Source organism: Streptomyces sp. NPDC050997, assembly GCF_040660135.1.
GTDB lineage: Bacteria > Actinomycetota > Actinomycetes > Streptomycetales > Streptomycetaceae > Streptomyces.
The window spans coordinates 575,481-630,026 of sequence record NZ_JBFAGK010000002.1 but is presented as its reverse complement, the minus strand read 5'-3'; the positions used below and the strand labels follow the sequence as shown (position 1 = coordinate 630,026).

The window sequence follows — 54,546 nt, the reverse complement described above, 5'->3', positions numbered from 1 at the left end:
GATCCGCTCTCCGGCGGTCAGCAGCATGTCGAACTCACGCCCGGCAGGCATCGGAGACACCTTTTCGGCGAGATCGATCAACTCGTCCGTCGTGTCACCCATCGCGGAAACGACGACGACCACCTGGTGGCCGCTCTGCTTCGCTTCCACGATTCGCTTGGCGACGCGCTTGATGCCCTCGGCATCGGCTACGGAGGAGCCTCCGTACTTCTGCACGACAAGGCCCACGTGCGCTCCTCGATCAGTCAGTCTGTGTATCCGCAGTCCACACATACGCATATGTACTGCGGTCGGCTCATTCTATCGAGCACCCGAAAATCGCCTCCGCGGTATCGCATGCTGAGACTTCGGCGCCCAGGTCAGCGCATGCCCACATCGGGGCCTCCGGAAAAGTGCCAAGTGTCACAGGAGCAGACCGCACGCGCCCGGAAGTACGCCGCGTAGTCACTCGACTACGCGGTGACCGGCCTGCGCCGCCCCCGCAGCAGACTGACTCCGGCGCCGAGGGAGACGACGCCCATTCCTACGGCGGTCATGACGCCCTGGGCACCGTCGACGACGAAGGGGGCGACCGCGGCGACGGCCAGGTTGAACAGGAAGAGGAACCAGAGGACGGGCTTGGAGGCGAGCAGCGACTTCATGGGGTTTCCTTCGGTGAGGGCGTTTTCCGTGTTGGCGGCGCCTGGTTGGCTTGCCTTGCGAGATCAACGATTCCGTTTCGCGGCGGCCGTCACGAGGGAGTGCTCTCCCGAACCGGGGGTGTAGCGCGCTACACCATCGACCCTCGCTAGCGCGCCTGTTCGGATACGGTCTGTCGATGGACGTATTGCGCTACGTGGCCTTCACCACCGACCCCGCCGGCGGCAACCCGGCGGGTGTGGTGCTCGACGCCACCGGGATCGACGACGCCACGATGCTCAAGACGGCGGCGGAAGTGGGTTACTCCGAGACGGCGTTCGTCGTTCCGTGCGACGACGGATCCCTGGACATGCGGTACTTCAGCCCGCTCGCCGAGGTGCCGTTCTGCGGCCACGCCACGATCGCGACAGCGGTCGCCCACGCCCAGCGTCACGGTGTCGGGCCCCTGCGGCTGCGGACAAAGGCAGGGGAGGTCACCGTCTCCACCGCCCAGGCCGACGACGGCTCCATGACGGCCACCCTGGTGAGCGTGCCACCCCGATCGGTCCCCCTCGCCGACGCCGTCCTGGCCGAGCTGCTGGCGGCCCTGCGCTGGTCCCCCGACGACCTCGACCCCGCGCTGCCGCCACGCGTGGCCTACGGCGGCGCCTGGCACCCGGTGATCGCGGCCGCCGGCCGTGACCGACTGGCCGACCTGGCCTACGACATGACCGCACTGTCCGCGCTCATGAGCCGCGAGGACTGGACCACCATCGACCTGGTCTGGCGGGAGACCCCGACCGTGTTCCACGCCCGCAACCCCTTCCCGCCCGGCGGCGTCGTCGAGGACCCGGCCACCGGCGCCGCGGCCGCCGCGTTCGGGGGTTACCTGCGCGAGTTCGACCTTTTGCCGCTTCCGGCGACGGTGACGGTCCACCAGGGAGTGGACATGGGACGACCCAGCACCATCACGGTGACGGTGCCACGGGAGCCGGACAGCGGGATCGGGGTCTCGGGCGCGGCCGTCCAGATCTCCTGATTCGCCCCTCGCGTCGGGTCAGTCCGCGAACTCCTCGTGCCGGTACCGACCGTCCTCCGGCTGGTTGAACACGACGACCGAGCAGTGCGAGTTCCTCGAAATCGTCGCCAAGGCCGGCTCGTCATGGCCGCTCCACCCGGATGCGTTTACGGTTGGCACTCGCCGCCAAGGCCCTGATGTCATCGAGGTCGTCCGTGAGGATGAGGGCGTCATCGTGCGTGACAGACGCGAGCACCACGCTGGCGTCGATCACGTCCGCCGTGCCGTTGCTCTGACAGAGCAGTGCCGCCGCTTTCGCTGTCGTCTCGTTCAGCGGCAGGACGAGACAGGGACGCAGCACCCTGTGCAGGTTCGCAGCCTTGGGACGGGTGTCCCAGCACTGGGCCAGCACCCCCGCCGGCACGATCGGCCGGACGTCCGCGGCGAGGAACTCGTCGTGTTGCACGATGAAGTTCCGGTCGTTCTTCGCCGCCGCGAGCAGCGCTCCCGAGTCGTACACGACATGGCTCACGCGGAGCGGGCCTCCTTCGTCTCGTGCTCGCCGCGTCCCATGAGGTCGGCCACGCGGGCCTTGGCCCTGGCGCGCTCCTCCTCGGTGAACATGCCGTACCGCTCCTGGTACTCGACCATGGCCTCCCGGCCGTCACGCATCCGCTTGCGGTGGCCCAGGTAGGCCTCCAAGGCCCGGCTGACCACGGCCGAGAGCTGCTCGTCCTCCGCCTCGGCGTACTGCCGCAGCGCCTCGCCGAGCTCGGCATCGAGACTCACGCTGAACTTCACCTTCTCTGCCATATTCCAAATGTAATCCAAGGGATCTACTGAAACGTCACCGCTTCCAGCGCCTCGGCGGCAGCCCGTTCGCGATCCGCTCACGGTTGTCGCGGTAGTGGTACATGACCCGGTCCTCGATGGGCACGGAGCGGAACGTGTCGGGCACGGGGCCGCCCGTACGGCGTTCCAGCTTCTGCTTGAGGAAGTAAGCGGACGTGATGCCGAGGTGGGCGACCTCTTCGAAGCCCTTCGTGACGTCCTCGTCGGTCATCGGGTCCTCCGCGAACTCCTTGCGGCAGTCCTCACAGATGCCCCGGTCGATCTTCACCGTGCGTTCGTCCTGGTCACAGGTGCCACAGGCCATGATCACGCGGGTGACGCGGGCTCGCAGCGGGCGGCCCGGGGCGGTGTCGGCGGCGTCGTCGGAGGCAGTGTCGCTCTTCTGCGGGGGCATCTTGGTCTCCAGTCGGGTACGGGCGAAGCCGCCCGGGTTGCTGACATTGGGGGGAAGCCCGTCGGTCAGGGCTCGTGTGATGTCGTTCGGTGTCGCGCCACGGGACAACCACTCCGCGGCGAGAGGTTCGAGGGACCGGCAGTCGGTCTCGGAGAGAGGCATACGGGGGTCGGCGGCGCGGAGTCCGACGAGCGTGCGGTACGCGGCGCTGGGCCGGTCGGGGGCAGGTTCGTTCTGTGTGGGTTCAGCTTCAGGAGCGGGCTGCGGGGCCGGGTCCTCGGTGCGCGCCAGGCCGGGCCGGTAGTCCTGCGTCACGTCCTTGCCCTTGCGCTCCCGCGCGAAGCTCGCCCACCACTCCGATGACCTGCGCGTACGCGACCAGTACGTCCGCGTCACCCAGCGCATCGAGTTGTCCTCGACGGTGATGTGTTCCTTGATCCAGCGCAGGTGGCCGGCCTCGGTCAGGCGGTTCAACGAGGTGCGCATCGCCTGCTGGCGGTAGCGGGGGTGTTCCTGCGCGAGCACCTTGTGGCCCATCGCGTGGCCGTCGTCGAGGTGGTCGATGAAGACGGCTACCTCGGCGTCACGCGGGAGCAGATGTGCGAAGTCCGGGTCCGCGTGCGGGTCTTCGTCACCCGCGGTGCGTTTTCCGTAGCCCGTTTTGGCCATGGGGTGCGACGGGGACGGCAGGGCAGGGCTAGGGTAGGCGTAAGCCACGATCGAACCTCGTTCTTCGATTCGTAGGTCAGGCCCCGGAGCCGGTGTTGGCGCACCGACCGGGGCCGATCTTTTTGGTTGTTTGCCGCGAACCTAGAGCGGCTTTACTCTCCGGCGCAAGCCGATCACGGAACGTCACCCTTTCGAGGTACGACGCCTCAACTCACGTACATACTTGGTTGGTTGGGTTGGATTTCAACCAGACCAGAAACCCATGGAAAGAGCTCGGAGCTCGGGGCTCAAGCTCCGGGGCGACCTGCGGAAACTCCCGAGAGGAACGCCGTCCAGGCGGAGGCGGGGAGACGGAGTTCGGGGCCGGTGGGGGTCTTGGAGTCGCGGATGTGGATGCGGGTGGAGAACGCGACTTCGAGGCAGGCGCCGCCTTCGGAGTCGCTGTAGCTCGATTTGAACCACTTCAGTTGGTCGCTCATGGCTGCGTCACCATCCGCTCAATAAAACGGGCCGACTCATCGGGGCTGAGAGCCTCCGCCCGGATCATGCTAAGCCGCTCGTTGGCGCGGCTGACAACCGCCGGATCGACCGAGAGGTCGCTCCCCAACTGGCCTTCTGTATAGGCGAACCGCTCGTGATCGTTGGTTTCCAGCAGCACGATAGGGCCCAGGAGCGCGGCGGAAACGGCCCGTTCGAAGGGCAGCGCCTGGAGAGCCACGTTCGGCAGGCGGGACACCTCCAGCAGGTGCTGCAACTGCTCCGCATCCACCTGGGGGGCTCGCAGGGCTGCCTCGTAGATCACAAAGCTGAGGGCAACCGGCGGCTTGCGTTTGGTGAGGATCGACTGACGCTCCAGCCTGGCTGCGATTCTCTCCTCCACCGTTTCCTCATCCAGGAGGGGCACGTGGTTTTCGATGAGCGCACGCGCGTACCCCTTCGTCTGCAGAAGACCGGGAATGTACGCCACTTCGTACCACCAGAGGCTGATCGCCTCCCGCTCCCTCTCCATGAAGTCCTGCGCCCGCGCCGGGAACTTCTCCCTCTGCAAGTACTCCTTGGCCGCGCTCAGCAGCCCCTCCGCGCGGCACAGCTCGTCCGCCGCGTCGAGCACTCGGGGCGTCGGCATGCGTACCCCCTGCTCCATGGACTTGATCGTGTCCGGCGAGTAGTTGGAGGCGGCGGCGAGTTCCTCGCGGGTGACGTTCGCCTTGGTGCGCCAGCGTTTCAGCTGGTTGCCGCTGTAGCGCCAGGCAACCGGCATCTGGGAGTTGTACTGACCCGACACAGCACGCGCCTCCTACCGATACACCCCGGCGTGTATCACCTCAGTCACTACCGAGCGTAGCCGCGCGACCGTCACCGTGTGACCATGACGAACGCAATTCACCGCCCCGACTGGATCCCGGCCTCAGGTCACCAACTCCGCGTGGCGGGCGTGCATTTCGACGCCGTGCGGATCGAGGGCGTACGAGGGGAACTGGTCGCCGAGCGGATGATCGAGGCGGCGGACGGGGACGCGGGGCCGGTCGTGTGCGAGGCGTCCGGGTTCCGGTGGATGTACTTTCTGCTGGCGCCCGGTGAGGTGCGCGGGCACAGCTGGCCGCTGGGTGTGCAGCGGTTCGGCGGCCGAGGTGACCGCGCGCTCACCTACATCGGGATCCCGGCGCTGGACGGCAACACCTGGCCGCTGCGCTGGTACAGCGAACCGACACCGAGCGCGCCGTACGTCGATCCGGAGGTCCTGCTGAGAGCCCTGTGAAGGGCTACTTTGCGGGCCGCGCTCCCAGCGACTCCCCGATCTCCTCCGCCATCACCCGGCCCGCCTCGACCTCCAGGGTCTCGTCGCCCATGGACTGGTCCGTGTCGAGGCCGTCGAGTTCAGCCAGGGGCTGGTTCAGGCGGACATGGGCGACGACCGACTGGAGTGCGCGCAGTGCAGCCGACGCCGTGGAGCCCCAGTTGGAGAAGTAGGAGAACTGCCACCACCACAGGGCCTCCGTGGTGCGGCCGGCGCGGTAGTGGGCCATGCCGTGGCGGAGGTCGGTGATGACGTCGGTGAGGTCGTCGGAGATACGGGCCGGGACCGGCGCCTTGCGGGGCTCGTAGGGGTCGAAGACCTCGGAGTAGACGTCGATCGGCTCCAGGAGGCGGGCGAGGTTCTCGCGGAGGTCGTCCACGTCCGGCTCCGGGCCCAGGTCGGGCTCGTAGCGCTCGTCGGGGAGGATGTCCTCGTGGGCGCCCAGGCGTCCGCCGGCCAGGAGGAGCTGGGAGACCTCCAGGAGGAGGAAGGGGACCGCCGAATCCGGCTCGTCGCCCTTCGCGACCTCCGTGACGGCCACCAGGAAGCTCCCCACCTGGTCCGCGATCTGGACCGCGAAGTCGTCGGGGTTCTGGCTGGTCGCGTGCAGCGTGGCGTCAGACATCTAGGAGTCGTCTCCCCTCGAAGGCGCGGCCGAGAGTCACCTCGTCCGCGTATTCCAGGTCGCCACCCACAGGGAGGCCGCTGGCCAGGCGGGTGACCTTGAGGCCCATGGGCTTGATCATGCGGGCGAGGTACGTGGCCGTCGCCTCGCCTTCGAGATTCGGGTCGGTGGCCAGGATCAGTTCCGTGACCGTGCCGTCCGCCAGACGCGCGAGGAGTTCCCTGATGCGGAGGTCATCGGGGCCGACGCCCTCGATCGGGCTGATCGCGCCGCCCAGGACGTGGTACTTGCCCCGGAACTCACGCGTGCGCTCGATCGCGACGACGTCCTTCGGCTCCTCCACCACGCAGATCACCGAGAGGTCGCGGCGGGTGTCGCGGCAGATGTTGCACAGCTCCTCCTGCGCGATGTTGCCGCAGGTCGCGCAGAAGCGGACCTTCGCCTTGACCTCCATCAGGCACTGCGCGAGACGCCGTACGTCCGTCGGTTCCGCCTGCAGGATGTGGAAGGCGATCCGCTGCGCGCTCTTGGGACCGACGCCGGGCAACCGCCCCAATTCGTCGATGAGGTCCTGGACCACGCCTTCGTACACGGACTGCCCGTCCTTCCCTGCTTGTTGAGGGTCCTTCTGTCCGTACGGTAGTTGGCCGATGCCCGTCTTAGATAGACGGGCCGGGGATCAGAACGGCAGGCCCGGGATGCCGGTGCCGCCGCCGAGGCCCTGGGCCAGCGGGCCGAGCTTCTGCTGCTGGAGGTCCTGCGCGTTCTCGTTGGCCGCCTGGACGGCCGCTACGACGAGGTCGGCGAGGGTGTCGGTGTCCTCCGGGTCCACCGCCTTGGGGTCGATCTTCAGCGCGCGCAGCTCGCCGGCGCCGGTGACCGTCGCTGTCACCAGACCGCCGCCGGCCTGGCCCTCGACCTCGGTCCGCGCCAGTTCCTCCTGGGCGCTCGCCAGGTCCTGCTGCATCTTCTGAGCCTGCTGCAGCAGCTGCTGCATGTTGGGCTGGCCACCACCGGGGATCACGATCAGCTCTCCTTGGTCGGTACGGGGTTTCCCGTTCAGCACGAGCCTACGTGGTCTGTGCGGCCGTCGCCCCAGCACTCTTTCGAGTGATTCGACGGTGCGTCCTATACCTGATCAAGACCCACTTCCGGGCGGAAAAGTGACGAAACCCGATCCTTCGCCACCCATTGGGCGGTAGTAAGGGTGCGGCGCGTCAGCATCAGCCGTCACGCAGCGTGATCGGTCGGGATCAGGTAGGGAGTGCCGGGTGGGTCAGCCGGAGATGCAGCCCGAGGGTCCGCCTCAGGACGGTCGGGGTGAGGGGGCGGCCGAGCTGCGGGCCGGCGATCTGACGGGGCGGGTGTTTCCGCTCGGAGACTGGGGCGAGCCCGCCGTACGGCTGCACGAATTGTACCGATGGGTGGAGCGCGGGGCGCTGGAGACGGCGTCGTGGTATCTCGCGGACCGGGTGTGGAAGCGGCGGGGGGCGCGGGTACTGCGGGTGGGCGCGGCGGGGGGCGCGGTGGCGGGGGCCGCGTTGCCGCTGCTGGACATGACGGGCGTGGTGGGCGGGGTGGCGCCCTGGGGGTATCTGGCGTTGCTGCTGGGGGTGGCCTGTGTCGCGGGGGACCGGTTCTTCGGGGTGACGTCCGGGTGGATAAGGGACGTGGCCACGGCTCAGGCCGTGCAGCGACGGCTTCAGGCACTGCAGTTCGACTGGGCCTCGGAGAGCGTGCGGGAGGTTCTGGGCCCGGCGGACGGGACGGCGAGCGAGGCGGCGGACCGGTGCCTCGGGGTGCTGCGGCGGTTCTCGGAGGACGTGACGGAGTTGGTGCGGGCGGAGACGGCGGACTGGATGGTGGAGTTCCGGACCGGGGCGGCACCGTTGGGGATCCAGTCGGTGGGGGTCGCGGGGCAGCGACAGGACGCGGGAGCGTCGGGAACCGGACGCTTCCCCTCCCCTCCGGGAACCGGCGCCCGCCCGAACATGCCCCGCCAGCGGCCACCGGAGCCGAGGTGAGCGGTGCCGGGGGGAGCGGGGCCGGGGGAGGCGGGGCCGGGGGAGGCGTGATCAAGACTCCGCTCAGATGCCGATGAGCCGGACGCGGTCACCGCACAGCCGGGCCATGTCATCGACGTCGGACGTCAGCATGGCCACCGGTCCCGGCTGACGCAGTGCCACCTCGGCGACAGTCACATCGATCGCGTACTTGTGGCCGTGCAGACCTGCGGACTTGAGCAGTTCCGCGGACGTTTTCGCCGCATCCGCGGTCACCGGCTCGATCCTGACGCGGGACAGCGCCCACCGCAGCCGAGGCATGTTCACCCGCGCGTGGCTGACTTCCACGACGGTGTTGGCTCCGAGGACGAAATCGGCGCCCACGGCATGGAACACCTGGAACATCGCGAGAATCTTGCGGTCCTGCGCAATCCAGGCGGAGAGCCCCTGGGAATCCAGGACAACGGTCTCGACGTGCACGGTCACGCCGCGCTCGCCGACCCGCGCTTGTCCGTCGTCCCGAAGATCCTGGAACGCGCCTCCGCCAGCTCCTCCTCGGTGAAGGCCCCGTGCTCCTCCTGGTGGCGTCGCAGGTCGGCACCGAGCAGCTGGTGCCGCAGCTGACGCGCCACCGCTTCGGCGACATAGCCGGAGACGTTGTCGGTGAGCTTCCTCAGTTCGGCGACCTGCTCGGTCGGCAGCGTCACCGTGATACGGGTCGTGTCAGCCATGACGTCAGCATACTGCGGTATGCGCCCCGTGGTCGTCCCGCTGGGCGCCCCGGTCACTGGCGGGTGTACGTCAGTTTCTTGTCCGTGCCGGCGTTCGTGCGTTGGAGTGTGCCGTCCGGCAGCAGGCTGATCTCGCTCGCCGCGCCCGGTGAACAGGAGGAGCGGGGCTCGCCGATCGTGACCGTGGACGGACCGATCCGCAACGGGCCGTCCGCGCCCGGCGGTTCGGTCAGGTCGGCCTGGAACACGCAGTGGTAGGTGCCGTTCGCGGTGGGGCCGTCGGCGATGAGGGAGAGCACCGTGTCGCCCGTGTCGCCCTGCTGGAGGGTGAGTTCGCGGGTGTGCGTGCCGTCGGCGTTGTCGATCGTCGCGGCCCAGGTGCCGAGGTAGTCGGCCGGGATCGTGCCGTCCGACGGCGGTGCGGAGGTGGTGGGCTGCGAGGGGCTGGGAGACGGCCGGCCGTCCAGGGCCTGGCCGCCCGGGCTGGTGGGAGCCGTCACCGAGGGTGTGGGCGTGCCGCCTGCCTGATCGTCGTCGCCGCCGTTCATCAGGGCGTACACCGAGCCGCCGGCCGCCAGCGCGACGATCAGGGCGACGAGGACGAGTACGGCGGTGGAGCGGGAGGTGTTCCTGGGGTCCTGGGGGGCGGTGGGGCCGTAGGGCGGGGTGGAAGCGGTGGGCGGCGGGCCGTAGGGCGGGGTCTGACCGAGGCCGCCGTACTGGTTGTACTGGTGGTACGGCGGTGTCGTGCCGGGGGCGCCGGGCTGGTGCGGATAGCCGTACGCCGAGGGCTGCGGGTGTTGTTGCGGGTAGCCGTAGGCGGGGTGGGCGGGAGCGCTTCCCGGCGGGGGCGCCTGTCCGTTGCGGCCCGTGACGACGGTCGGCAGGTGGTCCACCCGTTGGTCCGTCGGCGCCCCGCTGCCCGGCTGCCCCGGCACGGGCGGACTGGCCGGCGTGTCAGGGGTGGGAGTGGAGGCCGGGGCCTGGGCCTGGGCCTGATTCGGGATCGGGGACGGGGAGGAGTCGGCGGCGACGCCGTGCTCGGGGGACACCTCGGCGTCCGGGCCCGCGGCGGAACCGGCGCCGCCCCCCGCCCCCTCGGGGTCCTCCGTCTCCAGCAACCGCACCGCGTGCCGCCCCAGTTGGGCGACCAGCGCACTCGGCAGCCATGGGTCCTTGGACCGGCCGCCCGCGACCGTGTCCTCGGCGCCGGTGCGATCCAGGACGTGGTCCAGTGTCGGGCGGGCCCCCGGGTCCTTGCGCAGGCAGGCACAGACGAGGTCGGCGATGCCCTCGGGGACGCCCGTGAGGTCGGGATCCTCCTGCGCGATGCGGAACATCAGGGCGTGGACCCCGCTGTTGGCCGTGCCGAAGGGGAGTTTGCCGGTGGCGGCGTAGGCGAGGACCGAACCGAGGCAGAACACGTCGCAGGCCGGGGTGATCCGGTCGCCCCGCACCTGTTCCGGGGCCATGAAGCCCGGCGAGCCGACGAGCGCGCCGGTGCGGGTGAGCCCGCCGTCGGTGACCGTCTCCAGCGCCCGCGCGATGCCGAAGTCGATGACCCGCGGACCGTCGATCGTGATCAGCACGTTGGACGGCTTGAGGTCACGGTGGACGATCCCGGCCGCGTGGATGTCCCCCAGCGCGTGGGCGAGCCCGGCCGCGAGGATACGGACCGAGCGTTCGGGCAGGGCACCGTGGTCGTGGCCGACGATCTGCTGGAGGCTGGGCCCGGCGACGTACCCCGTGGCGACCCATGGCACCGCGGCCTCGGTGTCCGCGTCCAGCACGGGCGCCGTCCAGTGCCCGCCGACCTGCCGCGCGGCCTGCACCTCCTGCCGGAACCGCGCCCGGAACTCGTCCTGCGCGGCCAGTTCCTCCCGTACGAGTTTGACGGCGACCGTCCGCCCCCGGTCGGACCTGGCCAGATACACCTGTCCCATCCCGCCGGCGCCGAGCCGCGCCAACAGTCGGTACGCGCCGATCCGTTGTGGATCCCCGGACCCGAGATTCTCCATCGTTGCGCCGCCTTCCCCCCGCCCCGCACGTGAGCAACAGATCGAGGATAGTGCGGCCCCACCCCGCGATGAGCTGGGCGTTGTCTACGGTTCCGTAACAGGCGGGCGCACCTGTTCGAGCACCTTGGAGAGCCGTTCCAGAACCCGTACGGCGTCCGCGAGTTCGGCCTCGTCACCGTACGCCTCGGCCAGCCGGTCGGCGAAGGCCGCGTGCCCGGGGCCGACGCGGGCGACGGCCGCCCGTCCCTCCTCGGTGGGTGCCAGCAGCTTGGCGCGGCGGTGGGCGGGGTTCGGCCGGTACTCGGCGAGTCCGCGCTCCACCAGCAGGTCGGCGACGCGCTGCACGCTCTGCCGGGTGATGCCCATCGTGCGGGCGATGCCGGACACCGGCAACGGCTCCCCGAGCACCGCGCCGAGCACCTGCCACCAGGCGGCGGTCAGCCCGGCGGGCTTCGCCAACTCCTCGGCCACGGCGAGGAACTGGCCGTTCAGCCGGAACACCCCGAGAGCGCCGCGACTGAGCAGGTCCTGGCGCTCCCGGCTCACCGCGTCGCCCCCGCCCGCTCCAGTACGGCGTAGGCCGCGGCGTCGGAGTCGTGGAACAGCCGGTACCAGGCGTCCAGCACCTCGCCCTCGTACACCCCGAGGAGCCGGAAGATCTCCCGGGCGAAGGCGACGGGCTCGGTCGGGCCGGCGGTGATCAGGCCGCGGTCGCTCACGGCGTCCGTCTCGACATACCGCTCGCCGCCTGTGTATCCGGTCGCGGCCAGGTAGAAGGAGACCGCGCTGGTGTGGTCGCGGTCGTCGAGCAGTCCCTCCCGCGCGAGCCCGGCGGTCGCCCCGCAGATCGCGGCCACGGGCACGCCGGCGTCCAGGAAGGCGCGGGCCTTGCGGGCGAAGGGGGCGAGGCCGACGGACGACGTGTCCCAGAGGTCGGCGCCCGGCAGGATCAGCAGGGCGCTGTCTTGCGGGCGTACGTCCGCCAGGGCGCACGAGGGCTGGATACGCAGCCCCCCGACCGAGGTCACCGACGCACGGCTGGGCCCCACGGTCCGGATCTCGTACCCGGCGCGGGCGAGATACGCCGTCGCGTGTCCCGTCTCCCAGTCGGCGAGCGTGTCGTACACGGCGAGATGTACGGGCTTGCGGCTCATGGCTGCCTCCTCGGACCGTCCCGGTCGTCGTCGTGGCCTTCTCGGCCGTCCTGTCGACTTCAGATGACTCGATCAGATGACTCGATCAGATGACTCGATTCAGATGACAACATGCTGTCATTTCGACAGCGCACTGTCAATGGGTGGTTCTTCGACAACCTGTCGTGGATCGCCCCGTGCCGCAGACAGGACGCCCATACCGCTTCCGCGTCGCGGGCACCTACCCTCGGGCACATGACCCCTCAGCCAAACCCCGAGGCCGGCGCCGCCGTGAAGGCCGCGGACCGCGCTCATGTGTTCCACTCCTGGTCCGCGCAGGAGCTCATCGACCCGCTCGCCGTCGCCGGTGCGGAGGGGTCGTACTTCTGGGACTACGACGGCAGGCGGTACCTGGACTTCTCCAGCGGGCTCGTCTACACGAACATCGGCTACCAGCACCCGAAGGTCGTCGCCGCGATCCAGGAGCAGGCCGCGACCCTGACCACGTTCGCGCCCGCGTTCGCGATCGAGGCGCGGTCGGAGGCGGCACGGCTGATCGCCGAGCGGACGCCGGGGGACCTGGACAAGATCTTCTTCACCAACGGCGGCGCGGACGCCGTCGAGCACGCGGTGCGCATGGCCCGGCTGCACACGGGCCGCGCGAAGGTGCTGTCGACGTACCGCTCGTACCACGGCGGCACCCAGCAGGCCGTGAACCTCACCGGGGACCCGCGCCGCTGGGCGTCGGACAGCGGCGCGGCCGGAGTGGTGCACTTCTGGGCGCCCTACCTCTACCGCTCCCGCTTCTACGCCGAGACCGAGGAGCAGGAGTGCGCGCGGGCGCTCGAACACCTGGAGACGACGATCGCCTTCGAGGGGCCGGGCACGGTCGCCGCGATCATCCTGGAGACGATTCCGGGGACGGCCGGGATCATGATCCCGCCGCCGGGTTATCTCGCCGGTGTCCGTGAGATCTGCGACAAGTACGGGATCGTCTTCATCCTGGACGAGGTCATGGCCGGGTTCGGGCGGACCGGTGAGTGGTTCGCGGCCGACCTGTTCGACGTCGTACCGGACCTGATGACCTTCGCGAAGGGCGTGAACTCCGGGTATGTGCCCCTGGGCGGAGTCGCCATCTCCGGGGCGATCGCGGAGACCTTCGCCAAGCGGCCGTACCCGGGCGGGCTGACGTACTCGGGGCATCCGCTGGCGTGTGCGGCGGCCGTCGCGACGATCAACGTCATGGCCGAGGAGGGGGTCGTCGAGAACGCGGCCAGGCTCGGGCGGGACGTCGTCGGGCCCGCGCTGCGGGAGTTGGCCGAGCGGCATCCGTCGGTGGGCGAGGTGCGGGGCGTCGGCATGTTCTGGGCCGTGGAGCTGGTGCGCGACCGGGAGACCCGGGAGCCGCTCGTGCCGTACAACGCGGCGGGCGAGGCGAACGCCGCCATGGCCGCGTTCGGGGCCGCCGCGAAGAAGCAGGGGCTGTGGCCGTTCATCAACATGAACCGGACCCATGTGGTGCCGCCGTGCAACGTGAGCGAGGCGGAGCTGAAGGAGGGGCTGGCGGTCCTGGACGCCGCGCTGGCGGTCGCTGACGAGTACACGACGGAGTGACGGAGCGGCTGCCGGACGGCCAGGATGTAAGTGCCAAGTACCGGGGCGACTCGAACGCGTAAGGTGGCGTGCTCGTAGACATGTACGAGCACGCCAACCCCGACGCGACGAGGGAGACGCCCCAAACCATGCCCGCCAGCAGCGGCAACGGCGCCGTGACCCGCAGCACCCTGCGGCAGCAGATCGCCGACGCACTCCGCGACGAGGTGCTGGCCGGGAGACTGCAGGCGGGGCAGGAGTTCACGGTGAAGGAGATCGCCGAGCAGTACGGCGTCTCCGCGACCCCCGTCCGTGAGGCGCTGGTCGACCTCTCCGCGCAGGGGCTCCTCGAAGCCGACCAGCACCGGGGGTTCCGGGTGCACGAGTACACGGTCGAGGACTTCCGCGGGATGATCGAGGCCCGCAGCCTGGTCACCGACGGGATGTTCCAGGCGCTCGACGACGGCCACAAGGGGTACCGGGGGCTCGACGACCCCCGCGGTGCGGCCGCGGTCGCGGGAGTGCTGCGGCGGGGCGAGGAGGCACGGCGCGCCGCCGACGCCGGTGACCTCACCATCCTGATCGGCTACGACCTGCGCTTCTGGCGTGAGCTGAGCGTGCTCTTCGGCAACCCCTATCTCACCGACTTCCTGCAGCGGCTACGCGTGCAGACCTGGGTGTGCACCGTGCAGCATGTGCGCCGGCTGACCGATCTGCGCGGCCGGCTGTGGTCCCGGCACACCGATTTGGCCGCCGCCCTCGCCGACCGCGACATCGTGACCGCCCGGACGATCGTCTCCGCGTACAACACGCACTCCCTGGAGCTGGTCGAGCGCACGGGGCAGGGCTGAGACCTCTCGGGGGCGTGTCCCTCGGGCCGGGTCCCCCCAGTTGCCGCACCGGCGGGAATTCGCCGACCCACGCCGCCTCCCGGGTGAGCCGGGCGGGTCCGGGTAGGGAACGTGCACGAGCCGAGCGGGACGGGGCAGGTCGGGAATCGCGCGGGGGGAGCCGACCGGGCGCCGCACCGATTACCCTGCCTTGACCACCGTGCGGCCACCACCGTGCGCCGCGAGTAACCGACGCGAGTAACAGAGGAGCTGTCTTTTGGCCTGTGACCTGTGGCTGGTGCCGCTCGTCGACGTGTTGTGCCACACCCCGGACAACCCGTTCGCCGAGGAACTCGCGCAATACAACAAGGTGCTCGCCGAGGCCGGGCTGCCGCCGGTGCCGGTGTACCAGTACATGCCGGGCCTGTCCGGCGACGTCGCCCCGGTGGCCGGGTTCGACTACGACGCCCTGCACTTCCTGCGCCGCGCCTATCTGCTCCAGGTCTGCGGGCTGCCGGTGACTCCGGTGGACGAACTGGGCGGCGACTACGAGCAGTTGCTGGAGATGTTCGAGACGACGGCCCAGCAGTCGCACCTGGTCTGGCACTACGACCACGCGGGCGCGTACGTCCCCGTCGACTTCCCGCACCCCCTCGCCAACGACGAACTCCTCGCGGCCGGCGGCCCGTTGGGCTCCGCCCAGACCCTGCTGCGGGAGCTGGAGCTCGTGGCTCCGACCATCGGCATCGACCCCGCCAACCCGCCGGCGCCCCCCGAACCGCCCCTCGCCCCCACGGAGCTGGAGGAGCCCGCCGTACCGGCTCCCTACGACCCCAGCCCCTTCGCCCGTGAGCGCCACGTCTGGCTCGGGCTGCACGCGGCGGCGACGCGGAGCCTGGCACAGGGGTCGATGATCATCTTCAGCTGAGGGTCAGTGCCCCAGCTGGGAGAGGCCCTTCTGCACGTCGTCGAGGTTCATCACCGGGGTGTAGCTGATCTCGGCGCCGAGGTTGAGGAAGAAGGGTTCACTGAGCACCGGCATCTGGGAGCTGTCCTGCATGTCGAAGACGAGGAACGCGGTGCGCTTGCCGTGGTCGGCGGTGAAGTAGGCCGCCTCGGGCTTGATCTGCTCCACCGACTCCTGGATCAGTTTGCCCAGGCTGCCGTTCCGGATGGCCTCGTTCGCCTTCTCCGTGTCCATCGATGCCTTGAGCAGTACGCGCATCACACTCACCTTCTTCTGGTCGCCATACGCTGATGCACTGTCCAAGGATATGCCTGTATGTGGCTTTTCTCCTTGGCTGCTACGGCGGGAGCGGAAGGTGCTGGGGCGGCCGGGGCGGGCGTTCGCCCGGTGGGCCGAGGTCCACCGGGCGAAGTTCGCGGGATGATCCGCGGTTACTTGATGGTCCAGCCCACGCTGCCGACGCCCGTGCTGTAGATCGCGCAGACGCCGGAGGACTCGCTGTACTGGCCCGGCGACAGCGTCACCCACTGCCCGGAGACGTCGGGGGCCCAGCCGCAGACGACCTCGGCGCGGAAGGTGACGTTGTGATCGGTGTTGTTCTGGCAGCCTGCGATGCCGTGGTCCGGGTTGTTGTTGTGCACCCAGCCCTCACAGTCGACGGTTCCCTGGACGCCGGCCGACGCGGCCTGAGCCGGAACGGCCACGGCACCGACGGTCAATGCCAGCGCCGAGACCGTGGTGGCCAGGCCGGCGGTGAGGATGCTCTTCCTACGGTTCACTGTGTGCCCCCGTGAGGTTGTTGGTTCGCGTTGCTGACCTCAGTGAAGGGCACCCGGAGCGGCGCGTGAACCTGAGACTTGTCAGGGTGGCCTGGGACAAGAGGCCGTCAGAAAAGGGGAATGCCCAAAGGGCCCACTCCGCGAGTAAGCGATCAACTACTCTGTGTGGCTCAGCCCGGCTTCGGGTGGAAGGGGCGCATCATGACGTTGATGGCTGAGCGACCGACGATCAACAGCACCGAACCCCCCAGCTTCGAGGACCTGCTGAACGACCTCGACAGGCTGGACGTGCTGGACGGCTACAAGGCCGAGATCATCAAGAAAAGCATCGTCATGTCGCCGTGGCCGAAGGGGTACTACATCCGGGTGATGAATCTGGTGTGCCGGCAATTGCAGGCACACCTCCCTGAAGACCACTTCATCAGCCAGACTCCGAACCTTTTCGTCTTTCCTGGGGTTGAGCGAGCCTACGGGCCGGACATCCACGCAGCACACGAGCAGACACTGGAGACAGCAAGCAACCGCCTGGACGGCGAGGCCCTCTCCTTCGTCGCCGAGCTGACGTCCTCCGCCACCCGCGACAACGACCTGACCGACAAGGTCGAGATGTACGCCAGGGCCGGTGTCCCCGTCTACCTGATCCTCGACATGCAGGAGCAGAAGGCCACCGTGCTCTGGGAACCGGCAGCCCAGGGGTATCGAGCCCGCTGCAGCATGCCCTTCGGCGAGAAGATCGACATCCCCGCCCCGTTCAGCTGCCCCCTCGACACCACCGGTTTCCAAGCCCCACCCGGGACCTGACCCTCACGTCGACTCCCGCACCACCAACCGACAAGGCACCGTCCGCCCCCCCGGCGTCGCGTTCGCCTCGTCTATCGCCTCCAGCAACCGCAGCGCCGCGATCCGCCCGATCTCCGCGAGGCTCATGTCGATCGTGGTGAGCGGAGGCCGGCTCGCCAGGGCCATGGTGTCCCAGTTGTCGTAGCCGACGACGGCGATCTCGCCCGGGACCCCCACGCCCCGTTCCCGCAGCGCGTCCGCGACCCCGCGGGCTATCTGGTCGTTGCCGCAGAAGAACGCGTCGGTGTCGGGGGCGGTGCGCAGGACCGCGTCGGTGGCGCGGCGGCCCCAGGCCTCGCTCCACTCGCCGAAGTGGACGCGGCCGGTGGACAGGCCGAGGCCGGCCGCCTCCAGGTGACCCACGGCATGGTGGGCGCGGTCGCGGGCAGCTGCGTGGTGTTCGGGGCCGGTGACGTGGGCGACGCGGGTGCGGCCGGTGGACAGGAGGTGGTCGACGGCCAGTTGGGCGCCGCCCTTGTCGTCGGAGACGACCGAGGTGTCGGCGGGGTTCGTCGACGGGGACAGCGCGTAGACCACGGGGATCGACTCCAGGCCCGTGATGCCGGTCAGGGGCGGGCGCGCGTCCGTGCGGCGGCCGGTGACGATGATGCCGTCCACCCGGCGGTCCATGAGGTTGCGCAGGTGGTGCTGTTCGCGGATGGCGTCGCCGCGGGTGTCGCACAGCAGGACCGAGATCTTGCCGGCGCCGAGCGCGTCCTCGGCGCCGAGGAGGACCGGGGTGCTGAAGCGGCCTATGCCGTCGGTGGTCATCAGGCCGACGGTCCAGCTGCGGCCGGTGTGCAGGCTCTGGGCGTGCTGGTTGGGGCGGAAGCCGAGGGTGGCCACCGCGTCCAGTACCCGCTGCCGGGTTTCCGGGCGCATCCGGCCGGCGCCGCTCAGCGCCTTCGAGGCCGTGCCCACGCTGACGCCCGCGAGCGCGGCGACGTCGGAGAGCCTGGCCCGGCCGGTGAGGGGAGAGCCTGGAGCACCTGCGGCAGGGATCACGAGCAAACCTTTTTTCTGTACGACGGCAGCGTCGACGGCGGCAACGGTGCACACCATCGTGACAGGAGCCGCAGCCGAGTGCCACTCCTTGGGCAAGTTGAAAAAACTCCTGCCGCAGCTCTTGACCCGAATTCCTCGCTGCCCTCTACTTTCCGCTCAGGAAAACGGTTGCTCAACCACGCTCCTTCCTCACGCTCCCTCACTCGGAGGACCATGTCCCGCACCAGCTCCTCCCCACCCGCTCCCGCCGGTTCCGCCGGCTCCGCCGGCCCGGTCCGTCTCGGCCCGGACGCCCGTGCCGTGCTGCGTCCCGCCGTCGTCGGTCTCGACGCGGGCTTCTGGCTCACCCGGCGCGAAGTGAACGCGCGCACCTCCATCCCGCAGGGGCCCGAACTGCTGGAGTCCGCGGGCAACTTGCACAACCTGCGGCTTGCCGCGGGCATCGGCGAGGGTGAGTTCCAGGGCGCGTACCCCTTCGTCGACACGGACGTCTACAAGTGGTTGGAGGCCGCGGCCTGGCAGCTCGCGCAGGGGGACGACGGCGATCTGGAAGCCCACGTCGACCGGATCATCGGCCTCGTCGCCGGCGCCCAGCAGCCCGACGGTTATCTCAACACCTGGTTCCAGCTGGTCAAGGGCGGCGAGCGGTACCAGGACCTGCGCTGGGGTCACGAGTTGTACTGCGCGGGGCATCTCATCCAGGCCGCCGTCGCACACCACCGGGCCACCGGGCGGCCCGAACTCCTCGATGTGGCACGGAGGTTCGCCGACCAGGTCGACTCCGTCCTCGGTCTCCCCGGCAGCGGCAAGCCCATCGACGGCATCGACGGCCACCCGGAGGTCGAGACCGCCCTGGTCGAGCTGTACCGGGAGACCGGTGAGCGCCGCTACCTCGATCTCGCCGCCTACTTCGTCGACCGGCACGGCCACGGCCTGCTCGGCGGCGAGGCCTACTGCCAGGACCGCGTGCCGGTGCGCGAGGCGACCGACGTCGAGGGGCACGCCGTACGGCAGTTGTATCTGCTGGCGGCGGCCGCCGATCTCGCCACCGAGGCCGGCGATGCCGAACTCCGCACCGCCGTCGAGCGGTTGTGGCACGCCATGACCACCACCAAGACCCACATCACCGGCGGGCTCGGTGCCCATCACGACGAGGAGGACTTCGGGGACCCGTACGAGCTGCCCAACGAGCGTGCGTACTGCGAGACCTGTGCCGCCATCGCCTCGATCCAGTGGAGCTGGCGCATGGCCCTGCTCACCGGCGAGGCCCGCTACTCCGACCTGATCGAACGCACCTTGTACAACGGCTTTCTGGCCGGGGTGTCGCTGGACGGCGAGCGCTGGCTGTACGTCAACCCGCTCCAGGTCCGCGACGGGCACACCGACCCCGGTGGCGACCAGTCGGCCCGCCGCACCCGCTGGTTCCGCTGCGCCTGCTGCCCGCCCAACGTCATGCGGCTGCTGGCCTCCCTGGAGCACTACCTGGCCAGCGGCGACGACGGGGGTCTGCAGATCCACCAGTACGTCAGCGGGCGCTACACCGCCGAAGGCATCGCCGTCCGCTGCGAGACCGACTACCCCTGGCACGGCTCGATCGCTTTCACCGTCGAGGAGACCCCGGCCGACCGGCCCTGGACACTCTCCCTGCGCGTCCCGCAGTGGTGCCGCGAGGTGCGGGTGCGGTGCGGGGAGGAGTCGTACGACGGTCCCGTGGACGACGGCTGGCTGCGCCTCGAGCGGACCTGGGCGCCCGGCGACCGGGTCGTTCTGGAGCTCGCGCTGGAGCCGCGCCTGACCGCCGCCGACCCGCGCGTGGACGCCGTACGCGGCTGCGTGGCGATCGAGCGCGGGCCGCTCGTGTACTGCCTGGAGCAGGTCGACCACCCGGGTGGCGGCCTGGACGACATCGTCATCGACACCACGCGTCCGCTCGCCGTGAAGCACCGGCCCGACCTGCTCGGCGGCGTGATCACCGTCGTGGCCGCCGGCCGGCGGCGCGACATCCCGGACCCGGGCTGGTGGCCGTACGGGCCGGCCGACAGCTCTCCGCGACAAGGCGGCGAGCCCGTCGAGTTGACCGCCGTCCCCTACTACGCCTGGGCCAACCGCGAAGACGGCAGTATGCGCGTCTGGCTGCCCACCTCCTGACACCCTCGCCCTACGAACATCGAGGTCAGCCCAGTGATATCCACCCGCCGCACACTCCTCGCCGCGCTCACCGTCGTCGGCGCGCTCACCTCCGTCACCGCCTGCGGAGGCGGGTCCGACTCCTCGGGCTCGACCGACGCGTCCGCAGGGACGTACACGTTCTGGGACCCGTACCCGCAGTTCGACGCGTCCTCCCCGTGGGGCAAGCTCGTCGCCGGATGCGGGACGAAGGCCGGGGTGACCGTCAAGCGCACCGCGTACGACACCACCGACCTGGGCAACAAGGCGCTGCTGGCCGCCCAGCAGGGCAACGCGCCCGATGTGATGCTCGTCGACAACCCGGTCGTCTCGACGCTGGTGGAGGCGGGGATCCTCAACAGGACGAGCGACCTCGGCCTCGACACGAAGTCGATCCAGAAGAACATCATCGGCGCGGGCACGATCGACGACGCCGCGTACGGGGTGCCGATCGGCGCCAACACGCTCGCCCTCTACTACAACAAGAAGGTCCTGTCCGCCGCGGGCGTCGACCCTGCCTCGATCAAGGACTGGAACTCCCTCACGGCGGCGCTGAAGAAGGTCAAGGCGGCCGGGAAGAAGGGCATCACCTTCTCCGCGATCAACACGGAGGAGGGCAGCTTCCAGTTCCTGCCCTGGTTCTGGGGCGCGGGCGGTGACCTCACCGAGCTGGACTCCGCGAAGGGCGTGGCCGCGCTGTCGCTGTGGAAGGGCTGGGTGGACGAGGGGCTGGCCCCCAAGGACGTTCTGCAGAACACGCAGACCACCAGCTGGCAGGAGTTCGCCACCGGCGACTACGCGTTCGGCGAGAACGGCACCTGGCAGCTCGGCAACGCCGAGAAGGCCGGTTTCGACTACGGCATCATCAACGTGCCCGGGCAGAGCGGTGGTTCGGCGCCGGTGCCGACGGGCGGCGAGTTCGTCACCGTGCCCGTGCAGAAGGACACCGCGCGCTACGACGTCAGCAAGAAGATCGTCATGTGTCTGACCAGTGACGCCAACCTGCTGCCGACGGACACGACGCTGGCGTACGTGGCGCCGACGGCGGCGGTGCAGGCCGAGCAGGTGAAGCAGAACGCGAAGCTCAAGCCGTGGGTGGACGCGGTGGCCGCGGCCCGTGGCCGTACCAGCGGTGGTCTGGGCACGAAGTACCCGACCATCTCCCAGCCGATGTGGACCGCCGTCCAGGCGGCCCTCTCCGGCAGCAAGAGCCCCCAGGCCGCGATGGACACCGCGCAGGCGAGCGCGCGGAAGAACTGAGGCCGACACCATGACCATCGCCCGCGTCGACCGGCCGCGGCCGGCGTCGGCCGTGGCGAAGGCGTCCGGCTCCGCGCCCGCCCTGCCGCACCGCAGGCAGCGACGCCGGAGCCGACTGACCGCGCTCGCCTTCGTCGCCCCGCTGATCGCCTACCTCGCCGCCTTCTACCTCTATCCCCTCTACCGCAACCTCGACCTGAGCCTGCGCGACTACACCGTGCGGTCGTTCGTGGCGGGGGACGCGCCCTTCTCCGGCTGGGACAACTTCCAGAAGGTCCTCGACGACCCGACGTTCCGTCCGGCGCTGCGCCACACGATGGTCTTCACCTTCGTGTCGATCGCCTTCCAGTACGTCATCGGGCTCGCCCTCGCGGTCTTCTTCAACCGGCACTTCCGGCTCGCCCCCACCCTGCGGGCCCTGTTCCTCATCCCGTGGCTGCTGCCGCTGATCGTGTCGGCGTCGACGTGGTCGTGGATGTTCAACAGCGAGTCGGGGGTGCTGAACTACTTCCTGCACTTCTTCGGGGTGGATCCCGTCGGCTGGCTCACCTCGCCGGACTGGGCGCTGACCTCGGTGATCGTCGCCAACATCTGGATCGGCGTCCCGTTCAACCTGGTCATCCTCCACAGCGGGCTGCAGAACATCCCGCCGGAGCTGTACGAGGCGGCGGCCCTGGACGGGGCGAGCGCCTGGCAGGTGTTCCGCCGGATCACCTTCCCGCTGCTGCGGCCGGTGTCGGCGATCACGCTGCTGCTCGGGCTGGTCTACACCCTCAAGGTGTTCGACCTGATCTGGATCATGACCAAGGGCGGACCGGGTGACGCCTCCTCCACGCTGGCGACCTGGTCGTACCAGCTCGGGTTCGGCACGCTGCTGCCCAAGTTCGGTCCGGGCGCCGCGGTCGGCAACCTCCTCATCCTCATCGCCCTCGTCTTCGGCCTGCTGTACATCCGCGTCCAGAGGAGGCAGGAAGCGTGAAGTCGCGCCGCTACACCGTCATCGGTCTTCTCCTCACCGCGCTGATGCTGTTCCCGGTGTACTGGATGCTCAACGTGTCCCTCACCCCGCAGCAGGACATGCGCAAGAACCCGCCCGACCTGCTGCCGCTGCATCCGACCTTCGAGGGCTACCGGGCCGTCCTCGACGACCAGTTGCCCTACCTCGGCACCAGCCTGCTCATCGGCCTCGGCACTGTCGCGCTCACCCTGCTCCTCGCCGCCCCGGCCGGCTACTCCCTGGCGAAACTGCGCCCGCTCGGCGGCGGTGCCCTCGGCCTGGTGCTGCTGATCGCCCAGATGATCCCCGGGATCGTCATGGCGATGGGCTTCTACGGGATCTTCCTCGACCTGGGCCTGCTGAACTCCTGGTGGGGCCTGATCATCGCCGACTCCACGATCGCCGTGCCGTTCGGCGTGATGATCTTCACGGCGTTCATGTCGGGCATCCCCGGTGAGCTGATCGCCGCCTCCCGCATCGACGGCGCGGGCACCTTCCGCACCTTCTGGTCGGTCGTGCTGCCGGTGAGCCGCAACGCGCTCGTCACCGTCTCGCTCTTCAGCTTCCTGTGGGCCTGGTCCGACTTCGTCTTCGCCAACACCCTCGACGGCGGCGGCGACCTGAGGCCGATCACCCTCGGCATCTACAAGTACATCGGCAACAACAACCAGGAGTGGAACGCGATCATGGCCACCGCCGTCGTCGCCTCCGTCCCCGCGACTGTCCTGCTGGTCCTCGCACAGCGCTACGTGGCCGCGGGTGTGACCGCGGGCGCGGTGAAGGACTGAAGACCCTTCCCTGTTTCCCTCCCTTGTTTCCCTCCCTTGAGGAGAACTCCCTGTCATGAGCCGCACAAGAATGTCGACCGCCGTCCTGGGCGTCGCCGCCCTGGCCGCCACCGCCGCCCTCGCCACCTCAGCCCCGGCCGAGGCGGTGCCCACCTCCGCCACCACCCTGGTGGTCAACGCCAACCAGACCCTGCGCTCGGTCACCCACGTCGGCACGGGCAGCCTCTACGGCCTCGCCGACAACAGCAGGCCGGCCGACAGCGTGGTCAACGCACTCAAGCCGCACACGTTCGTGCAGATGGCCCCGGGCGGCTCCCAGCTGCCCAACGGTGAGCCCTCCCCCGCCGGTGACGCGCTCGTCGTCGCGCCGAAGGCAGCCCGGGCCGGCGCCAAGGTGGTCGTACGGATGCCGGACTGGTACCCGAACTTCCCGTACAAATGGGTGAGTTGGAGCGACTGGCTTTCGGCGGTCGACAAGCAGGTCGCCTCCGTGCAGTCCTCCGGCGCCACCAACATCTCCGCGTACGAGCTGTGGAACGAGCCCGACTGGACCTGGGACACCGCCAACGCCGGTGCCTTCAACGCGGGGTGGGCGCGCACGTTCAAGCAGGTTCGTACGAAGGACACCAAGACGCCGATCCAGGGCCCGAGCTACTCGGCCTGGAACCAGTCCTGGATGAGCTCGTTCCTCACCGACGCGAAGGCGAGCGGCACCGTCCCCGAGGTCATCGCCTGGCACGAGCTCCAGGGCAGCAAGGACATCGCCGCGCACGTCTCGGCGTACCGCGCGCTGGAGTCGAGCCTCGGCATCAGCCCGCGGCCCATCTCCATCGAGGAGTACGGCACGCCCGACGAGATGGGCAACTCCGGCGCCCTCATCGGCTACGCGGCGAAGTTCGAGCGGACCGGCGTGCGCGATGCCGAGCTGGCCTTCTGGAACCACTACGGCACCCTCGGCGACACCCTGACCGACACCGGCGGATCGCCCAACGGGTCCTACTGGACGTACAAGTGGTACGGCGACATGTCCGGGAACATGCTGGTCACCACGCCTCCCGCCCAGACCGGCATCGACGGTCTCGCCTCCCTCAACGGCGGCGGCAACCAGATCAGCGTCATCGCCGGCGGCTGCACCGGCTCCTGCGCGGTGACGGTCAACGGGCTGTCGTCCCTGTCGGCCTTCGGCGGCACGGTGCACGTGAAGCTGGAGTACAGCCCGCACACCGGCCGTACGACCGCCTCCCCCGGCCCGATCACCATCTCCGACGCCGACTACACCGTGTCGGGCGGCTCCATCACCGTGCCGGTGACGATGAACGCCTCCGACGGCTACCACCTGGTCGTCACCCCGAGCGGCACCAACACCTCGCTGGCCGGGCGCTACCAGGTCACCAACAAGAACAGCTCCCTCGCCCTGGGCACCCTCGGCGCGGGCACCGCTCAGGGCACCTCGGTCGTCCAGGCCACGTCCACCACCGGAACGGACCAGAACTGGACGCTGGCGGCGGCCGGTTCGGGCCTGTACAAGATCGTCAACCAGAAGAGCGGTCTGGTGCTCGGCATCAACACCATGAGCACCGCGGACGGCGGCACCGCCCTGATCTGGGGTGACAACGGCACCGCCGACCACCTCTGGCAGGTCATCCCGGCCCGCGACGGCTACTACAAGATCGCCAACTACAACAGCGGCCGCCTGCTCGGCGTCGACCAGATGAGCACGTCCTCCGGCGCCCAGGTCCTGCAGTGGGCCGACAACGGCACCGCGGATCACCTGTGGAGGCTGACCTCACGCTGACACCGGATCACCAGGTACGAGGACGCCCCCGGATGTCGGCCGGGGGCGTCCTCATGCGGTGTGGGGTAGGCAGCCGGCCCCTACCGGAAGTCCCCCACGCGACACCGCCCCCGCACGCCTCCCCACGCACCGGCTCTCACCAGCGGATTCAAGGTTTCCCCAAGGTTTCCCGAAGGCCGCCCCGGCACTGTGAAGGCTCCGCCCGGGAAATGCGCGAAGAAGTCCGGGCGGATTCGTCCGCGTCGGAAAACCGATACCCGACTTCACGGGAGAGACAATGATCCGCAAGTTCACCACGTCCGTCCTCGCGGCCACCGCTGTACTCGGTGCGGGCCTGTCGGCCGTCGTCACCACACCGGCGAGTGCCGCCCCCACCAGGGAAGATGCCGCTGCGGCCGACGTGTGTCTCTGGTTCCCTGACGGTCCGCGTGGCGCCTCCGTCATGGTCACCAAGGACAAGGCGGCGACTCACTCCGGGCCGGCCGCGGTGTGCGCCGTGGGCGACCACCTCGCCTTCGGTACTTACGTCAAGATCGAATGCAAGTACACCAATTCATCGGGCAATTTGTGGTATTACACCGACCACTCGTGGATCTACAGCCCGTATCTGACCACGCCCTCCGGTACCGTCCGGAGCTGTGGTCAGCCCAGCTGAGCGGATTCCACTGGCTGGAATGGCATGGTGCTGATCTCACCGGAGCCGACCTGAGCCGACCTGAGTGGCGTCTGTCCCGGGGTGGATCATCAGATCCAGGTGGGCACGTGCCCGTCGGCGTAGCGGGCGCCGAAGCCGCCGTGGGGCAGGATCTCGTCGATGGCCTTGAGGTCGGCCTGGGTGAGGGTGAGGTCGGCGGCGCCGGTGTTTTCCTCGATGCGCTTCGGGCTGCGGGTGCCGGGGATGGGCACGATGTGCTCGCCCCGGGTCAGGAGCCAGGCCAGGGCGAGTTGGGAGACGGTGGCACCCTTGGCCGCCGCGAGCTCGGCGAGCCGGTCGACGGCTTCGACGTTCTTCTCGAAGTTGCCCGGCTGCCAGCGCGGGTCGACGTTGCGTATGTCGGTGGCTTCGTACTGGTCGGCGGGCTTGGCGGTGCCGGTGATGAACCCGCGGCCGAGGGGGGAGTAGGCGACGAAGCCGATACCGAGGTCGTCCAGGGTGGGGAAGAGCTGCTCGACGTCCCGTTCGAACAGGGAGTACTCGGTCTGCAGGACGGAGACCGGCTGCACGGCGTGCGCCTTGCGGATCGTCTCGGGTCCGGCCTCGCTGAGGCCGAAGTACTTCACCTTGCCCGCGTCGATCAGCTCCTTGACGGTGCCCGCGACCTCCTCGATGGGCACCTCGGGGTCGACGCGGTGCTGGTAGAAGACGTCGATGTGATCCACGCCGAGGTAGCGCAGGCTGTTGTCGGCGACCTTGCGGATGTTGTCGGGCCGGCTGTTGAGAGCGCCGCCGATCTGCTCGGGAGGCACGGACATGTCGACACCGAACTTGGTGGCCAGGACCACGTCGTCGCGGAAGTCCCTGACCGCCGTGCCGACCAGGATCTCGTTGGATCCGGTGCCCCAGCCGTACATCTCGGCGGTGTCGAAGAAGGTGACGCCCAGGTCGTGCGCGCGGCGCAGGGCGGCGACGCCGGCCGCCTCGTCGGTGGGTCCGTAGGCCATCGTCAGGCCCATCGCGCCGTAGCCGATCGCCGAGACCTCAAGGCCCTGGCTTCCCAGTGTCCGGTTCTGCATGGTGCACTCCTGTGAAAGGTGATTTTTGGCGGACCGTTGTGTCAGTGCGTTGCGGCGGTCAGTCCGGCGCGGTGGATGCGGGTGTGCTCGGCGACGCGTCGGCCGAGGTGGCGGGCGGTGTTCAGGTCTGCGTCGTGGACCGCGGGGGTGTCGTTGAAGCTTTGTGCGGCGGCGCCGAGGTAGAAGCCGAGGCGGTTGTCGTCCTGGGGGCTGGAGGTGGTGGTGTTCCAGCCCGGCAGGAGGTTCAGGCTCACCCAGAGCATTCCGTGCTGGGCCGCCAGGAGCGAGAGGTACTGCAGGGTGTGCAGCTTGTCGCCGCTCATGGAGCCGGAGTTGGTGAATCCCGCCGCGAGCTTGTCGCTCCAGGCGCGGGTCATCCACCGCTTGCTGCTGGCCTCGGCGAAGGCATGGAACGCCCCCGACGCGGTGCCCATGTAGGTGGGGGTTCCGAAGATGATGGCGTCCGCGGCGTCCATCAGTTCCCAGTCGGCGTCGCTGAGGGAGGCGACGTCCACGGGGTGGACCTGCGCCCCGGCGATGGAGCGTGCGCCGTCCGCGACGGCCGTGGCGATCTGCGCGGTGTGGCCGTAGCCGGAATGCGACGCGATGACGATCGAGATGTCGGACACGGGTGTTCCTCTCCTGCCGCGATGGCGGCGTGTTCGGTGGTGGTGCCGGCGGACGACGGGCTGCCTGCTGCGGCGGCCGGCCGCACTGCTCCACGCTTCGGGGACCGGCGGCCCGGGCCAGGGTGTGGCGCATGTCCGGGTGTCCCGGACGGCGCCGGCCTATCAGCATGGATCGACGTTCCGCTAAAAACGGTAGCACCGGTAGGGCGGTGGTACGCAAATTGGGATATCGTTGTTCCATGAACGAGGGACGACGCGCCGCGCGGCGCCATGTACTGCAGGTGGCCGCCAAGCTCTTGGAGGAAGGCGGCAGCGAGGCGGTCTCCACGCGCGCCGTCGCCGCAGCCGCGGGCATCACGGCCCCCGCGCTGTACCGGATGTTCGACGACAAGGACGGACTCCTGGCCGAGCTGGCCGCCTACGGGTTCGAGATGTACCTGGCCGAGAAACGCGAGGCACTGGCGCTGACCCCCGACGACCCGGTGGCAGACCTCTACCGCGGCTGGGACCTGCACGTCGACTTCGGAGTGCAGCACCCCGCGTTCTACATGCTCATGTACGGCACTGTGCAGCCCGGGCGGCGGCCCCCGGCCGCGGACGAGGCGCACGCCCTGCTGGTGAGACTGCTGGCCCGGGCGGCCGACGCCGGACGCCTTCGGGTTCCGGTGGAGCAGGCGACCCGCGTCATCCACGCGGCGACAACGGGTGCCACGCTGGCGCTGATCGGCGAAGGGCCCTCGGAGCGGGACTTGACCACTTCGGCACGGCTGCGGGACACCGTCATCGCCTCGATCACCACGGACCCGCCCGCCTCATCCGGGTCGGACCTGGCCTCGCGCGCACTCGCCCTCGACGCCGCACTTCAAACCGCGCTCACCACCGGGCCCCCGGCTGCGGGCACCGGGATACCTCTGCGAGACACGGAGACGGCTCTGCTGCGCGAATGGCTGCAGCAGCTGGCAGGCTGAACCGGCCACGCGTTCCGCAGAGGGTGAGCGCAGTCAGTTACGCCGACCGCCCGGTGGGCGTTCAGTCGCAGGGGACGGCTGCGAAGTCCTCCAGCAACTGGCCGCCAGTCACCACGAGCCAGATCAGCCGTACGTATCTCACGGCCAGAGTTCAAAAATACTGACTCAGTGATGGCCCTGATCATGGCCGCACCCGCCGGTGGGCCACCTGCCTCTCCGTCCGCTACAGAACGTCACGGATCACCGGTCCGGACGGGTGGGGAGGCGGCCTTGCCGGCTCTTCGCTGTCCATGGTCGGCGAAGAGGCCCTCCCGATGACCAAGAAGCAGTTACAGAACGCGCTCGACCGCTGACACAACACCTCACCGACTGGGCGGCCCGGGCGAGGCGGGCGGGCCGCGAGCTGCCGGGCCTGAAAGCCAGCGGGTGACTGAACCGAGTTCGGAAGGCCGCCCGGCGGCGCGTGGCCTGCGCTACTGCCGCGCAGGGCCTGCGGGCCGTGGTCGCCAGATCAGTGCTGCCTGATGCGTCGTCAGATCGCGGTGAAACCGCCGTCAGCGGCGACCACGGCTCCCGTGACGAAACTGGAGCGGGGCGAGACGAGGAAGCACAGGACCTCGGCGATCTCCTCAGGCTGCGCCACACGTCCCAGTGGCTGCGCGGCGGCGAAGGACGCCAGGTAGGCGCGGCTGTCGGGGCGGATCGTGTCGAGGAAGTCCGTCTCGATGACGCCCGCGGCCACGAGGTTGGCGCGGATGCCCAGCGGGCCGCCCTCGACGGCGAGCACCTTGGTCAGTTGGGCCAGAGCGCCCTTCGACGCACTGTAGGCGACGCCTTCGGGCAGGGCGACGGTGGAGGCGTACGAGCCGGTGCTCACGATGGCGCCGCCGGCGCGGCTCTTCATGGCCCGGAATGCCTCGCGGGCGCAGAAGAAAGAGCCGCGGGCGTTGACCGCCATCACGGTGTCCCAGTCCTCGGCCGTGGTTTCGGTGACGGGCTTGTTCTGGGTGCGCCCGGCATTGTTCACGAGGATGTCCAGCCCGCCGAAGGCGTCCAGCGCCCTGGCCACCGCGCGGTGGGCGGTCTCCTCCTGGGTGATGTCACCGTTTGTCGTGATGACACCGGGAAACTCCTCCGCCAGGTTCGTGACGTCGGGGCGGAGGTCGAGGGCGACGACCCGGGCGCCGCGGGCGTGGAGGAGTGCCACGGTCTCCCGGCCCACTCCTCGCGCGGCTCCAGTGACGAGGGCGATTTTCCCAGCGAACTCGGCGGATTCGGATGGTGCGGCGGATGCGGTTGCAGGTGTCATGGTGCGGTCCCTGGAGAACGTGAGTGTGAGTGCAGGCGCCGGTGCAGGACACCTGAGGTGCTGTGCAGTGGTGCGGTGCGCCGACCGGGTGGGCCGCGCCGTTGACGCATTCACGGCAGGCCCACGTGGACGTCGTACGGCTGGCTTGTTCAGTGCGCGGTGAGCCCGCCGTCGACCACCAGCTCCGCGCCGGTGACGAACGAGGAGTCGTCGCAGGCCAGGAAAAGGATCGCGGGGGCGACTTCGTCGGCGCGGCCGGCTCGGCGCATGGGGGTGCGTTGGATGTCCGGCTGCTGGTCGCCTTGGTCGTCCAGGAGGTCCTGGATCATCGGCGTGGCGATCACGCCAGGATGCACCGAGTTGATCCGTACTCCCTGCCGGGCGTACTCGACCGCGGCGGTCTTGCTCAACAGGCGCACGGCCCCCTTGGACGCCTGGTAGGCCGCAGCCGCACCGCTTCCCACCAGGCCGAGTACTGACGACGTGTTGATCACCGACGCGTTGCCGCTCGCACGCAGGAGCGGCATCGCCGCCTTCATGCCGAGCCATGTGCCTTTCTGGTTCACGTCAATGACGCGGTCCCACGCCTCTTCCCGTGTGTCCTCGATACCTGGCCAGTCCAGGATGCCGGCGACGTTCACGAGCACGTCCAGCGTTCCGAACCGGTCGCGTACGACGGTGATCACTTCGTCCCACTCCCGCGCGGAGGAGACATCGAGGCGGGCAGCGACGACCTCCGCACCGCGTGCCTCGATCCGGTGGGACAGCTCCCGCAGGGGGCCTTCGGCGACATCGGTGATCACCAGTCGGGCGCCTTCGCCGGCGAAGAGCTCGGCGGTCGCTGTGCCGAGGCCGCCAGTCGCGCCTGTGATCAGCGCGACCTTGCCGTCAAGTCGTTGTCCTGTCATGGATGTGGTCCTTGATTCTCGTTGATGTCGACTGACTGTTGTGTCGGGACTTCCTGGTCCGCCGACGGCGGAGTCGCACCCCGGTACCAGGGCGGTCACGGGCCCGGCCTTCTCTACGACTGCTTCTGCTCCCGGAAGAGCACGAGGTGCTCGTGATGGAGCACTCCGTCCCGGATGTCGCCCGTGGCGGTAAAGCCGGTGTCGTCGACGTAGTCCAGGTGGTTGTCGGCCACCGTGTACCGGCCGGTGTACGCGCTGGCCCGCTCGCCGCGGGCTTCGTCGTACCGGCCGTCCGGCAGCAGCTCCTGCCGGATGTGACCATCCGCGGTCACCCACACCCCGACCACGTCGACCTGGTCGCCCACAACGGTCCCGGCCATGGCGGACTCCTCTCCTCGCACGATGTGGTCCTTCCCGCTCCACCGAGTCTGGGCAGGCCACCGGCCATCAACCAGGACGCGTGCTACCTGGGCATGGCACACCCAGGCAGCACACCGAGCCCTCACCTAGCCTGAGCACATGGACGACAACCACCTGGGAGACTTCCTGCGCGCACGCCGCGCCGACCTGCGGCCGGAGGCCGTCGGCATGGCGAGTTACGGGCCCCGCAGAGTCGCCGGACTGCGCCGCGAGGAGGTCGCCGTCCTGGCCGGAGTCAACACCGACTACTACACCCGCCTGGAACAAGGCCGCGAGCGCAACCCCTCACCCCAGGTGATCGACGCACTCAGCCGCGCACTGCACCTCGACACGGAGGCCCGCGTGCACTTGTACAGGCTGGCCGGGGCCACGCCGAACGACCGGCCCTCCGCCCATGCCACCGAGCAGGTGAGCCCAGCGCTGCGACAGCTGATGGACGGCTACCCGAACACTCCAGCGTTCCTCATGAACCGGACCCTGGACCTCCTCGCCGCCAACGCCCTGGCCGATGCGCTCTACGCCCCGTTCGATCCGGCGGACAACTTGGCCCGCATGACCTTCCTCGACCCCGCAGGCCGCAACTTCTACATGGACTGGGACCGGGCAGCACAGGCCACCGTCGCCAACCTCCGCGAGGCAACCGGATTCGACCCGGACAACCCACGGCTGCGCGAACTCGTCCGCACCCTCACCGAGGACAACGCGGACTTCAACCGTCTCTGGAACGCCCACACCGTGCGTGGCAAGACCCAGGACGCCAAACACTTCCTCCACCCGGACGTCGGCCCCCTCACCCTCACCTACCAGGCTTTCGACGTACGCGACGCCCCCGGCCAGCAGCTCGTCATCTACCACGCCGAACCAGGCAGCCCCAGTGCCCAGTCCCTCAATCTGCTCGGTTCCATCCACGCCACCCGCCGCCGGCCCGCCCCTCGGTCCCACCGCTGATCAGCCGACGGAACATGGAGATCGGTCGGCAATAGTGCCCGGTCGATTTCGCCTCCGCGTGTTTCATGGGTGGTCACTCGTGAAACACTCCGCCGCCCGGCGGTCCCTGCCGCAGAGCAAGGTGGCTGCCCGCCACGGAGGACGTGGCGGGCAGCGGTCGTTCGCTGGGAACGGGTTTCTATGAGGCCGAGAGTGTGGTGCGGGTGCCGCGGCGCCACACGTCACGCAGGTTGAGGGTGTCGCTGATCGTGGTGGTGGGGTCGCCGTCCACGAGCAGCAGGTCGGCCCGCAAGCCCTCGGCGATGCGGCCACGGTCCTCCAAGCCGAAGCGACGTGCCGGAGTGAGGGTCGCCGCGCGCAGGGCCTCGATCGGGGTGAGGCCGGCATGGACGAGGTACTGGAGCTCCTGGTGGACGCTGGCGCCGTGGACCACACCGCCCAGGAACGGCAGTGGCATGGGGGCCGCGTCGGTGCCCGCCATCAGGTCGACGCCGGCGTGGTGCAGGGCTTTGACCGAGGCCAGGACGTCCGCCAGCTTGCCTTGCGGGTAGCGGTCGTAGCTGCTGTTCAAAGTGTTCGTCCACGCCTCGTTCAGGCGTGAACCGACGCGGGGGTCCTCGGTGAGGGACGAGCCGGTGATGCCCATCATGGAGGCGTTCAGGACGATGCAGGGGACGACGAACGCGCCGGAGGCGGCGATGAGTTCGATGATCTCGTCGGTGTGCGGCTGGTCCATGAACAGGTGGGCGAAGCCGTCGATGCCGGCCTCGATCGCCATCCGTGTCGCGTCGACGGTCAGGGTGTGGGCGATGGTGAGCATCCCGTGCCGGTGCGCCTCGGCGACACCGGCGGTCAGGGTCGCCTGGTCGAGCATAGGCAGACCGGGGTGGCCCTCGACACTGCCGTCGTCGACCATGAACTTGATGTAGTCCGAGCCCGCCTCGACGAGCCGGGGGACGAAAGCGACCGCTTCTTCCGGCGTGGTGGAGAACGGCATCAGGGGCATCTCACGCGGACCATGCCGATCGTCCCGGTCGTCTGGTTCGCTGTGGCCTCCCGGGTTGAAGTCTTCGGGCATGAGTTCGCTGGGGTGGCCCCCCGGAGGAGTGATGCCGAACCCCGCGGAGCGGACATCGGCGAGGGAATCATTCTCCGTGATGTGCGCGCGGCTGGTCCTGGTATTCATGCCCTGCATCTCCAGTTCGGTGGTGATCCCGAACCGCAGCGCCAGTGCGAGTGCCTCTTCGGAGGTGTGAACATGGGCGTCGAACAGACCGGGCAGCAGTGTTCCGCCCCTGGCGTCGACGATGCCCGCCCCAGCGGGCGGTTCACCTCCGACCGCAGCGATCCGCGTGCCGTTCAGCACGACGGTGGTGTCCTCCAGCACGTGCTCACCGTCGAACACACGGCCGTTGATGATGGCTGTGATCATGACTCTCTCTTCTCCGGGCAGGCTCGTCGCTCCGCTGATGCCGAGTTCTCCCCACCGCGACAGCCACATTAATGCAACTGGCAAATCCATGCACCTTTGCACGTATCTGCAACATGCAGATGTATGCGATACACTGCGCGGGTGACCAACACGGACGCCTCCATGCCGCAGGGCCAGGCCCTCCTGGATGCCGTCGGCACGGCCTTCGCCCGGCTGAGGCGGCGCACCATGCAGGCCCCCGTCGACCCCCCTGTAGGACCCAAGGACCTCAAGCGCAACCTGGTCCTCAACATCGTCGACGAGGCAACCGGGGCGGACACGGAGATGACGGTCGGCGGGCTTGCCGACCACCTCCTGGTGGACCCGTCGGTGGCCAGCCGCATGGTGAGCGACTGCATCTCCCACGGCTACCTGGTCCGCGCGGCCTCGCAGCAGGACGGCCGCCGCACCGTGCTCCACCTCACCGAAGAAGGCACCGCCCTCCTCAACCAATTCCGCCACCAGCAGCGGCAGGCATTCGAATACATCACCCGTGACTGGCCCGAAGCCGAGCGACTCGAATTCGCACGCCTCCTCCTCAAGTACGCGGACTCCACCGCCCAGTTGCCCGCACCGGGCGGCGTCAACAGACCCCCGCTACCGCCCGTCACGTAAGGCCACCGTGCGACCGGGCCTGCTGTGCCCGCGTCAGCAGGCCGCTACCCCCATCGGCCCCGGCTCCGGTCGGCGGACTACGGCGCGTTCCGGGGCGCGGCTCGCGGCCGGGTCGACCTGGCCCGCATCGAGCGCCACTGGGAGGACATTCTGCGGATCACCGGCTCCATCCATACCGGGGCCGTGCGGGCCTACGACGTGATCCGGATGCTGTCCTGGGACGGCCGGCCGACCCCGCTGGGCGACGCGATCGCCCCCTACGGGCGGATCGCCAAGACTGGCTCCGCCCGTGAGTCGGATGGAACTTGGAACTCAGGGGTGCATGACGATCTTTCCCACATGCCCCCTGCGAGAGAGTTCATCCTGCGCCTGAGCGGCCTGGTCCAGTGAGAAGGTCGCGGCGATGACGGGCTGGATCTCTGCCCGACGAGCCAGCTCCATGAGGAGGTCGAAGTGCGTGGGCGTGTGCATCGCGGAACCGATGACCTGGGCGTTGTGCAGGTAGAGACGGCGCACATCAAAGGTCACGCCGTATCCACCGAGTGCGCCGGCGATGACCCACCGACCCCCTTCGCGCAGCAGCGGCAGCCCCTCACTCACCAGCTCGCCGGCCACGACGTCGAGTGCGACGTCGATGCCCTCCGGGGCAGCGGCGCGGATTGGCTCGGCGATGCCTCCTGCGCGGTCGATGACTTCATGCGCGCCCGCCTCGCGCACCGCGTCGATCTTGGGTCCACTACTGATGGCGATCACCCTTGCGCCGCGCGCGCGGGCGATCTGCACCAGCGCGAGGCCGACGCCGCCGGACGCTCCCGAGACCAGGGCGGTCTCTCCCTTCCTTAGCCGACCTCGCTCGACCATGCCCAGTGCCGTGCCGTAGGCGGTCGGCAACGTCGCGAGCTGGTCGTCCGTGAGCGGAGATTCCGTCACGTCGTGCACACGCTTCACCGGCGCTGTCACGTACTCGGCGTATCCGCCGTCGCGTTCGCTCCCCATCAGGCCCACCGGCCAGCCGGCCGCCGCATCGTGGCGGCCGCCGACGAGTTGTTCTGCAACCGCGGAATCGCAGCGGTCGGCGTGGATCTGATTGCTGAGCACTCAGGTGTAACCAAGCGAACCCTGTACAACCAGTTCGGTTCGAAAGACCAGCGACACTCCCGCCAAGGCCGTCACCGCACCCTTCGAGGCACTGCGGACCTGGAGCGAGACCAACACCGCGGATGCGCCTTCATCAACGCACTGGCCGAACTCCCGGACCCCTCACATCCTGCATACCGCATCGCCGCGAACCAGAAGCTCTGGCTGCTGAACCTGTTCAAGGAACTCGCCGCCACGGCGGGCTGCTCGCGCCCGGCCACCCTCGCCACCCAACTCCTCGTGCTGCACGAGGGCGCTGTCGCTACGCAGCCCCTCTCGCTCGACAGCCTTCCGGAGAGCACTGACCTGGCACGAGTCCTGGTTCAAGCCAGCACATCGCCCCGCCAGTAGAGCGTTTTCGACAAGGTGCTGTTGTTCGTCCCCGCGCACATCGTCCCGCTGCGGGGCGACGGCCAGTCGGCCGTGCCAGTCTCGGCCTTTGCGGCACAGCTGACGGTCGAGCTGTGCGGGGTGGAGCTGAACCGGGACCGGCTCGCGGAGGCGGTGGTGGCCCGCTGCCGCAGGAGCTTTGGCCGAAATCGCGACGTCCGGTTCTTATGCTCCACCGTCCATGCCAGATCTATCAGACGGTCAGGCCGGCGCTGATCAGCCAGATGTGTTCGCAGGTCGAGGATGCCTTTTGTAAATTCTCGCGGGACTCCTGCGAGGCGTGGTAGAAGGTCCGCTCGATCATCCAGCACAGGGCGCGTGCCATCGCCGACGCTTGTTCCGGTTCGGTGCCGGCCTGAATGCCGGCTCGTTCCAGGACAGCGGTGATGGCTGTGATGAACAAGTCGGCTGTACGGCTCCACAGCTCGCCGATCTCCGGCACGGTCAGGGACAGGTCGATCGCCGTGCGCATGACCAGGCCGTGCTCATTCCACAGCTCGACCGTGCGCTGCATGGCCGCCGCGATGGCCTGACGCGGCTCGTCCGTCTGCGCGGTGACCCGGGACCGTTCCCACAGATGCTCGACGGTCCGGGCCACGAGTGCCGTGACCACTTCTTGCTTGGAGCCGAAGTAGAAGTACAGGGCGCCGCGTGTGATGCCGGCGCCCTGGGCGATGTCGCCGACGGTCATGGCGTCGTAGCCCTTCCGCGTCAGCAGAGCTTCGCAGGTGTCCAGAATGGCCCGCTCCCGGACATCCCCCTTGCGCTCGGTGGTGCGACGGCTGCGCGCGGAATGTTGGCCGGGCATCAGAGCTGAGCACCCTCGGCGAAGTCGGTCGTACGCGAGAGTGTCTCCCACGCGCGGATGTCCTCGTCCACGGCCGTGCGCGCGGCGGTGACCAGCCGCAGCGCGTCCGAGCCCAGGACGAGGTGGGCCGGCGGCTGCTCGACCGTCGTGATGTGTACGACCGCTTCCCCCGCCTTGGCCGGATTGCCCAGCTGGTTCCCGCTGGCCTTCTGCCGCGCTTCGCGGATGGGGGTGAACAACTCGTCGTAGTCGTCGACGGTCCGCGCGGCACGTGCCATGGACCGTCCGGCCCAGTCGGTGCGGAAGGAGCCGGGCTCGATCGCCGTCACATGGATTCCGAACTGCGCGACCTCCTTGCCCAGCGCCTCCAGGATTCCCTCCAGGGCGAACTTGCTGCCGCAGTAGGCAGACATGCCGGGCACGGCCATGAGCCCGCCCATGGAGGTGACGGCCATCAGGTGTCCGCGGCGACGCCGGCGCATGTGGGGCAGTGCTGCCTGCAGGGTGGCCACTGCCCCGAGTACGTTGACCTCGAATTGCTGCCGCACCTCGGCCAGCGGCGTCTCCTCGAAGGTGCCCTCCAGGCCGTAGCCGGCGTTGGCGATGACGACATCCAAAGCTCCGACGCTCTGCTCTACCTCTGTGATCACATTCGAGACGGCGTCGCCGTCCGTCACGTCCAGGATGCGGCCGTGAGCGTGCCCGGGTTCGAGCTCTTCGAAGGCCCGCAGGTCCTTCTCCGAGCGGACCGTGCCGACGACGGTGTGCCCGGCGGCCAGGGCCGCTTGGGCGAAGGCACGTCCGAGGCCCGTGCTGACGCCGGTGATGAGCCACTTCTGTTCCTGCACTGTTCCTCCAAGCTGGGACTCGGAAGGAGCCTGGTTGCTCCCTCATCTCAAATTCTACACGACGTCGATTTTTATCATCGTCATGCAGATTCTGGTGACGCCTTACGGCTCCGCCAACCACCCCATAACGATCCCCCCAGGGTGAGAGCAGAGGTCGGAGGCGTGCACGAGGGCCCTCCCGCTTTCTCCGGGAGGGCCCACCCTCACCTCTTCAGCCGGGAGCACACGATGTGCAGGCGGCGCATCACGGCGAGCAGGATCAGACTTCGCCGCCGTCTCGGAGGCACCGCCATGTAGCGGGGTCGACGATGCGTCAGGCGCTGGACTTCCACCAGTCCGTCTTCTGCGGACGCACGGTCGCCGTCACCTACAAGGACGCCGGCGACCTTCGGAACGAGAACGAGGCGGACTGGGTGATGTGGGGCGAGGTGGTCGGGGACAACGGCTTCCACGTCATGGCCTACGACGTGCCCTCCCAGCTGCCCTGGGACCGGGGCGAGAACCCCTTCTTCGTCTCCGTGCGCGGCGACGACGCGGACGAGATCAGCGCCCTGTGGGAGAAGCTGTCGGACGGCTCGACGGTGGTCCGCCCCTTGGAGGCCGCACAGTGGTCGCCCTTGTACGGCATGCTCACCGACCGCTTCGGCGTCACCTGGGTCCTGGACGTCACCGCGCCCTACAACGGCTGACCCGGCCGGCTCGGCACCCCTCCCCCAGGGACCGGTCGGACGAGTTGGCGCCGAAGACACCGAGGTGGGCTGGTACGTGACGGACGGCGGGCCGATGTTCAAGACATCGGCCCGCCGTCCGGCGTTTTCTAGATGAACGAGTTGATCTCGATCGTCTCGTCCCGGCCCGGGCCCACGCCGATCGCGGAGATCGGGGCGCCGGACATCTCCTCCAGCGCCTTGACGTAGTTCTGGGCGTTCTTCGGCAGGTCGGAGAAGGACTTCGCCTTGGTGATGTCCTCGGACCAGCCCGGAAGGTTCTCGTAGACCGGCTTCGCGTGGTGGAAGTCGGTCTGCGAGTACGGGAGTTCCTCGACGCGCTTGCCGTCGATCTCGTACGCCACGCAGACAGGGATCTGCTCCCAGCCGGTCAGGACGTCCAGCTTGGTGAGGAAGAAGTCCGTCAGGCCGTTCACGCGGGTGGCATAGCGGGCGATCACCGCGTCGAACCAGCCGCAGCGGCGGTCACGGCCGGTGGTCACGCCCTTCTCGCCGCCGATACGGCGCAGCGCCTCGCCGTCCTCGTCGAACAGCTCCGTCGGGAAGGGGCCCGCGCCGACGCGGGTCGTGTACGCCTTCAGGATGCCGATGACCCGGCTGATCTTCGTCGGTCCGACGCCGGAGCCCGTGCAGGCACCGCCCGCGGTGGGGTTGCTGGAGGTGACGAAGGGGTACGTGCCGTGGTCGATGTCGAGGAGCGTGCCCTGGCCGCCCTCGAAGAGCACCACCTTGTCCTGCTCCAGCGCCTGATTGAGCACCAGAACCGTGTCGGCGACGTACGGCGCGAGCTTCTCGGCGTACGTCAGCAGCTCCTCGACCACCTGGTCCACGGCGATCGCGCGCCGGTTGTAGAGCTTGGTGAGGACCTGGTTCTTGACGTCGAGGGCCGCCTCCACCTTCTGGGTGAGGATGGACTCGTCGTACAGGTCCTGGACGCGGATGCCGACGCGGTTGATCTTGTCGGCGTAGGTCGGGCCGATGCCCCGACCGGTGGTGCCGATCTTCCGCTTCCCGAGGAAGCGTTCCGTCACCTTGTCCACCGTCACGTGGTACGGCGTGATGATGTGCGCGTTTCCGCTGATGAGGAGCTTCGACGTGTCGACGCCGCGCGCGTTCAGTCCGTTCAGCTCGGAGAACAGGACCGACGGGTCGACAACGACTCCGTTACCGATGACCGGGGTGCACCCCGGCGAGAGGATTCCGGAAGGGAGGAGGTGGAGGGCGTACTTCTGATCGCCCACGACTACCGTATGGCCGGCGTTGTTGCCGCCCTGGTAGCGCACCACATAGTCCACCGAGCCACCGAGCAGGTCGGTCGCCTTTCCCTTGCCTTCGTCACCCCACTGAGCACCGAGCAGCACAAGTGCGGGCACGCGCGTACACCCCTTCCGGGCGGGGCATGTCCAAGGTCAGGGGGTACGCGGCATGGTTGCCTCGTACACCGGCGACCTTCGTTGGCCGCAACCCGTCGGACCGGATGCCCCGGAATAGACGAAGCCCCTGGCGCAATAGCGCAAGGGGCTCTTGCACAAAGATGCTACCCGAGGAAGCGAGGCAGGACCGAGGTGGCGACTTTCGCGACGTCCGACCAGCTGCTGGTGGTCATCGATCCGGTCGCCCGGAGGATGGACGGAGAGTCCGTACGGATCGCGAAAGACGTGCTCAGCGGGGGTGCGGCGAGCATGAAGGTGTGTCTGCCGGACGGGCCGGAGGAATTCGCCCGGGCGCTGACGCGGCGCGGATCGCGGCGGCCGGTGGTCATAGGGGACGACCGCGCGCTGGTCCGGACGGTGTCCCTGCTGCACCGGCGGCGGGAGCTGGCGGAGTGCGCGCTGTCCGTGGTGCCGGTGGGCGGAGTGCTGTCGCTGGCCCGCTCCCTGGGCCTGCCCACCGGGGCGGTGGCGGCGTCGCGGGCCGTGCTGGAGGGAACCGAGCGGCGGCTGGACCTGCTGGTGGACGACAGCGACGGGGTGGTGCTCGGCGCGCTGCGGATACCGCCGGTTCTCGCGCGCGAGGCCGCGGGGGTGAACGCGGGGCTGGACGCGGGGCTGGACGCGATGGACGGGGAGGCGCCCGCACATCCCTGGCTGCGGACCTGCCAGTCGCTCGTACGCACCCTGGTGCCGGCCCGGCCGCTACGCCCCGCCCAGTTCGACCCCGGCCCCGGCCCCTCGCGACTGCGCGTCGAGGTGGACGGCGAGACCCTCGTCGACCTGGACCAGCCGGTGGAGGCGGTCACCGTGACCCCGGGCGGCTCCGGAGCGGCGGCGGTGGAGGTCCGGCCGGTGTCGGTGGGCGCGGAGGCGTCCCCCCTGCTGGCCAGGGGCCGCCGGGTGACCGTCTCGGGGGCGGATTTCCGGTACCGCGCGGACGCGACGGTCGCGGGGCCGGTACGGAAGCGGACGTGGACGGTGTGGGAGGGGGCGCTGGGGCTCACGTTGCCGGACGGGTGAGGGGCAGGCAGCCAGGTGCCCGCGGTGCGCCCCCGGCCGGCGTGCACGCCCGCGTTCGCGTCGAGACGGTGGCCGGAGCCGTCCGGCCGCGAGGGGCGCGCGGACGTCCAGAGGCCGATGCGGCGATCAGGATGCCTGGCAGGCCGCCCTCCGCCGATCCACCCGGGCTCCGGCCCGCCGGAAGCCGGTGCGCCGATCAGGATGCCTCGTAGGCCGCCCTCCGCCGATCCGCCCGGGCTCCGGCCCCCCGGGTGCCGGGTGACTACCCGGGCAGCGCGTCCGCCTCGTCCTTCAGATCCACCCCGCTGCGCCCCAACTCCCGCGCCCCGCGCAACAGCGCGGCCAGCTTCAGTGCCGCCGTCTCGTACGTCAGGCCCCTCGGGGGGCGGATGTTGGAGAGGCAGTTGCGGGCGGCGTCGGTCGTCTCACCGGGCTTCGGGCCGTAGGTGAGGTACGCGCCCAGGGAGTCCGCCGCGGACATGCCGGGGCGTTCGCCGACCAGGACCACCACGGACGCGGCGCCCATGGCGTGCGCGACGTCGTCGCCGAGGGCCACGCGGGCCTGCTCGGCGAGGACGACCGGGGCCACGCCGGTGCCGGGCGGCAGCACGGCGGTCGTCGCCCGCACCACCGCCGCCGCGTGCTCGTGCACCGCCCGGCTCGACAGCCCGTCCGCGATCACGAACACCACGTCCCACGCCCCCGTCGGCAGATGCGCCCGGTCTGTCGGGTGCAGCCGGCGGCCCAGGTCGGGGCGCTGGAGGTAGGTCAGCCGGTCGGGCGCGGCACTGCGGACCCGTACCGTCGGCACACCGGTGAGCGCCGCGGCGATCAGGTCCGGGTCGAACGGCGAGTGCACGGCGTCCCGGGCCGCCGCGTGCGCGGCCTGGAGTTCCAGCCGGTGCCGGGTCGGCAGTGCCGAGCCCGCCCGGCCGAGGCCGATCCGGGCCTGGGTGTGGCGGCGCAGGGCCGACCAGAGGGCCATGTCGTCGGCGAGAACGGGTGGTTGGGTCATGCCGCGACTTCCCTTCCGATCGCCGTCAGCGGATGCGCGCCCGCCGTACCGGACACGTCCCGGATCGCTCCCCGCTCGTCCAGCAGCCCGATCGATTCCAGCCATGCCTCGAACTCCGGTGCCGGGCGCAGGCCCAGCACCTCCCGCAGGTACAACGCGTCGTGGTAGGAGGCCGATTGATAGTTGAGCATGATGTCGTCGCCGCCCGGCGTGCAGATCACGAACGAGGCGCCCGCGACGCCCAGCATGGTCAGCATGGTCGCCACGTCGTCGTCATCGGCGTCCGCGTGATTGGTGTAGCAGATGTCGAGGCCCATCGGCAGGCCGAGCAGCTTGCCGCAGAAGTGGTCCTCCAGGGCGGCGCGGAGGATCTGCCGGCCGTCGTAGAGGTACTCGGGGCCGATGAAGCCGACGACCGTGTTGACCAGCAGCGGCTGATACCGCCGAGCGACGGCGTACGCCCTCGCCTCCACCGTCTGCTGGTCCACCCCGTGGTGCGCGTCCGCCGACAGGGCGCTGCCCTGCCCGGTCTCGAAGTACATGACGTTCTGGCCGACCGTGCCCCGCCCGAGCGCCAGGGCCGCCTCGTACGCCTCGTCCAGCAGGCCGAGGGTGACCCCGAAGGACGCGTTCGCCGCCTGCGTCCCCGCGATGGACTGGAAGACCAGGTCGACGGGGGCTCCGCGGGCCATCAGTTCCACGCTCGTCGTCACATGACTCAGGACGCACGACTGGGTCGGGATCCCGTACCGGGTGATCACCCCGTCGAGCAGTTCCAGCAGGTCCCGTACGGCTTTTGGGCTGTCGGTCGCCGGGTTGACACCGATCACCGCGTCGCCGGAACCCAGCAACAGGCCGTCCAGCAGCGCCGCCGCCACGCCCGCGGGGTCGTCGGTGGGGTGGTTCGGCTGGAGACGGGTCGCAAGGCGCCCCGGCAGCCCGATGGTCGACCGGAACGCGGTCACCACGCGCACCTTCCGCGCCACCGCCACCAGATCCGCGTTCCCCATCAGCTTGGACACCGCGGCCGCCATCTCCGGCGTCAGCCCGGGCGCCAGCGCGGCCAGCGCCCGCGCGTCGGCTTCCTCCGACAGCAGCCACTCCCGCAGCTCCCCGACCGTCATCCCCGCCACCGGAGCGAAGGCGAAGGGGTCGTGGGTGTCGATGATCAGCCGGGTCACCTCGTCGGTCTCGTACGGGACGACCGGCTCGGTGAGGAACGCCGTGAGCGGCACCTCGGCCAGCGCCCAGCGCGCGGCGACCCGCTCCCGCGCCGACGACGCGGCGAGGCCGGCCAGCCGGTCGCCGGAGCGCTCGGGGCTCGCGGCGGCGAGCAGCCGGGCGAGGGAGTCGAAGCGATGGCGCTCGCCGCTGAGGGTGGAGGTGTAGGCGCTCATGACGGTGACCGTACGAGCCGTGTGTTGCGGTCAGATTTCTAAAGGTCTGGTTGACAAACATTTAACGCACCGACACCCTTGACCGACTCATTCGGGCCACAGAGTTCCACTCCATCGGCAGCGCGCGTCGCGCGCTCACGGAAACCAGGAAGGGGCCACCCGATGGCAGTACAGGAGGGCGTCGCCCCGGCGGCGGACAGCGCCGGCGAGGAAACCGTCCACCGCCTCAAACCCAACGCCATCGGCCTGCTCGGCGTGGTCTTCATGGCCGTCGCGACCGCCGCGCCGATCACCGCGATGACCGGGAACGTGCCCTTCATGGTGTCGTCCGGCAACGGGATCGGCGCCCCGGCGAGCTATCTCGTCGCAATGGTCGTCCTGGCAATCTTTTCCGTCGGTTTCACGTCGATGGCGAAGCACATCACCTCCACCGGCGCCTTCTACGGATTCATTTCCTACGGCCTCGGCCGCACGGTCGGCCTCGCCTCCGGGCTCCTTGCGACCTTCGCGTACGTCGTCTTCGAGCCCGCCCTCATCGGCATCTTCTCGACCTTCGCGACGACGACCCTCAAGGACCAGACGGGGCTGCACATTCCGTGGTGGGTGTTCGCGGTCCTGATGCTCGCCGTCAACGCGATGGGAACCTGGTTCGGAGTCTCGGTCGCCGAGAAGCTGCTCGTCGTGCTCCTGGCCACCGAGGTGACCGTCCTCGCGGCGATGGCGATCTCGGTCGCCCTGCACGGCGGCGGCCCGGACGGCTTCACCTTCGGCCCGGTCAACCCGGTCAACGCCTTCCAGGGCACGAGCGCCGGCCTCGGCCTGTTCTTCGCCTTCTGGTCATGGGTCGGCTTCGAGTCGACCGCGATGTACGGCGAGGAGTCCCGGGACCCGAAGAAGATCATCCCCAAGGCGACGATGATCTCGGTGCTGGGCGTCGGCGTCTTCTACGTCTTCGTCTCCTGGATGGCCATCACCGGCAACGGCGAGAAGGAGGCCGTCGCCGCCGCCTCCTCGGCGAACCCCCTCGCGCTGTTCTTCAACCCCACCGAGCAGTACGTCGGCCACTGGGCGGTCGTCGTCATGCAATGGCTGATGATCAGCGGCTCCCTGGCCTGCGGCATGGCCTTCCACAACTGCGCGGCCCGCTACATGTACGCGCTGGGCCGCGAGGGCGTCCTGCCGTCCCTGAAGAACACCATCGGCCGCACCCACGCCCGGCACGGCTCCCCGCACATCGCGGGCCTCGTCCAGACCATCGTGAGCGCCGTGCTGATCGCGGCGTTCTGGATCGCGGGCAAGGACCCGTACGCCGGCCTGTACGTCCTTCTCGCCATCCTCGGAACCATGGCGATCCTCGTCGTCCAGGCCGTGTGCTCCTTCGCGGTGCTGGCGTACTTCCGCTCCCACCACCCCGAGAGCCGGCACTGGTTCAAGACCTTCACCGCCCCGCTCATCGGTGGCGTCGCGATGCTCGCGGTGGTGGTGCTGCTGGTGTCCAACATGGGCGTGGCGGCCGGCTCGGAGTCCGGCTCCCTGGTCCTGAAGGCGACCCCGTGGCTGGTGGCCCTGGTCGCGGCGACGGGCATCGGGTACGCGCAGTATCTGAAGCGACGGTCCCCGGAGCGGTATGCGCTGCTGGGGCGAACGGTGCTCGAGGAGACCAAGGAACGGTAGTGCGGCGGCAGCGCGGCTGTGCCTCCGCCGCCTGGCACGCACGCGCGTCCGCCGCCTGACTGACACCCCGCAAGCGCCCGGGTGCCGGCCCGGCCGGCCTGACGGCAGGGGGACACCGGTGGCACGCGTGGTTCAGTTCCGCAGCCGGCCGGTGGGCAGCCGAAGGGTGAACCCCGACCCGGTGCCGGGGACGCTGCGTGCGGTGGCCGTGCCGCCGTGTGTCTCCGTGTGCCGGCGGACGATGGCCCGCCCGAGGCCGCTGCCGCCGGTCGGCCACCGGCTGCCGCAGCCGTATCGGGTCGGCGGTCGGCGGTCAGCTCGGGGTCTCCTTCGGTGCGAGCCGGCGGGCTTCCTCCGGCAGGGCGTCCGCTTCAGGCGCCGAACGTCTTCTCGCGGTGGAGCCGCCAGCGCTCCATCATGGCCGAGACCTCGCCGTCGAGGAACTCGAAGAAGGCGAGCGTCTCGGTCATCCGGCGGCCCGCGGGGGTCTGTGCGCCGAGGCTGGTGACGCCCTCGCGCAGGGCGCCCTCCCACCGTTTGAGGACCGCCTCACGGTTGGTCAGGGCCTCGTACCACTGGTCGCCGTGCACCCGGTAGCGCTCGCGGCGCGAGCCGGGCTCCCGCTCGCGCGACACCATGTGCGTCTGGGCCAGGTAGCGCACCGCCCCGGACACCGCGGCGGGGCTGATCCGCAGCTGTTCACCCAGCTCGGCGGAGGTCATCACGCCCTCGTCGGAGGCGAGCAGCGCGGCGAAGACCCGAGCGGCCATGCGCTGCATCCCCGCCTCGACGAGTTGCGCCGCGAACGACTCGACGAACCTCGACACGGCCTCCGCGTCCCGCCCGGCCCCGGCTGATTCCGTCATGCGTTCATCCTATCCGGGCTTTATACGCTTCCTTAACTTCACAAATTTCTGAAGGAAGCGTACGTTCTGAAGAATGACGAAGGCAATCAGTGTCTCCGGGCTGCACAAGTCGTTCGGCGGGACGCACGCGCTCGACGGCCTCGACCTGGACGTCGAGTCCGGCGAGGTCCACGGCTTCCTCGGTCCGAACGGGGCCGGCAAGTCCACCACCATCCGCGTCCTGCTCGGCCTGCTGCGCGCCGACTCGGGCGCCGCGCAGGTCCTCGGCCGCGACCCCTGGGCGGACGCGGTGGAGGTGCACCGCCGGATCGCGTACGTCCCCGGCGACGTGACGCTGTGGCGCGACCTCTCCGGCGGCGAGGTCATCGACCTCTACGGCAGGCTGCGCGGCGGCCTCGACCCGGGCCGCCGCGCCGAGCTGATCGAGCGGTTCGAGCTGGATCCGAGGAAGAAGGGACGGACGTACTCGAAGGGCAACCGGCAGAAGGTCGCCCTGGTCGCCGCCTTCGCCTCGGACGTCGACCTGCTGATCCTGGACGAACCGACCTCCGGTCTGGACCCGCTGATGGAGGAGGTCTTCCAGCGGTGCGTGGAGGAGGAACGGGACCGCGGCCGCACCATCCTGCTCTCCTCGCACATCCTGAGCGAGGTCGAGGAACTCTGCGACCGGGTGAGCATCATCCGCCGGGGACAGACCGTCGAGACCGGCTCGCTGGCCGAGCTGCGCCACCTCACCCGCACCAGCGTGACCGCCGAACTCGCGGGCGCGCCCAACGGGTTGGCGCTACTGCCGGGCGTCCACGACCTCGCCACCCAGTCAACGGAAGGGGGCCGGGGGTACCGGGTCCGTTTCCAGGTGGACACCGACAAACTCGACGCCGTGCTGCGCTCACTCAGCGAGTCCGGCGTGCGGTCGCTGACGTCGACGCCGCCGACCCTGGAGGAGCTGTTCCTGCGGCACTACCAGGAGGACGGGGTCGTTCAGGGGGTGGCTCGATGACCGCGACCGCCTTCGACCCGCGACCCACGAGCTCACGGCCCACCGGCCCACGGCCCACCGGCTTACGCCAACTGGCGGGAACCGGCGCCCTGTTGCGTTTCGCGTTGCGCCGCGACCGCGTGATGATCCCGATCTGGGTCGCGGTGAACGCGCTCATGGTCCTCTCCATGCCGAACACCCTGGAGGGCCTCTACGCCACCCCCGCCGAACGCGCCGACCTGCTCACGCAGATGTCGACCAACTCCTCGCTGCGCGCGATGGTCGGCCCGGTCTTCGGCGACTCGATCGGCGCGCTGACCGCCTGGCGGGTCGGCGTGTACGCGGGGGCGCTGGCCGCCGTGACGAGCCTGCTCGTCGTCGTCCGGCACACCCGGGACGAGGAGGAGAGCGGCCGTCAGGAGCTGGTGGCCTCGGGCATGGTGGGCCGCCGGGCCTCCCTCACCGCGGCCCTGCTGGCGGCGGCGGTCGCCAACACGCTGACGGCGCTGCTGGTCGTGGCCGGCCTGGCCGCCCGGGGAACCACCGGCGGGCTGGCGTTCGGGATCGGGATCGCGGGCGTCGGCATGGTCTTCGCCACGATGGCGGCGATCGTCGCGCAGCTCACTCAGAGCGCGCGGCTCGCCCGCGGGCTGACCGCGGCGGTCCTCGGCGCCGCCTTCGCGCTGCGCGCGGCGGGCGACTCGGCCACCGACGACGGCTCCTCGGTGCTGACCTGGCTGTCCCCCCTCGGCTGGCTGGAGAACCTACGGCCGTACGCGGACGAACGCTGGTGGGTACTGCTCCTGTTCATGACGGCGGTCGCCGCGCAGGCGACGGTGGCGTACGCGCTCGCCGGGCGGCGGGACGTCGGCATGAGCTTCCTGCCCACCCGGCCCGGACCGCCGGCCGGCCGCCTCGGTTCGGCGGCGGCGCTGGCCTGGCGCTTGCAGCGGGGCAGCGTGCTCGGCTGGAGCATCGGCTTCTTCCTCGCCGGCCTGGTCTACGGCGGCATGACGGAAGGCGCGGCCGACCTCGTCGGCGACAACGACAACGCCCGCGAGATCATCGAGCGGATGGGCGGACAGGCCGGCCTGACGGACGCGTTCCTGTCGGCGATGGTCGGCATGCTCGGCCTGATCGCCGCGCTCTACGTCGTCGCCTCCGTCCTACGACTGCACGGCGAGGAGACCTCCGGGCGCGCGGAACCGGTGCTGGCGAACGCGGTGGGCCGGTTGCGATGGGCCGCCGGGCACCTGGTGATCGCCTTCGGCGGGGCCGCACTGATCATGCTGCTCGCCGGACTGGGCTTCGCCCTCGGCTACGGCAAGGAGGCCGGGCCGATCCTGGGCGCCTGTCTCGTGCAGGTGGCCGGCGTCTGGGTGGTCGGCGGTCTGGCGGTGCTGCTGCACGGAGTGGCGCCCCGGGCGGCGATGGCGGCCTGGGGTGTGGCCGGGGCGGTACTGCTGATCGGCTGGGTCGGCCCCGCGCTGGACGTTCCGCAAACGGTCCTGGACCTCTCCCCGTTCGGCCACCTCCCGAAGCTCCCGGGCGGGGAGATGGAGTGGGGCCCGGTACTGGTCCTTCTGCTTCTGGCAGCCACCCTGACCGGGGCGGGACTGGCGGGACTTCGGCGGCGTGACGTCACGACGTGAGGGTCCCCGTCGCGGTGGGTGAACCGGGTGGGTGCCGGACACGTCTGTTCGGGCATGAACCGGAATGCCGTGGCGTGCGGTGGATGTGTGCTGTCGCTGGTGGGCGCGTTGGCGGCCACCCTCCTGTGGCTCTCCTCCGCTCGCACCCGCATCCATCTGGGCCACGGCTTCGAGGACGAGGGCCTGGACCTCGGTGTGCTGTTCACCGAGCTCCCGCTCGTGTTCCTCGCCGGAGCCCTCGGGCCGACCCTGGTCTACGCGCTGCTCGCCCGCGCACTGGGCGGCCGACCGAAGCCGGACGACCACCAGCCGGACGACCACCAGCCGAACGAACACCGACCGGACGCTCACCCGTCAGGCCGTCACGGATAGCCCTTCCAGCCCCCGGATCACGAAGTTCGGCTTCCGCACCGGCTCCGCCGTCAGGCTCAGCGTGGGCGCCTTCTCGAGGAGTGCCGTCATGGAGGCCGCGAGCTCGATACGGGCCAGGGGCGCGCCGATGCAGTAGTGGATGCCCGCGCTGAAGGAGATGTGCGGGTTGTCCTCCCGGGTCAGATCGAGCCGCTCGGGATCCCGGAAGACCGCCGGGTCGTGGTTGGCGGACCCGAAGAGCATGGCGATCTCGGCGCCCCGGGGGATCACCGTGCCGTCGATCTCGATGTCGTCCAGCACCCAGCGTTCGAAGAGCTGGAGCGGGGTGTCGTAGCGCATCAACTCCTCCACGGCGGACGGGACCAGGGAGTGGTCGGCGCGGAGGGCGGCGAGCTGGTCGGGGTTGCGGAACAGGGCCCACCAGCCGTTCACCGTGGCGTTGACCGTCGCCTCGTGGCCGGCGTTCAGCAGCAGCACGGCGGTGGAGATCATCTCCTGCTCGGTGAGACGGTCGCCCTCGTCGTGCGCCGCGATCAGGCCCGAGATGAGGTCGTCGCCGGGCTCCCTACGACGGGCGGCGATCAGTTCCCGGAGGTAGTCCGAGAACTCGACGGACGCCCTGACCGCCCTCGCCGCCGTCTCCTGCGACGGGTTCAGCTCGTACATCCCGCAGATGTCCGCCGACCAGGGCCGCAGCGGCGCCCGGTCCGCCTCCGGGATCCCCAGCATCTCCGCGATCACCGCGACCGGCAGCGGCTCCGCCACGTCCGTCAGCAGATCACCCCCGCCCGCCTCCACCAGCGCGGACACCAGCTCACCGGCCAGCCCGTGCACATACGGCCTCAGCCGCTCCACCGTGCGCGGGGTGAACGCCTTCGACACCAGCCGGCGGATCCGGGTGTGGTCCGGAGGCTCCAGGTCGAGCATTCCGTGGTCGTTGAGCGTGTGGAACGGCTCGTGCTCCGGCGGCGGCGCCGTCCGCCCGAAGTCCTCGTGCGTGAACCGGTGCTGATACGTCCGTCCGAGCCGACGGTCCCGCAACAACGCCGAGACGTCCGCGTGGTGCGACACCAGCCACTGGTCGGTGGGCTCGTAGCGCAGCACCCGGCCACGCTCACGCAACTCGGCGTACGCCGGGTACGGATGGGCGACGAACGCCGGGTCCCAGGGGTCGAACGCGAGGTCGGAATCAGCTGCCATGCCCGGACGCTAGCCCGCCGCCCTTGCGTCTGACCAGGGGTGTCCCGCCGGCGACGCGGCCGTGTCCCTCCAGCGGCGCGGCCTTCTCAGCCCGGCATGACCAGCCTGGCCTCGTACGCGAACACCGCCGCCTGCGTGCGGTCCCGCAGTCCCAGCTTCACCAGGATCCGGCTCACATGCGTCTTGATCGTCGAGTCGGCGACCACCAGCCGCTCCGCTATCTCGGAGTTCGACAGACCCTGTGCGATCAGCACCAGCACCTCCGTCTCCCGTTCGGTCAGGTCGCCGTAGGCCGCCTGCGCGGAGGGCGCGAGGCGCGGGGCGGCGGACAGCTTGGCGAACTCGGTGATCAGTCGCCTGGTCACCGAGGGGGCCAGCAGGGCCTCCCCGGACGCCACCACCCGTACTCCGTCCGCGAGTTGGCGGGCCGAGGCGTCCTTGAGGAGGAAGCCGGAGGCTCCCGCCCTGAGCGCCTGGTACACGTACTCGTCCAGGTCGAAGGTGGTCAGCACCAGCACCTTCGCCGCGCCGTCGCCGGCGACGATCTCCCGGGTCGCCTCTATGCCGTTCAGCTCGGGCATGCGGATGTCCATCAGCACCACGTCCGGGGCGAGTTCACGGACCTGGTCGACCGCCTCCCGTCCGTTGACCGCCTCGCCGACGACCTCGATGTCCGGCATGGCGTTCAGCAGGACCGAGAAGCCCTCGCGCACCATCATCTGATCGTCCGCGATCAGGACGCGGATGGTCATACGTCACCCTCGCTCACCGCGGTCACCGTGGTCACCGGCAGGAACACCGTCACCTCGTAGCCTCCGTCCTCCGCCGGGCCCGCCGTCATCTCGCCGTTCAGCATGGAGACCCGCTCCCGCATGCCGGTGATGCCGTGCCCCGCTCCGGGAGAGGGCTTCACCAGCGACGGCTCGGGCACCGGGTCGTTGACTATCCGCAGGCCCAGCCCGCCCAGGACGTACCCGATCTCCACCCGGGCGTCGGCCCCCGGCGCGTGCCGCAGGCTGTTGCTCAGCGCCTCCTGCACGATCCGGTACGCCGACAGCTCCACGCCCTGCGGCAGCTCGCGCACCGCTCCGGTCACCGTCTTGTCGACGCTCAGTCCCGTGTCCCGCACATTGGCGAGCAGCGCGTCCAGGTCGGCGAGGGTGGGCTGCGGGGCATCCGGGGCCTCGTAGTCCTCGGCGCGGACCACGCCCAGGACCCGGCGTAGTTCGGTGAGGGCCGCCACCGCGTTCTCCCTGATCGTGGCGAAGGCGCGCTCCAGCTCCGGCGGCGGGTTCTCCACCCGGTAGGGGGCGGCCTCCGCCTGGATGGCGACGACGGACATGTGGTGCGCGACCACGTCGTGCAGTTCGCGGGCGATCGTCGTGCGCTCCTCCAGCAGGGTGCGGCGGGAGCGCTCGTGCTCGGTCACCGTCTGCTGGGCCGTCACCTCTTTCTCGGCCGTCCGGCGTGTGTACCAGACGGCGACGACGAGGAGGATCAGCGCGGAGACGACCAGCATGGGCCCGGTGTTCGAGTAGTAGTGGCCCCCACCGAGGGTGATCTCCGACCCGATGCCGTACGCCCCGGTCAGGATCCACATCCAGGCCGCCGTGCGGGGCCCGGTCCGGATGGCCACGACGGTCAGGACGATCAGGTGGGTGGCGAAGTTGCCCATCGGCCACGGCCAGTCGTCGTAGCTGTTGACGAGCACCGCGGCGAACGGGGTGGCCACGAGCGACAGCCAGAAGGCACCGGTCGGGCGCAGCAGCACCAGCAGGACCGGGAACAGGGCCAGCGGCGCCGACAGCAGCGAGCCGGTGTCGCCGACCGCCTTGGCCGCGGCCTCCTCCGCGGAGGCGGCGGTGATCGCCGCCAACAGTCCGGTGAACGCCACCACGGCGTGCGGTGCCCAGGCCGCGTACTCCCGCAGGCGGCCCGGCAACCGCCTGGTCACGGGGCCGTCGACGCGCATACGGGGCAGCGGGTCGTAGGCGAAGGCGTTGGTGAACAGCTCCTGCCGCAGGCCGCGCAGGGCGTCCACGGCCAGCCGGTACTCAGGGCTGCGGGCTCTGATTCCGCCCTGCGGCGTGGGGTGTGTCTGTGTCGTCTCGGTCACATACAGAACGGTAGGCGGAGGACGGGGTCGCGGTCGTCAGCAGTGAGAGTGGTCCTTCGGGGTCCGTCTCAGGTACTACAGGTACCGGCGGGCCGACCCGTACGGGTCGACACAGGTCAGCGGCCACACACCCGCAGGGCCGGCAGGCACCGCACGGCCGCAGGCACGGCAGGGCTTCAGTACCCGGCGGGACGTACCAGCCCTGACTCGTACGCGAACACCGCCGCCTGTGTGCGGTCGCGCAGGCTCAGCTTCACCAGGATGCGGCCCACGTGCGTCTTCACGGTCTGCTCGGCGACGACGAGACGCTCGGCGATCTCCGCGTTCGACAGGCCCTGCGCGATCAGCGCCAGCACCTCCGTCTCCCGTTCGGTCAGACCGCCGACGCGTTCCTTGAGCGGGGCGCGGGGACGGTCGCCCAGGCGGGAGAACTCGGCGATCAGCCGCCTGGTGATGCCCGGCGCGAGCAGCGCGTCGCCGGCCGCCACCACCCGCACCGCCTCGGCGAGCTGGTCCGCGGACGCGTCCTTCAGCAGGAACCCGGACGCCCCGGCCCTGAGCGCCTCGTACACGTACTCGTCGAGGTCGAAGGTGGTGAGCACCAGCACCTTGATGTCGGGCCGTTCGACGGTGATCCGGCGGGTGGCCTCGATGCCGCCGAGCTCCGGCATCCGGATGTCCATGAGGACGACGTCCGGGGCGAGTTCGGCGACCTGGGCGACCGCGTCCAGGCCGTCCACCGCCTGGCCGATCACCTCGATGTCGGGCTGGGTGTTGAGCAGCACCGTGAAGCCCTGCCGGACCATCTGCTGGTCGTCCGCGATCAGTACGCGGATGGTGCCGCTCGTCATACGGTGTCGCCCTTCGGGTCGGTGGCCGGGGCCTGGCTCAGACGGATGCTCGGTCCGGCGCCGGGAACGGGTTCTGGTGCGCCCGGCCGGCGGGCGTAGGTCAGGCCGTCGGCGAGGACGGCCACCGGGATGAACGCGGACACCTTGTAGCCCCCGTCCCCGTCGCAGTCTGCGAACAGGGCACCGCCGAGCATGACCACCCGCTCCCGCATGCCGAGCAGTCCGTGCCCGGCGCCCGGCGACGGCGGCGCGGGCCTCGTGGGCCGCGAGTTGGCGACACTCACGCCCACGCCGTTCAGCCTGTAGTCGAGTTGGACGCGGGCGATCGCGCCGGGCGCGTGGCGCAGTACGTTGCTCAGCGCCTCCTGAACGATCCGGTACACCGACAACTCCACGCCGGGCGGCAGGGATCGCGGCTTGCCGATGACCTCGAGAGTCACGGTCAGACCGGCGGCCCGGGTGTTCTCCACGAGCGCGGGGATCCGGTCCAGGGTGGGCTGCGGGGCGTGCGGGGCGGTGCCGGTGCCGGCTTCGTCGGGCGACTCCGGCCGGTCAGGGTGCTCCGCGCGCAGCACACCCAGGACCCGGCGCAACTCGGTCAGCGCCTCCAGCGCGTTCTGCCGGATACCCGCGAGGTTCTCCATGAGTTCGTCCGGCGGGTTCTCGACGAGGTGCGGGGCGACCTGTGCCTGGATCGAGATGACGGACATGTGGTGGGCCACCACGTCGTGCAGTTCGCGAGCGATGCGGTTGCGCTCCTCCAGCAGCGTGCGCCGCGCCCGCTCCTCGGCGGTCATCGTGGTCTGCCGGCCGAGTTCGGCGCGGGCCTCGCGGCGGCCACGCAGGGCGATACCGAGCACCACGACGACCGCGAACAGGATGACCGCGAGCACCCCGGTGGGCTGGTAGTCGGCGGCGCCCAACAGGCCCTGTATCGCGTATGTGAGGAGCGTGGTCACACCCAGAGCCTCGACGGACACCCGGGTGGGCACGCGCAGCGCGAGCAGCAGCAGCACGGCCATCTGCCCGATGATCCCGGCCGCCGTCCAAGGCCAGACGAAGTCGTGGGCGCCACCGGCCAACAGTTGGCGGCGAACCTCGAAGGCGCCGCCCACCATGGCCGCCGTGGTGAGCAACCAGGCGGGGATCGGCCGCCACATCGCGAACAACACCGCACCGCCCTGAGCGAGCCCGAGCAGGAAGGCGATCTGGGTGCCCACTCCCCCGTTGTCTGTGAGCTGCGCCATGCCCCCGAGGGTGACCCCGAACGCGACGAGGCAGAGCAATCCGTGCGGCAGCCAGCGCAGCCACATGGAGGGCGGCAGCGGGTCCACCCTGAAGTGGAGCAGATCGTCGCGTAACACACGCAACCAGCGCAGGACATACCTCCGGAGCACGTGCTCCACCCCCGTCTCGGTCACGCGGTCCACCCTAGACATGAGGCGCCCCCGCGCGTTCGGACGTCCGGTGCACGCGGACCACCCGCGAGCGGCCCCGGCGCTCGGAACGTTGGCGGACGCCCTGCTCTTGATGGCGGAACGCCGTCCAGCACACCGCGAGGGCCAGGGTGAGGACCGGGAGCCAGGCCAGGCGGGCCGCCACCCAGTCCAGGCCGTCGGGGGCGGTGTGCAGGCCGGGCAGCCGACCCGCCAGGAGTCCGGTGGCCGTGGTGGCCATGAGGGCCGTCTGGTGCCAGAGGAAGATCGTCATCGCGGAGAGGTTCACCAGCGCCACCGCCGCCCAGGCCAAGGGGCGCCGCATCGTCCGGCGCAGTCGGTCGCGCAGGAGCAGGGCCAGGCCACACTGGGCGAGGCCGAAGGTGACCGCGGCCAGCGTCGGCGGGTTCAGGTTGGAGATCCCGGCGCCGGGGACGCCGACCATCGACGCCGGGTAGCCGGCGAACGCGACCAGCAGTGCCGTCGTCACCGCGCCGCCCGTCAGCAGCAGCACGCCCGCGCGGCGACTGTCCAACTCGCCCCGCGTCCAGGCCGCGCCCAGGGAGTAGGGCACCAGCCAGCCCGCCGCCACGTTCACCCAGCCGAGCCAGGACGGGCCGCCGAGACCGAAGCGGAGAAGGTCCACATGGAGAACGACGGCAAGCGGCCAGAGAGGGTTGAGTCGGCGCAGAAGCGGAGTCGCCGCCGTCAGGACGGCGAAGACCAACAGGAACCACAAGGGG

At 69.9% G+C, this 54,546-nt stretch carries 58 protein-coding genes and 4 pseudogenes (2 of these 62 running past the window's edge); 24 read left to right on the top strand and 38 right to left on the bottom strand.

Annotation, left to right across the window (positions count from 1 at the left end; all coding sequences use genetic code 11):
- Positions 1-228, bottom strand: the 5' end (the start) of a protein-coding gene (locus tag AB0H86_RS06090) for an aspartate kinase (RefSeq protein WP_362433483.1). The gene continues 1,050 nt to the left of window position 1, outside the view; 228 of the gene's 1,278 nt are visible here — the first part of the coding sequence; it begins with the start codon at positions 226-228; its stop codon lies beyond the left edge, outside the window.
- A 224-nt stretch (positions 229-452) separates the two neighbouring features.
- Entirely contained in the window at positions 453-641 is a 189-nt protein-coding gene (locus AB0H86_RS06085; protein WP_362433480.1) for a hypothetical protein, read from the bottom strand.
- 176 nt (positions 642-817) lie between these two features.
- Between AB0H86_RS06085 and AB0H86_RS06080 the strand changes: the two genes are divergently transcribed.
- Complete coding sequence (locus tag AB0H86_RS06080; protein WP_362433477.1) at positions 818-1,657, top strand: PhzF family phenazine biosynthesis isomerase; 840 nt, start codon at positions 818-820, stop codon at positions 1,655-1,657.
- Positions 1,658-1,778: 121 nt separating this feature from the next.
- Here AB0H86_RS06080 and AB0H86_RS06075 read toward each other — a convergent pair whose 3' ends face one another.
- The 5 genes from AB0H86_RS06075 to AB0H86_RS06055 all read right to left on the bottom strand — a co-directional run bounded on the left by AB0H86_RS06075 (position 1,779) and on the right by AB0H86_RS06055 (position 4,812).
- Positions 1,779-2,168, bottom strand: coding sequence for a twitching motility protein PilT (locus AB0H86_RS06075; protein ID WP_362433475.1), 390 nt, complete (start codon positions 2,166-2,168; stop codon positions 1,779-1,781).
- Positions 2,165-2,449, bottom strand: coding sequence for a hypothetical protein (locus AB0H86_RS06070; RefSeq protein ID WP_362433472.1), 285 nt, complete (start codon positions 2,447-2,449; stop codon positions 2,165-2,167). The genes AB0H86_RS06075 and AB0H86_RS06070 overlap by 4 nt, the downstream gene beginning before the upstream one ends.
- A 34-nt stretch (positions 2,450-2,483) precedes the next feature.
- On the bottom strand, positions 2,484-3,551 hold the full coding sequence (locus AB0H86_RS06065; RefSeq protein WP_362433470.1) for a hypothetical protein: 1,068 nt from the start codon (positions 3,549-3,551) through the stop codon (positions 2,484-2,486).
- Positions 3,552-3,838: 287 nt separating this feature from the next.
- A complete protein-coding gene (locus tag AB0H86_RS06060; RefSeq protein ID WP_362433468.1) occupies positions 3,839-4,030 on the bottom strand; it encodes a DUF397 domain-containing protein in 192 nt (63 codons plus the stop codon).
- Positions 4,027-4,812: a helix-turn-helix transcriptional regulator gene (locus AB0H86_RS06055; protein ID WP_362433716.1), complete on the bottom strand. Its 786-nt coding sequence runs from the start codon at positions 4,810-4,812 to the stop codon at positions 4,027-4,029. Before AB0H86_RS06055 ends, AB0H86_RS06060 begins: the two co-directional genes overlap by 4 nt.
- 102 nt (positions 4,813-4,914) lie before the next feature.
- Between AB0H86_RS06055 and AB0H86_RS06050 the strand changes: the two genes are divergently transcribed.
- Positions 4,915-5,310, top strand: coding sequence for a hypothetical protein (locus AB0H86_RS06050; protein ID WP_362433465.1), 396 nt, complete (start codon positions 4,915-4,917; stop codon positions 5,308-5,310).
- A gap of 4 nt (positions 5,311-5,314) precedes the next feature.
- Here the strand turns inward: AB0H86_RS06050 and AB0H86_RS06045 are convergent, their stop codons facing one another.
- The 3 genes from AB0H86_RS06045 to AB0H86_RS06035 all read right to left on the bottom strand — a co-directional run bounded on the left by AB0H86_RS06045 (position 5,315) and on the right by AB0H86_RS06035 (position 6,998).
- On the bottom strand, positions 5,315-5,974 hold the full coding sequence (locus tag AB0H86_RS06045; protein ID WP_362433463.1) for a DUF5063 domain-containing protein: 660 nt from the start codon (positions 5,972-5,974) through the stop codon (positions 5,315-5,317).
- Positions 5,967-6,566, bottom strand: coding sequence for a recombination mediator RecR (recR, locus tag AB0H86_RS06040; protein ID WP_362433461.1), 600 nt, complete (start codon positions 6,564-6,566; stop codon positions 5,967-5,969). The genes AB0H86_RS06045 and recR overlap by 8 nt, the downstream gene beginning before the upstream one ends.
- Positions 6,567-6,653: 87 nt before the next feature.
- Entirely contained in the window at positions 6,654-6,998 is a 345-nt protein-coding gene (locus AB0H86_RS06035) for a YbaB/EbfC family nucleoid-associated protein (protein WP_362433458.1), read from the bottom strand.
- Between the two features lie 247 nt (positions 6,999-7,245).
- On the opposite strand from AB0H86_RS06035, the gene AB0H86_RS06030 reads away from it, so the two are divergent.
- Positions 7,246-7,998, top strand: a complete 753-nt coding sequence (locus tag AB0H86_RS06030; RefSeq protein WP_362433455.1) for an SLATT domain-containing protein — start codon at positions 7,246-7,248, stop codon at positions 7,996-7,998.
- Between the two features lie 63 nt (positions 7,999-8,061).
- On the opposite strand, the gene AB0H86_RS06025 is transcribed toward AB0H86_RS06030, so the two are convergent.
- The 5 genes from AB0H86_RS06025 to AB0H86_RS06005 form a co-directional block, all read right to left on the bottom strand.
- On the bottom strand, positions 8,062-8,463 hold the full coding sequence (locus tag AB0H86_RS06025) for a DNA-binding protein (protein WP_362433452.1): 402 nt from the start codon (positions 8,461-8,463) through the stop codon (positions 8,062-8,064).
- Positions 8,460-8,708: a hypothetical protein gene (locus AB0H86_RS06020; protein WP_362433450.1), complete on the bottom strand. Its 249-nt coding sequence runs from the start codon at positions 8,706-8,708 to the stop codon at positions 8,460-8,462. The genes AB0H86_RS06025 and AB0H86_RS06020 overlap by 4 nt, the downstream gene beginning before the upstream one ends.
- Before the next feature lie 53 nt (positions 8,709-8,761).
- Positions 8,762-10,726, bottom strand: a complete 1,965-nt coding sequence (locus tag AB0H86_RS06015; RefSeq protein WP_362433447.1) for a protein kinase — start codon at positions 10,724-10,726, stop codon at positions 8,762-8,764.
- 84 nt (positions 10,727-10,810) lie between these two features.
- Entirely contained in the window at positions 10,811-11,272 is a 462-nt protein-coding gene (locus AB0H86_RS06010) for a MarR family transcriptional regulator (RefSeq protein WP_362433445.1), read from the bottom strand.
- Positions 11,269-11,880, bottom strand: a complete 612-nt coding sequence (locus tag AB0H86_RS06005; RefSeq protein ID WP_362433443.1) for a DJ-1/PfpI family protein — start codon at positions 11,878-11,880, stop codon at positions 11,269-11,271. Before AB0H86_RS06005 ends, AB0H86_RS06010 begins: the two co-directional genes overlap by 4 nt.
- A gap of 234 nt (positions 11,881-12,114) precedes the next feature.
- Here AB0H86_RS06005 and AB0H86_RS06000 point away from each other — a divergent pair, with 234 nt between their 5' ends.
- From AB0H86_RS06000 to AB0H86_RS05990, 3 genes are all read left to right on the top strand, one after another.
- A complete protein-coding gene (locus tag AB0H86_RS06000) occupies positions 12,115-13,473 on the top strand; it encodes an aspartate aminotransferase family protein (RefSeq protein ID WP_362433440.1) in 1,359 nt (452 codons plus the stop codon).
- A gap of 128 nt (positions 13,474-13,601) precedes the next feature.
- Positions 13,602-14,303 carry a GntR family transcriptional regulator gene (locus tag AB0H86_RS05995; protein WP_362433714.1) on the top strand — a complete coding sequence of 234 codons (702 nt, stop codon included), beginning with the start codon at positions 13,602-13,604 and terminating at the stop codon, positions 14,301-14,303.
- A gap of 256 nt (positions 14,304-14,559) precedes the next feature.
- A complete protein-coding gene (locus AB0H86_RS05990; RefSeq protein ID WP_362433437.1) occupies positions 14,560-15,210 on the top strand; it encodes a hypothetical protein in 651 nt (216 codons plus the stop codon).
- 3 nt (positions 15,211-15,213) lie between these two features.
- Here the strand turns inward: AB0H86_RS05990 and AB0H86_RS05985 are convergent, their stop codons facing one another.
- Both AB0H86_RS05985 and AB0H86_RS05980 read right to left on the bottom strand, forming a co-directional pair.
- Complete coding sequence (locus AB0H86_RS05985) at positions 15,214-15,507, bottom strand: hypothetical protein (protein WP_362433435.1); 294 nt, start codon at positions 15,505-15,507, stop codon at positions 15,214-15,216.
- A gap of 173 nt (positions 15,508-15,680) precedes the next feature.
- Positions 15,681-16,028 (bottom strand): hypothetical protein, encoded by a 348-nt coding sequence (locus tag AB0H86_RS05980; RefSeq protein WP_362433433.1) that lies wholly within the window; start codon positions 16,026-16,028, stop codon positions 15,681-15,683.
- 201 nt (positions 16,029-16,229) lie between these two features.
- On the opposite strand from AB0H86_RS05980, the gene AB0H86_RS05975 reads away from it, so the two are divergent.
- Positions 16,230-16,829, top strand: a complete 600-nt coding sequence (locus AB0H86_RS05975; RefSeq protein WP_362433711.1) for a Uma2 family endonuclease — start codon at positions 16,230-16,232, stop codon at positions 16,827-16,829.
- A 3-nt stretch (positions 16,830-16,832) separates the two neighbouring features.
- On the opposite strand, the gene AB0H86_RS05970 is transcribed toward AB0H86_RS05975, so the two are convergent.
- Entirely contained in the window at positions 16,833-17,873 is a 1,041-nt protein-coding gene (locus tag AB0H86_RS05970) for a LacI family DNA-binding transcriptional regulator (protein WP_362433430.1), read from the bottom strand.
- Between the two features lie 213 nt (positions 17,874-18,086).
- Between AB0H86_RS05970 and AB0H86_RS05965 the strand changes: the two genes are divergently transcribed.
- The 6 genes from AB0H86_RS05965 to AB0H86_RS05940 all read left to right on the top strand — a co-directional run bounded on the left by AB0H86_RS05965 (position 18,087) and on the right by AB0H86_RS05940 (position 25,534).
- Positions 18,087-20,021, top strand: a complete 1,935-nt coding sequence (locus AB0H86_RS05965) for a beta-L-arabinofuranosidase domain-containing protein (RefSeq protein ID WP_362433427.1) — start codon at positions 18,087-18,089, stop codon at positions 20,019-20,021.
- 33 nt (positions 20,022-20,054) lie between these two features.
- Positions 20,055-21,299, top strand: coding sequence for an extracellular solute-binding protein (locus AB0H86_RS05960; protein ID WP_362433424.1), 1,245 nt, complete (start codon positions 20,055-20,057; stop codon positions 21,297-21,299).
- Positions 21,300-21,309: 10 nt separating this feature from the next.
- Positions 21,310-22,278, top strand: coding sequence for a sugar ABC transporter permease (locus AB0H86_RS05955; protein ID WP_362433423.1), 969 nt, complete (start codon positions 21,310-21,312; stop codon positions 22,276-22,278).
- Between the two features lie 44 nt (positions 22,279-22,322).
- Complete coding sequence (locus AB0H86_RS05950) at positions 22,323-23,084, top strand: carbohydrate ABC transporter permease (RefSeq protein ID WP_362433709.1); 762 nt, start codon at positions 22,323-22,325, stop codon at positions 23,082-23,084.
- Between the two features lie 55 nt (positions 23,085-23,139).
- The gene (locus AB0H86_RS05945; RefSeq protein WP_362433422.1) at positions 23,140-24,879 is read left to right on the top strand and encodes an RICIN domain-containing protein; all 1,740 of its coding nucleotides are present in this window, start codon (positions 23,140-23,142) and stop codon (positions 24,877-24,879) included.
- Positions 24,880-25,156: 277 nt separating this feature from the next.
- Complete coding sequence (locus tag AB0H86_RS05940) at positions 25,157-25,534, top strand: hypothetical protein (protein WP_362433420.1); 378 nt, start codon at positions 25,157-25,159, stop codon at positions 25,532-25,534.
- Positions 25,535-25,623: 89 nt separating this feature from the next.
- Here the strand turns inward: AB0H86_RS05940 and AB0H86_RS05935 are convergent, their stop codons facing one another.
- Together AB0H86_RS05935 and AB0H86_RS05930 are read right to left on the bottom strand one after the other, a co-directional pair.
- A complete protein-coding gene (locus tag AB0H86_RS05935) occupies positions 25,624-26,613 on the bottom strand; it encodes an aldo/keto reductase (protein ID WP_362433419.1) in 990 nt (329 codons plus the stop codon).
- A gap of 41 nt (positions 26,614-26,654) precedes the next feature.
- Positions 26,655-27,242 carry a flavodoxin family protein gene (locus AB0H86_RS05930; RefSeq protein ID WP_362433418.1) on the bottom strand — a complete coding sequence of 196 codons (588 nt, stop codon included), beginning with the start codon at positions 27,240-27,242 and terminating at the stop codon, positions 26,655-26,657.
- 239 nt (positions 27,243-27,481) lie between these two features.
- On the opposite strand from AB0H86_RS05930, the gene AB0H86_RS05925 reads away from it, so the two are divergent.
- Entirely contained in the window at positions 27,482-28,210 is a 729-nt protein-coding gene (locus tag AB0H86_RS05925) for a TetR/AcrR family transcriptional regulator (protein ID WP_362433417.1), read from the top strand.
- Between the two features lie 532 nt (positions 28,211-28,742).
- Here the strand turns inward: AB0H86_RS05925 and AB0H86_RS05920 are convergent.
- The 3 genes from AB0H86_RS05920 to AB0H86_RS05910 all read right to left on the bottom strand — a co-directional run bounded on the left by AB0H86_RS05920 (position 28,743) and on the right by AB0H86_RS05910 (position 30,807).
- Entirely contained in the window at positions 28,743-29,519 is a 777-nt protein-coding gene (locus AB0H86_RS05920; RefSeq protein ID WP_362433416.1) for an SDR family oxidoreductase, read from the bottom strand.
- Between the two features lie 149 nt (positions 29,520-29,668).
- Positions 29,669-30,427 carry a glucose 1-dehydrogenase gene (locus tag AB0H86_RS05915; protein WP_362433415.1) on the bottom strand — a complete coding sequence of 253 codons (759 nt, stop codon included), beginning with the start codon at positions 30,425-30,427 and terminating at the stop codon, positions 29,669-29,671.
- A 113-nt stretch (positions 30,428-30,540) separates the two neighbouring features.
- The gene (locus tag AB0H86_RS05910) at positions 30,541-30,807 is read right to left on the bottom strand and encodes an Atu4866 domain-containing protein (protein WP_362433414.1); all 267 of its coding nucleotides are present in this window, start codon (positions 30,805-30,807) and stop codon (positions 30,541-30,543) included.
- A 139-nt stretch (positions 30,808-30,946) separates the two neighbouring features.
- On the opposite strand from AB0H86_RS05910, the gene AB0H86_RS05905 reads away from it, so the two are divergent.
- Positions 30,947-31,795 (top strand): helix-turn-helix transcriptional regulator, encoded by an 849-nt coding sequence (locus tag AB0H86_RS05905; protein ID WP_362433411.1) that lies wholly within the window; start codon positions 30,947-30,949, stop codon positions 31,793-31,795.
- A 178-nt stretch (positions 31,796-31,973) separates the two neighbouring features.
- Here AB0H86_RS05905 and AB0H86_RS05900 read toward each other — a convergent pair whose 3' ends face one another.
- Positions 31,974-33,227, bottom strand: coding sequence for an amidohydrolase family protein (locus tag AB0H86_RS05900; RefSeq protein WP_362433409.1), 1,254 nt, complete (start codon positions 33,225-33,227; stop codon positions 31,974-31,976).
- 141 nt (positions 33,228-33,368) lie between these two features.
- Here AB0H86_RS05900 and AB0H86_RS05895 point away from each other — a divergent pair, with 141 nt between their 5' ends.
- Positions 33,369-33,881 carry a MarR family winged helix-turn-helix transcriptional regulator gene (locus tag AB0H86_RS05895; protein WP_362433406.1) on the top strand — a complete coding sequence of 171 codons (513 nt, stop codon included), beginning with the start codon at positions 33,369-33,371 and terminating at the stop codon, positions 33,879-33,881.
- 72 nt (positions 33,882-33,953) lie between these two features.
- Positions 33,954-34,160 (top strand): annotated as a pseudogene (locus AB0H86_RS05890) (Tn3 family transposase); the annotation flags it as partial.
- A gap of 33 nt (positions 34,161-34,193) precedes the next feature.
- Here AB0H86_RS05890 and AB0H86_RS05885 read toward each other — a convergent pair.
- A pseudogene (locus AB0H86_RS05885) lies at positions 34,194-34,889 on the bottom strand (zinc-binding dehydrogenase); the annotation flags it as partial.
- A 15-nt stretch (positions 34,890-34,904) separates the two neighbouring features.
- Between AB0H86_RS05885 and AB0H86_RS05880 the strand changes: the two are divergent.
- Positions 34,905-35,369 (top strand): annotated as a pseudogene (locus tag AB0H86_RS05880) (TetR family transcriptional regulator).
- A gap of 232 nt (positions 35,370-35,601) precedes the next feature.
- Here AB0H86_RS05880 and AB0H86_RS05875 read toward each other — a convergent pair.
- Positions 35,602-36,216 (bottom strand): TetR/AcrR family transcriptional regulator, encoded by a 615-nt coding sequence (locus AB0H86_RS05875; RefSeq protein WP_362433404.1) that lies wholly within the window; start codon positions 36,214-36,216, stop codon positions 35,602-35,604.
- Entirely contained in the window at positions 36,216-37,064 is an 849-nt protein-coding gene (locus AB0H86_RS05870; RefSeq protein ID WP_362433402.1) for an oxidoreductase, read from the bottom strand. Before AB0H86_RS05870 ends, AB0H86_RS05875 begins: the two co-directional genes overlap by 1 nt.
- A gap of 308 nt (positions 37,065-37,372) precedes the next feature.
- On the opposite strand from AB0H86_RS05870, the gene AB0H86_RS05865 reads away from it, so the two are divergent.
- The gene (locus AB0H86_RS05865; RefSeq protein ID WP_362433400.1) at positions 37,373-37,753 is read left to right on the top strand and encodes a VOC family protein; all 381 of its coding nucleotides are present in this window, start codon (positions 37,373-37,375) and stop codon (positions 37,751-37,753) included.
- Positions 37,754-37,881: 128 nt separating this feature from the next.
- Here AB0H86_RS05865 and AB0H86_RS05860 read toward each other — a convergent pair whose 3' ends face one another.
- A complete protein-coding gene (locus AB0H86_RS05860) occupies positions 37,882-39,165 on the bottom strand; it encodes an adenylosuccinate synthase (RefSeq protein ID WP_362433398.1) in 1,284 nt (427 codons plus the stop codon).
- A 192-nt stretch (positions 39,166-39,357) separates the two neighbouring features.
- Here AB0H86_RS05860 and AB0H86_RS05855 point away from each other — a divergent pair, with 192 nt between their 5' ends.
- On the top strand, positions 39,358-40,245 hold the full coding sequence (locus tag AB0H86_RS05855; RefSeq protein ID WP_362433396.1) for a diacylglycerol kinase: 888 nt from the start codon (positions 39,358-39,360) through the stop codon (positions 40,243-40,245).
- 262 nt (positions 40,246-40,507) lie between these two features.
- Here the strand turns inward: AB0H86_RS05855 and eutC are convergent, their stop codons facing one another.
- Positions 40,508-41,260, bottom strand: a complete 753-nt coding sequence (eutC, locus tag AB0H86_RS05850; RefSeq protein ID WP_362433394.1) for an ethanolamine ammonia-lyase subunit EutC — start codon at positions 41,258-41,260, stop codon at positions 40,508-40,510.
- Complete coding sequence (locus AB0H86_RS05845; RefSeq protein ID WP_362433392.1) at positions 41,257-42,657, bottom strand: ethanolamine ammonia-lyase subunit EutB; 1,401 nt, start codon at positions 42,655-42,657, stop codon at positions 41,257-41,259. Before AB0H86_RS05845 ends, eutC begins: the two co-directional genes overlap by 4 nt.
- Positions 42,658-42,819: 162 nt before the next feature.
- Here AB0H86_RS05845 and AB0H86_RS05840 point away from each other — a divergent pair, with 162 nt between their 5' ends.
- The gene (locus AB0H86_RS05840; protein ID WP_362433390.1) at positions 42,820-44,331 is read left to right on the top strand and encodes an APC family permease; all 1,512 of its coding nucleotides are present in this window, start codon (positions 42,820-42,822) and stop codon (positions 44,329-44,331) included.
- A 132-nt stretch (positions 44,332-44,463) separates the two neighbouring features.
- Here the strand turns inward: AB0H86_RS05840 and AB0H86_RS05835 are convergent.
- Positions 44,464-44,601 (bottom strand): annotated as a pseudogene (locus AB0H86_RS05835) (ATP-binding protein); the annotation flags it as partial.
- Positions 44,602-44,702: 101 nt separating this feature from the next.
- On the bottom strand, positions 44,703-45,197 hold the full coding sequence (locus AB0H86_RS05830) for a MarR family transcriptional regulator (protein ID WP_362433388.1): 495 nt from the start codon (positions 45,195-45,197) through the stop codon (positions 44,703-44,705).
- Between the two features lie 73 nt (positions 45,198-45,270).
- On the opposite strand from AB0H86_RS05830, the gene AB0H86_RS05825 reads away from it, so the two are divergent.
- Genes AB0H86_RS05825 through AB0H86_RS05815 form a run of 3 tightly spaced genes read left to right on the top strand, consistent with a single transcriptional unit; the run spans position 45,271 to position 48,200 of the window.
- Positions 45,271-46,197 (top strand): ABC transporter ATP-binding protein, encoded by a 927-nt coding sequence (locus AB0H86_RS05825; protein ID WP_362433386.1) that lies wholly within the window; start codon positions 45,271-45,273, stop codon positions 46,195-46,197.
- A complete protein-coding gene (locus tag AB0H86_RS05820) occupies positions 46,194-47,828 on the top strand; it encodes an ABC transporter permease (RefSeq protein WP_362433383.1) in 1,635 nt (544 codons plus the stop codon). The genes AB0H86_RS05825 and AB0H86_RS05820 overlap by 4 nt, the downstream gene beginning before the upstream one ends.
- A gap of 54 nt (positions 47,829-47,882) precedes the next feature.
- The gene (locus AB0H86_RS05815) at positions 47,883-48,200 is read left to right on the top strand and encodes a hypothetical protein (RefSeq protein WP_362433380.1); all 318 of its coding nucleotides are present in this window, start codon (positions 47,883-47,885) and stop codon (positions 48,198-48,200) included.
- On the opposite strand, the gene AB0H86_RS05810 is transcribed toward AB0H86_RS05815, so the two are convergent.
- The 6 genes from AB0H86_RS05810 to AB0H86_RS05785 form a co-directional block, all read right to left on the bottom strand.
- A complete protein-coding gene (locus tag AB0H86_RS05810; protein WP_362433378.1) occupies positions 48,183-49,400 on the bottom strand; it encodes a cytochrome P450 in 1,218 nt (405 codons plus the stop codon). The genes AB0H86_RS05815 and AB0H86_RS05810 overlap by 18 nt on opposite strands.
- A gap of 86 nt (positions 49,401-49,486) precedes the next feature.
- Positions 49,487-50,152 (bottom strand): response regulator transcription factor, encoded by a 666-nt coding sequence (locus AB0H86_RS05805; protein WP_362433376.1) that lies wholly within the window; start codon positions 50,150-50,152, stop codon positions 49,487-49,489.
- Entirely contained in the window at positions 50,149-51,516 is a 1,368-nt protein-coding gene (locus tag AB0H86_RS05800) for a histidine kinase (protein ID WP_362433374.1), read from the bottom strand. The genes AB0H86_RS05805 and AB0H86_RS05800 overlap by 4 nt, the downstream gene beginning before the upstream one ends.
- Before the next feature lie 176 nt (positions 51,517-51,692).
- On the bottom strand, positions 51,693-52,367 hold the full coding sequence (locus AB0H86_RS05795; RefSeq protein ID WP_362433371.1) for a response regulator transcription factor: 675 nt from the start codon (positions 52,365-52,367) through the stop codon (positions 51,693-51,695).
- Positions 52,364-53,806, bottom strand: coding sequence for a sensor histidine kinase (locus AB0H86_RS05790; protein WP_362433369.1), 1,443 nt, complete (start codon positions 53,804-53,806; stop codon positions 52,364-52,366). The genes AB0H86_RS05795 and AB0H86_RS05790 overlap by 4 nt, the downstream gene beginning before the upstream one ends.
- A protein-coding gene (locus AB0H86_RS05785; RefSeq protein WP_362433366.1) for an acyltransferase crosses the window boundary here: on the bottom strand, positions 53,799-54,546 show its 3' portion. It continues 467 nt past the right edge of the window; only the last 748 of its 1,215 coding nucleotides appear in the window; its start codon lies beyond the right edge, outside the window; it ends in the stop codon at positions 53,799-53,801. Before AB0H86_RS05785 ends, AB0H86_RS05790 begins: the two co-directional genes overlap by 8 nt.

Excerpts from the sequence above, each read along its gene's own strand:
- AB0H86_RS05945 (WP_362433422.1), top strand. The coding sequence starts at position 23,140 with ATGAGCCGCACAAGAATGTCGACCGCCGTCCTGGGCGTCGCCGCCCTG.
- AB0H86_RS05995 (WP_362433714.1), top strand. The coding sequence starts at position 13,602 with ATGCCCGCCAGCAGCGGCAACGGCGCCGTGACCCGCAGCACCCTGCGG.
- AB0H86_RS05790 (WP_362433369.1), bottom strand. The coding sequence starts at position 53,806 with ATGTCTAGGGTGGACCGCGTGACCGAGACGGGGGTGGAGCACGTGCTC.
- AB0H86_RS05915 (WP_362433415.1), bottom strand. The coding sequence starts at position 30,427 with ATGACAGGACAACGACTTGACGGCAAGGTCGCGCTGATCACAGGCGCG.
- AB0H86_RS05825 (WP_362433386.1), top strand. The coding sequence starts at position 45,271 with ATGACGAAGGCAATCAGTGTCTCCGGGCTGCACAAGTCGTTCGGCGGG.
- AB0H86_RS05925 (WP_362433417.1), top strand. The coding sequence starts at position 27,482 with ATGAACGAGGGACGACGCGCCGCGCGGCGCCATGTACTGCAGGTGGCC.
- AB0H86_RS05875 (WP_362433404.1), bottom strand. The coding sequence starts at position 36,216 with ATGCCCGGCCAACATTCCGCGCGCAGCCGTCGCACCACCGAGCGCAAG.
- AB0H86_RS06070 (WP_362433472.1), bottom strand. The coding sequence starts at position 2,449 with ATGGCAGAGAAGGTGAAGTTCAGCGTGAGTCTCGATGCCGAGCTCGGC.
- AB0H86_RS05815 (WP_362433380.1), top strand. The coding sequence starts at position 47,883 with ATGAACCGGAATGCCGTGGCGTGCGGTGGATGTGTGCTGTCGCTGGTG.
- AB0H86_RS05795 (WP_362433371.1), bottom strand. The coding sequence starts at position 52,367 with ATGACGAGCGGCACCATCCGCGTACTGATCGCGGACGACCAGCAGATG.
- AB0H86_RS05810 (WP_362433378.1), bottom strand. The coding sequence starts at position 49,400 with ATGGCAGCTGATTCCGACCTCGCGTTCGACCCCTGGGACCCGGCGTTC.
- AB0H86_RS05820 (WP_362433383.1), top strand. The coding sequence starts at position 46,194 with ATGACCGCGACCGCCTTCGACCCGCGACCCACGAGCTCACGGCCCACC.
- AB0H86_RS05920 (WP_362433416.1), bottom strand. The coding sequence starts at position 29,519 with ATGACACCTGCAACCGCATCCGCCGCACCATCCGAATCCGCCGAGTTC.
- AB0H86_RS05935 (WP_362433419.1), bottom strand. The coding sequence starts at position 26,613 with ATGCAGAACCGGACACTGGGAAGCCAGGGCCTTGAGGTCTCGGCGATC.
- AB0H86_RS05985 (WP_362433435.1), bottom strand. The coding sequence starts at position 15,507 with ATGCGCGTACTGCTCAAGGCATCGATGGACACGGAGAAGGCGAACGAG.
- AB0H86_RS06000 (WP_362433440.1), top strand. The coding sequence starts at position 12,115 with ATGACCCCTCAGCCAAACCCCGAGGCCGGCGCCGCCGTGAAGGCCGCG.
- AB0H86_RS05830 (WP_362433388.1), bottom strand. The coding sequence starts at position 45,197 with ATGACGGAATCAGCCGGGGCCGGGCGGGACGCGGAGGCCGTGTCGAGG.
- AB0H86_RS06045 (WP_362433463.1), bottom strand. The coding sequence starts at position 5,974 with ATGTCTGACGCCACGCTGCACGCGACCAGCCAGAACCCCGACGACTTC.
- AB0H86_RS05805 (WP_362433376.1), bottom strand. The coding sequence starts at position 50,152 with ATGACCATCCGCGTCCTGATCGCGGACGATCAGATGATGGTGCGCGAG.
- AB0H86_RS06005 (WP_362433443.1), bottom strand. The coding sequence starts at position 11,880 with ATGAGCCGCAAGCCCGTACATCTCGCCGTGTACGACACGCTCGCCGAC.
- AB0H86_RS06015 (WP_362433447.1), bottom strand. The coding sequence starts at position 10,726 with ATGGAGAATCTCGGGTCCGGGGATCCACAACGGATCGGCGCGTACCGA.
- AB0H86_RS05965 (WP_362433427.1), top strand. The coding sequence starts at position 18,087 with ATGTCCCGCACCAGCTCCTCCCCACCCGCTCCCGCCGGTTCCGCCGGC.
- AB0H86_RS05910 (WP_362433414.1), bottom strand. The coding sequence starts at position 30,807 with ATGGCCGGGACCGTTGTGGGCGACCAGGTCGACGTGGTCGGGGTGTGG.
- AB0H86_RS06060 (WP_362433468.1), bottom strand. The coding sequence starts at position 4,030 with ATGAGCGACCAACTGAAGTGGTTCAAATCGAGCTACAGCGACTCCGAA.
- AB0H86_RS06055 (WP_362433716.1), bottom strand. The coding sequence starts at position 4,812 with ATGCCGGTTGCCTGGCGCTACAGCGGCAACCAGCTGAAACGCTGGCGC.
- AB0H86_RS05900 (WP_362433409.1), bottom strand. The coding sequence starts at position 33,227 with ATGATCACAGCCATCATCAACGGCCGTGTGTTCGACGGTGAGCACGTG.
- AB0H86_RS05950 (WP_362433709.1), top strand. The coding sequence starts at position 22,323 with ATGCTGTTCCCGGTGTACTGGATGCTCAACGTGTCCCTCACCCCGCAG.
- AB0H86_RS06085 (WP_362433480.1), bottom strand. The coding sequence starts at position 641 with ATGAAGTCGCTGCTCGCCTCCAAGCCCGTCCTCTGGTTCCTCTTCCTG.
- AB0H86_RS05975 (WP_362433711.1), top strand. The coding sequence starts at position 16,230 with ATGACGTTGATGGCTGAGCGACCGACGATCAACAGCACCGAACCCCCC.
- AB0H86_RS05955 (WP_362433423.1), top strand. The coding sequence starts at position 21,310 with ATGACCATCGCCCGCGTCGACCGGCCGCGGCCGGCGTCGGCCGTGGCG.
- AB0H86_RS05940 (WP_362433420.1), top strand. The coding sequence starts at position 25,157 with ATGATCCGCAAGTTCACCACGTCCGTCCTCGCGGCCACCGCTGTACTC.
- eutC (WP_362433394.1), bottom strand. The coding sequence starts at position 41,260 with ATGACCCAACCACCCGTTCTCGCCGACGACATGGCCCTCTGGTCGGCC.
- AB0H86_RS06080 (WP_362433477.1), top strand. The coding sequence starts at position 818 with ATGGACGTATTGCGCTACGTGGCCTTCACCACCGACCCCGCCGGCGGC.
- AB0H86_RS05905 (WP_362433411.1), top strand. The coding sequence starts at position 30,947 with ATGGACGACAACCACCTGGGAGACTTCCTGCGCGCACGCCGCGCCGAC.
- AB0H86_RS06065 (WP_362433470.1), bottom strand. The coding sequence starts at position 3,551 with ATGGCCAAAACGGGCTACGGAAAACGCACCGCGGGTGACGAAGACCCG.
- AB0H86_RS05840 (WP_362433390.1), top strand. The coding sequence starts at position 42,820 with ATGGCAGTACAGGAGGGCGTCGCCCCGGCGGCGGACAGCGCCGGCGAG.
- AB0H86_RS06020 (WP_362433450.1), bottom strand. The coding sequence starts at position 8,708 with ATGGCTGACACGACCCGTATCACGGTGACGCTGCCGACCGAGCAGGTC.
- AB0H86_RS05845 (WP_362433392.1), bottom strand. The coding sequence starts at position 42,657 with ATGAGCGCCTACACCTCCACCCTCAGCGGCGAGCGCCATCGCTTCGAC.
- AB0H86_RS05865 (WP_362433400.1), top strand. The coding sequence starts at position 37,373 with ATGCGTCAGGCGCTGGACTTCCACCAGTCCGTCTTCTGCGGACGCACG.